General features: G+C 56.7%; 50 protein-coding genes and 1 tRNA gene (1 of these 51 running past the window's edge). 27 read left to right on the top strand and 24 right to left on the bottom strand.

The window, feature by feature from the left end; genetic code table 11:
- The 3 genes from V7680_RS03335 to V7680_RS03325 form a co-directional block, all read right to left on the bottom strand.
- On the bottom strand, positions 1-829 hold the 5' portion of the coding sequence (locus V7680_RS03335) for a ribosomal protein uL16 3-hydroxylase (RefSeq protein ID WP_335651873.1). Its footprint begins 320 nt before the window's first position; only the first 829 of its 1,149 coding nucleotides appear in the window; the start codon lies at positions 827-829; its stop codon lies beyond the left edge, outside the window.
- A 139-nt stretch (positions 830-968) separates the two neighbouring features.
- The gene (locus tag V7680_RS03330; RefSeq protein WP_335651872.1) at positions 969-1,652 is read right to left on the bottom strand and encodes a Fe2+-dependent dioxygenase; all 684 of its coding nucleotides are present in this window, start codon (positions 1,650-1,652) and stop codon (positions 969-971) included.
- Between the two features lie 11 nt (positions 1,653-1,663).
- Complete coding sequence (locus V7680_RS03325; RefSeq protein ID WP_335651871.1) at positions 1,664-3,952, bottom strand: TonB-dependent receptor; 2,289 nt, start codon at positions 3,950-3,952, stop codon at positions 1,664-1,666.
- 152 nt (positions 3,953-4,104) lie between these two features.
- On the opposite strand from V7680_RS03325, the gene V7680_RS03320 reads away from it, so the two are divergent.
- Positions 4,105-4,650 (top strand): pseudouridine synthase, encoded by a 546-nt coding sequence (locus V7680_RS03320; protein ID WP_335651870.1) that lies wholly within the window; start codon positions 4,105-4,107, stop codon positions 4,648-4,650.
- A 60-nt stretch (positions 4,651-4,710) separates the two neighbouring features.
- Positions 4,711-5,676: an alpha/beta fold hydrolase gene (locus V7680_RS03315; RefSeq protein ID WP_335651869.1), complete on the top strand. Its 966-nt coding sequence runs from the start codon at positions 4,711-4,713 to the stop codon at positions 5,674-5,676.
- Positions 5,677-5,696: 20 nt separating this feature from the next.
- On the opposite strand, the gene ung is transcribed toward V7680_RS03315, so the two are convergent.
- Positions 5,697-6,425 carry a uracil-DNA glycosylase gene (ung, locus tag V7680_RS03310; protein ID WP_335651868.1) on the bottom strand — a complete coding sequence of 243 codons (729 nt, stop codon included), beginning with the start codon at positions 6,423-6,425 and terminating at the stop codon, positions 5,697-5,699.
- A 132-nt stretch (positions 6,426-6,557) separates the two neighbouring features.
- Between ung and V7680_RS03305 the strand changes: the two genes are divergently transcribed.
- The 3 genes from V7680_RS03305 (at position 6,558) to V7680_RS03295 (ending at position 9,087) form a co-directional block, all read left to right on the top strand.
- Positions 6,558-7,691 (top strand): beta-ketoacyl-ACP synthase III, encoded by a 1,134-nt coding sequence (locus V7680_RS03305; protein WP_335651867.1) that lies wholly within the window; start codon positions 6,558-6,560, stop codon positions 7,689-7,691.
- A gap of 21 nt (positions 7,692-7,712) precedes the next feature.
- The gene (locus V7680_RS03300) at positions 7,713-8,111 is read left to right on the top strand and encodes a GFA family protein (RefSeq protein WP_335651899.1); all 399 of its coding nucleotides are present in this window, start codon (positions 7,713-7,715) and stop codon (positions 8,109-8,111) included.
- A 70-nt stretch (positions 8,112-8,181) separates the two neighbouring features.
- Positions 8,182-9,087 carry an alpha/beta hydrolase gene (locus V7680_RS03295; RefSeq protein ID WP_335651866.1) on the top strand — a complete coding sequence of 302 codons (906 nt, stop codon included), beginning with the start codon at positions 8,182-8,184 and terminating at the stop codon, positions 9,085-9,087.
- Between the two features lie 52 nt (positions 9,088-9,139).
- On the opposite strand, the gene V7680_RS03290 is transcribed toward V7680_RS03295, so the two are convergent.
- The 5 genes from V7680_RS03290 to V7680_RS03270 form a co-directional block, all read right to left on the bottom strand.
- Positions 9,140-9,916: an enoyl-CoA hydratase gene (locus V7680_RS03290; RefSeq protein WP_335651865.1), complete on the bottom strand. Its 777-nt coding sequence runs from the start codon at positions 9,914-9,916 to the stop codon at positions 9,140-9,142.
- Entirely contained in the window at positions 9,916-10,740 is an 825-nt protein-coding gene (locus V7680_RS03285; RefSeq protein WP_335651864.1) for an SDR family NAD(P)-dependent oxidoreductase, read from the bottom strand. The genes V7680_RS03290 and V7680_RS03285 overlap by 1 nt, the downstream gene beginning before the upstream one ends.
- On the bottom strand, positions 10,737-11,129 hold the full coding sequence (locus V7680_RS03280) for a hypothetical protein (protein WP_335651863.1): 393 nt from the start codon (positions 11,127-11,129) through the stop codon (positions 10,737-10,739). Before V7680_RS03280 ends, V7680_RS03285 begins: the two co-directional genes overlap by 4 nt.
- 16 nt (positions 11,130-11,145) lie before the next feature.
- Positions 11,146-11,463: a DUF3297 family protein gene (locus tag V7680_RS03275; protein ID WP_335651862.1), complete on the bottom strand. Its 318-nt coding sequence runs from the start codon at positions 11,461-11,463 to the stop codon at positions 11,146-11,148.
- Positions 11,464-11,557: 94 nt separating this feature from the next.
- Entirely contained in the window at positions 11,558-12,004 is a 447-nt protein-coding gene (locus V7680_RS03270; RefSeq protein WP_335651861.1) for a DUF805 domain-containing protein, read from the bottom strand.
- Positions 12,005-12,334: 330 nt separating this feature from the next.
- Here V7680_RS03270 and V7680_RS03265 point away from each other — a divergent pair, with 330 nt between their 5' ends.
- Positions 12,335-13,171 (top strand): outer membrane protein, encoded by an 837-nt coding sequence (locus tag V7680_RS03265; protein WP_335651860.1) that lies wholly within the window; start codon positions 12,335-12,337, stop codon positions 13,169-13,171.
- A gap of 66 nt (positions 13,172-13,237) precedes the next feature.
- Here the strand turns inward: V7680_RS03265 and typA are convergent, their stop codons facing one another.
- Positions 13,238-15,055, bottom strand: coding sequence for a translational GTPase TypA (gene typA, locus V7680_RS03260; RefSeq protein WP_335651859.1), 1,818 nt, complete (start codon positions 15,053-15,055; stop codon positions 13,238-13,240).
- A 143-nt stretch (positions 15,056-15,198) separates the two neighbouring features.
- Here typA and V7680_RS03255 point away from each other — a divergent pair, with 143 nt between their 5' ends.
- Entirely contained in the window at positions 15,199-16,164 is a 966-nt protein-coding gene (locus V7680_RS03255) for a bile acid:sodium symporter family protein (protein WP_335651858.1), read from the top strand.
- 88 nt (positions 16,165-16,252) lie between these two features.
- Here the strand turns inward: V7680_RS03255 and V7680_RS03250 are convergent, their stop codons facing one another.
- Together V7680_RS03250 and V7680_RS03245 are read right to left on the bottom strand one after the other, a co-directional pair.
- On the bottom strand, positions 16,253-18,760 hold the full coding sequence (locus V7680_RS03250) for an ABC transporter permease (protein WP_335651857.1): 2,508 nt from the start codon (positions 18,758-18,760) through the stop codon (positions 16,253-16,255).
- Positions 18,757-19,482, bottom strand: a complete 726-nt coding sequence (locus V7680_RS03245) for an ABC transporter ATP-binding protein (protein ID WP_335651856.1) — start codon at positions 19,480-19,482, stop codon at positions 18,757-18,759. Before V7680_RS03245 ends, V7680_RS03250 begins: the two co-directional genes overlap by 4 nt.
- A 17-nt stretch (positions 19,483-19,499) precedes the next feature.
- Between V7680_RS03245 and V7680_RS03240 the strand changes: the two genes are divergently transcribed.
- The 4 genes from V7680_RS03240 to putA all read left to right on the top strand — a co-directional run bounded on the left by V7680_RS03240 (position 19,500) and on the right by putA (position 25,987).
- Complete coding sequence (locus V7680_RS03240; RefSeq protein ID WP_335651855.1) at positions 19,500-20,216, top strand: arylesterase; 717 nt, start codon at positions 19,500-19,502, stop codon at positions 20,214-20,216.
- Positions 20,217-20,376: 160 nt separating this feature from the next.
- Positions 20,377-21,582, top strand: coding sequence for a toxic anion resistance protein (locus V7680_RS03235; RefSeq protein ID WP_335651854.1), 1,206 nt, complete (start codon positions 20,377-20,379; stop codon positions 21,580-21,582).
- Between the two features lie 6 nt (positions 21,583-21,588).
- A complete protein-coding gene (locus V7680_RS03230) occupies positions 21,589-22,302 on the top strand; it encodes a hypothetical protein (RefSeq protein ID WP_335651853.1) in 714 nt (237 codons plus the stop codon).
- Positions 22,303-22,504: 202 nt separating this feature from the next.
- Positions 22,505-25,987, top strand: coding sequence for a bifunctional proline dehydrogenase/L-glutamate gamma-semialdehyde dehydrogenase PutA (gene putA, locus V7680_RS03225; RefSeq protein ID WP_335651852.1), 3,483 nt, complete (start codon positions 22,505-22,507; stop codon positions 25,985-25,987).
- 50 nt (positions 25,988-26,037) lie between these two features.
- Here the strand turns inward: putA and V7680_RS03220 are convergent.
- Positions 26,038-26,111: transfer RNA gene (locus tag V7680_RS03220), tRNA-Gln, on the bottom strand.
- A gap of 57 nt (positions 26,112-26,168) precedes the next feature.
- Positions 26,169-26,831 (bottom strand): SOS response-associated peptidase, encoded by a 663-nt coding sequence (locus V7680_RS03215; protein WP_335651851.1) that lies wholly within the window; start codon positions 26,829-26,831, stop codon positions 26,169-26,171.
- Positions 26,832-26,944: 113 nt separating this feature from the next.
- On the opposite strand from V7680_RS03215, the gene V7680_RS03210 reads away from it, so the two are divergent.
- Positions 26,945-28,057 carry a Ppx/GppA phosphatase family protein gene (locus tag V7680_RS03210; RefSeq protein ID WP_335651850.1) on the top strand — a complete coding sequence of 371 codons (1,113 nt, stop codon included), beginning with the start codon at positions 26,945-26,947 and terminating at the stop codon, positions 28,055-28,057.
- A complete protein-coding gene (locus tag V7680_RS03205) occupies positions 28,054-28,728 on the top strand; it encodes an RlmE family RNA methyltransferase (RefSeq protein WP_335651849.1) in 675 nt (224 codons plus the stop codon). Before V7680_RS03210 ends, V7680_RS03205 begins: the two co-directional genes overlap by 4 nt.
- A 17-nt stretch (positions 28,729-28,745) precedes the next feature.
- Here V7680_RS03205 and V7680_RS03200 read toward each other — a convergent pair whose 3' ends face one another.
- The 3 genes from V7680_RS03200 to V7680_RS03190 all read right to left on the bottom strand — a co-directional run bounded on the left by V7680_RS03200 (position 28,746) and on the right by V7680_RS03190 (position 33,853).
- Positions 28,746-29,504, bottom strand: coding sequence for a DsbA family protein (locus V7680_RS03200; protein WP_335651848.1), 759 nt, complete (start codon positions 29,502-29,504; stop codon positions 28,746-28,748).
- 112 nt (positions 29,505-29,616) lie between these two features.
- Positions 29,617-31,017, bottom strand: a complete 1,401-nt coding sequence (locus tag V7680_RS03195) for a M48 family metalloprotease (protein ID WP_335651847.1) — start codon at positions 31,015-31,017, stop codon at positions 29,617-29,619.
- Between the two features lie 121 nt (positions 31,018-31,138).
- Positions 31,139-33,853 (bottom strand): ribonuclease E/G, encoded by a 2,715-nt coding sequence (locus V7680_RS03190; protein WP_335651846.1) that lies wholly within the window; start codon positions 33,851-33,853, stop codon positions 31,139-31,141.
- Positions 33,854-34,376: 523 nt separating this feature from the next.
- Between V7680_RS03190 and V7680_RS03185 the strand changes: the two genes are divergently transcribed.
- The 3 genes from V7680_RS03185 to V7680_RS03175 all read left to right on the top strand — a co-directional run bounded on the left by V7680_RS03185 (position 34,377) and on the right by V7680_RS03175 (position 38,904).
- Positions 34,377-35,621, top strand: coding sequence for an N-acetylmuramoyl-L-alanine amidase (locus tag V7680_RS03185; protein WP_335651845.1), 1,245 nt, complete (start codon positions 34,377-34,379; stop codon positions 35,619-35,621).
- 109 nt (positions 35,622-35,730) lie between these two features.
- Positions 35,731-38,259, top strand: a complete 2,529-nt coding sequence (locus V7680_RS03180; protein ID WP_335651844.1) for a penicillin-binding protein 1A — start codon at positions 35,731-35,733, stop codon at positions 38,257-38,259.
- A 21-nt stretch (positions 38,260-38,280) separates the two neighbouring features.
- Positions 38,281-38,904: a GNAT family N-acetyltransferase gene (locus tag V7680_RS03175; protein ID WP_335651843.1), complete on the top strand. Its 624-nt coding sequence runs from the start codon at positions 38,281-38,283 to the stop codon at positions 38,902-38,904.
- Positions 38,905-38,914: 10 nt separating this feature from the next.
- Here V7680_RS03175 and V7680_RS03170 read toward each other — a convergent pair whose 3' ends face one another.
- Entirely contained in the window at positions 38,915-40,309 is a 1,395-nt protein-coding gene (locus V7680_RS03170) for an OprO/OprP family phosphate-selective porin (RefSeq protein WP_335651842.1), read from the bottom strand.
- Positions 40,310-40,421: 112 nt separating this feature from the next.
- Entirely contained in the window at positions 40,422-40,598 is a 177-nt protein-coding gene (locus V7680_RS03165) for a hypothetical protein (RefSeq protein ID WP_335651841.1), read from the bottom strand.
- A gap of 586 nt (positions 40,599-41,184) precedes the next feature.
- Here V7680_RS03165 and lepA point away from each other — a divergent pair.
- Positions 41,185-43,014, top strand: coding sequence for a translation elongation factor 4 (gene lepA, locus V7680_RS03160; RefSeq protein ID WP_335651840.1), 1,830 nt, complete (start codon positions 41,185-41,187; stop codon positions 43,012-43,014).
- 86 nt (positions 43,015-43,100) lie between these two features.
- Here the strand turns inward: lepA and V7680_RS03155 are convergent, their stop codons facing one another.
- Positions 43,101-43,874 carry a class I SAM-dependent methyltransferase gene (locus tag V7680_RS03155; RefSeq protein WP_335651839.1) on the bottom strand — a complete coding sequence of 258 codons (774 nt, stop codon included), beginning with the start codon at positions 43,872-43,874 and terminating at the stop codon, positions 43,101-43,103.
- A gap of 47 nt (positions 43,875-43,921) precedes the next feature.
- Positions 43,922-45,049 (bottom strand): peptide chain release factor 2, encoded by a 1,128-nt coding sequence (gene prfB, locus V7680_RS03150; RefSeq protein WP_335651838.1) that lies wholly within the window; start codon positions 45,047-45,049, stop codon positions 43,922-43,924.
- Between the two features lie 228 nt (positions 45,050-45,277).
- Between prfB and V7680_RS03145 the strand changes: the two genes are divergently transcribed.
- The 6 genes from V7680_RS03145 (at position 45,278) to V7680_RS03120 (ending at position 51,086) form a co-directional block, all read left to right on the top strand.
- A complete protein-coding gene (locus V7680_RS03145) occupies positions 45,278-46,027 on the top strand; it encodes a carbonic anhydrase (RefSeq protein WP_335651837.1) in 750 nt (249 codons plus the stop codon).
- A gap of 76 nt (positions 46,028-46,103) precedes the next feature.
- Positions 46,104-47,018: an oxidoreductase gene (locus V7680_RS03140; protein WP_335651836.1), complete on the top strand. Its 915-nt coding sequence runs from the start codon at positions 46,104-46,106 to the stop codon at positions 47,016-47,018.
- Between the two features lie 116 nt (positions 47,019-47,134).
- Complete coding sequence (locus tag V7680_RS03135; RefSeq protein WP_335651898.1) at positions 47,135-48,532, top strand: circularly permuted type 2 ATP-grasp protein; 1,398 nt, start codon at positions 47,135-47,137, stop codon at positions 48,530-48,532.
- A 13-nt stretch (positions 48,533-48,545) separates the two neighbouring features.
- On the top strand, positions 48,546-49,496 hold the full coding sequence (locus tag V7680_RS03130) for an alpha-E domain-containing protein (protein WP_335651835.1): 951 nt from the start codon (positions 48,546-48,548) through the stop codon (positions 49,494-49,496).
- Between the two features lie 2 nt (positions 49,497-49,498).
- Positions 49,499-50,299 (top strand): transglutaminase family protein, encoded by an 801-nt coding sequence (locus V7680_RS03125; protein ID WP_335651834.1) that lies wholly within the window; start codon positions 49,499-49,501, stop codon positions 50,297-50,299.
- Positions 50,300-50,348: 49 nt separating this feature from the next.
- The gene (locus tag V7680_RS03120) at positions 50,349-51,086 is read left to right on the top strand and encodes a peptidase (protein WP_335651833.1); all 738 of its coding nucleotides are present in this window, start codon (positions 50,349-50,351) and stop codon (positions 51,084-51,086) included.
- Here V7680_RS03120 and V7680_RS03115 read toward each other — a convergent pair.
- Together V7680_RS03115 and V7680_RS03110 are read right to left on the bottom strand one after the other, a co-directional pair.
- Positions 51,083-53,104: a GMC family oxidoreductase N-terminal domain-containing protein gene (locus tag V7680_RS03115; protein WP_335651832.1), complete on the bottom strand. Its 2,022-nt coding sequence runs from the start codon at positions 53,102-53,104 to the stop codon at positions 51,083-51,085. The genes V7680_RS03120 and V7680_RS03115 overlap by 4 nt on opposite strands.
- A gap of 44 nt (positions 53,105-53,148) precedes the next feature.
- Positions 53,149-53,289: a hypothetical protein gene (locus tag V7680_RS03110; RefSeq protein ID WP_335651831.1), complete on the bottom strand. Its 141-nt coding sequence runs from the start codon at positions 53,287-53,289 to the stop codon at positions 53,149-53,151.
- A 335-nt stretch (positions 53,290-53,624) separates the two neighbouring features.
- On the opposite strand from V7680_RS03110, the gene V7680_RS03105 reads away from it, so the two are divergent.
- From V7680_RS03105 to V7680_RS03095, 3 genes are all read left to right on the top strand, one after another.
- Positions 53,625-54,203: a hypothetical protein gene (locus tag V7680_RS03105; protein ID WP_335651830.1), complete on the top strand. Its 579-nt coding sequence runs from the start codon at positions 53,625-53,627 to the stop codon at positions 54,201-54,203.
- Positions 54,204-54,205: 2 nt separating this feature from the next.
- On the top strand, positions 54,206-54,934 hold the full coding sequence (locus V7680_RS03100) for a hypothetical protein (protein WP_335651829.1): 729 nt from the start codon (positions 54,206-54,208) through the stop codon (positions 54,932-54,934).
- Positions 54,935-55,038: 104 nt separating this feature from the next.
- On the top strand, positions 55,039-56,343 hold the full coding sequence (locus tag V7680_RS03095) for an FAD-dependent oxidoreductase (RefSeq protein WP_335651828.1): 1,305 nt from the start codon (positions 55,039-55,041) through the stop codon (positions 56,341-56,343).
- Here the strand turns inward: V7680_RS03095 and V7680_RS03090 are convergent.
- Complete coding sequence (locus V7680_RS03090; protein ID WP_335651827.1) at positions 56,340-57,233, bottom strand: alpha/beta fold hydrolase; 894 nt, start codon at positions 57,231-57,233, stop codon at positions 56,340-56,342. The two genes, V7680_RS03095 and V7680_RS03090, sit on opposite strands and share 4 nt — an antisense overlap.
- Positions 57,234-57,311: 78 nt before the next feature.
- On the opposite strand from V7680_RS03090, the gene V7680_RS03085 reads away from it, so the two are divergent.
- Positions 57,312-57,671, top strand: a 360-nt coding sequence (locus V7680_RS03085) for an amidohydrolase family protein (protein ID WP_335651826.1), incomplete at its 3' end; no start/stop codon positions are given.

Raw genomic sequence — 57,671 nt, 5'->3', positions numbered from 1 at the left:
TGCTGTTGAATTCGCCGAACCAGCGTGCAAATTCGGTGCGATCGCTCAGTTTCTCGGTGAGCATCGCATGCAACCGGTCGATGGCCAGTGCGGATATTTCACCGGGGTTCTGCTGAACGGCCAAGTCTGGATCGCAATAGCGATCATCATCGGTCAATTGTGGCATAAGATCGTCGCACCAGCTACCGATCAGTTCCTTACGCGATGGCGACCGAAAGCCGATGCTGTAGGTCATGCATTGCTCGCCGACTGCGACGCCGTTGTGGGCGATGCCAGGCGGGATATAGAGCATGTCTCCGGGGTTCAGGACCCATTCTTCCACCGTTTCAAATTTAGCGAGCAGCAGCAAGTCTTCGTGAGAGCGCAGCGGTGTCTGATCGTCACACATTCCGCCGATCTGCCACCTGCGCTGGCCAAGGCCCTGGACCAGAAACACATCATAATGGTCAAAATGCGGGCCGACTCCACCGCCATCGCTGGCATAGCTGACCATCACATCGTCAATCCGCCAATTGGGAATGAAGCGAAACGGTTCGATCAGCGCAGCGACATCCGCAACATGCTGGTCGACTGCCTGCACCAGCAGGGTCCAGGGAGACTTGCCCAGTTCGCCGAAGCGGGTCTCGGGCAAGGGGCCATGTTCGGCGTTCCAGTCATCGCTCGATTGGGTGATCAAGCGAGACTCGACATGATCTTCGCAAGCAAGGCCGGCAAGCTCGTCGGGTGACAGCGGATTGCACCACGACTGCCAGGGGTTTCTGATCAGCAGTGGTCGTTTCTGCCAGTAATCGCGCAGGAAAGCCGCGGCATCGAAATTATTAAATTGCATCGGCATGCGCTACACAATTTCGTGCGGAACCGGTAGTGTTACCGCTAATTTATTGCTGTGGAGCAAGGGTTGAGTTCGACCGGTCGCTAACCGGTTTTCCATCGCAGTCTAGTCGCTTGATCGGATAACCTTTCTCCTGTCAAACCTGCGCTAATTTGCGCACCAGATTGTGATAGATCTGCGTCAGACGCAATACTTCCGGATCTGCCTTACCCCGTTCCGAGGATAAGGTTTGTACCGTCTGATCGAGATCGAAGAGCAATTCCCGCTCTCCCGGATCGGCGACCAGAGATTGCAGCCAGAAGAAACAGGAAATACGGTCGCCGCGGGTTACCGGGGTGACTTGGTGGAGGCTGGTCGAGGGGTAGAGCAGCATATGACCGGACGGCAGTTTGTAGCGCATGGTGCCGCCATGATCCTCGATCTCCAGTTCACCGCCGTCATAATCTTCCGGATCGGTGAGAAACAGTGTCGCAGAGAGATCGGTGCGGATGCGTGCCCCGCTGGGGCCGTGGAAGCGGATGGAATTGTCTACATGGAGGCCAAAAGTCTCCCCGCCACCGTATCGATTGAACAGTGGCGGGAATACCGTGTGCGGCAAAGCTGCAGACAGAAAGATGGCATTGGCCATCAGCGCGTCGCTAATTCGCGCCTGTGCTGCCTGTGTCACCGGTGCTTGTTCGGGCAGCTGGCGGTTGCGTTTGACGCTCGCTGAGCCCGAACCGCTGGTGACATTCCCGTCCACCCACTCCGCAGCTTCCAGCTCGGCCCGCATGGCCAAAGCTTGCTCTGGAGAAAGAATGTCAGGGATTGCCAGCAGCATCGTTCAAAGTCCTAGAAAGTCATTTCAACCGATAGCGTAGCCGAACGGCCTGGCGCAACATAGCTGAAAGGCGAACCCGAGCGATAAATCGCGTCATAATAGCGCTTGTCGAACATATTGATGACATTGGCGCGCAACTGAATCTGATCGCTGAGCTGGAAACGCCCGACCGCATCAAATTTCCAATAGCCGGGAACCGATGCGCTGCCGGCACCCGATGTGCCGCCATATATACGGCTGCGATAATAAGCTTGCATCCCGAGCGAGAATTGATCGGTCAATGCATAGGTTGTCAGCAACGAGACATTATGTTCCGGAACGTTGGCAAAGCGGCTGTCGTCGAGGGCAGGGTCGGCGCTATTGTCGATTTTTGCATCGAGATAGCTGTAGCCGCCGAAGACTGCGAGCCGTGGCGTAATATTGCCATTCACTCCAACTTCGAATCCCTGACTGCGCAGTTTTCCAACCAGTTCGTAAACGCCGGGAGCGGTTTGTTCGCGCGCATTATCCTTGTCGATACGGAAAGCGGCGGCGGTAAGCAACAGATGGCCGTCCGCCACTTCCCATTTTGCGCCAATTTCATAGGCTTTGTTGCGTTCCGGTTCCAGCGTCTCGACGCCAACCAATCCGCCATAGGTGGGGCTGGTGGAGTCCAGTTGTTCGCCGCTCGGATTGGAGGATGTGGCAAAGCTGGCATAAATGCTGACGGCTTCGACCGGTTTATAAATCAGACTGGCCTGACCGTTGAAGAAGTCCACTTTCGAACTGGCTTCAAAGGCATTGCCCCGACTGACTCCACTGGCGGTGATGTCAAAATTTTCATAGCGGCCGCCCAAGAGCAGTTGCCATTGCGGACTGAACTTGATCGTATCGAGAAGGAAGAAGGAATAGGATTTTACTTTGGTCACCGACGGCGGCGAGCTTGTGTCCAGTGTTGCGGGAATATTGAACCCGAGGACCGGATCGGGATTGAACAGATCCCGGACAAAGCCACCCGGTGTGTCTATCCGGTCGCCATTTTCATTCTCGACCAACGCTGGAAAAGCATAGCGGAAATTGGTGATTTTTTCGTCCGAAAATTCACCGCCTGCAACCAGGACATGCTCGATGCCTCCGGTTTCAAACCGGCCTGTCACGCTGGTGATATTGGCAAAATATTCGGTCTCGGCGTTGCGCTGCGGCGCGCCCGTATTGACAACGATATCGCCGGGAGAAAATCCCGCCGCAAGATCGTCGGCATTTTCTGCCGGATCAGCCGATACCGTCCGCGGAGAGCGTGGAACGCTCACGACATAGCGGTTATATACTTTGCCATAGCGGTTCTGGCTTCGGAAAGTGACAGAGTCGCTTGGTGACCATTCCAGGGCTACAGTGCCAATATCTGCGCCGTTCTGCAGGAAGTCGCGGCCCACTGCGCCATAGAAATTATCGGCATCGACGGCATAAGGCTCCTGCGTTGCCGAGTCGAACGGATGGCCATAGTCTGACATGCCGTCCATGCGGAAAAGATAATAGTCGGCGTCAATTTTGACCGTGTCGGACAAGCGCCATTCCAGGCCTGCTGCCACGCCCCAACGTTCGGAATCGACATAGTCGCGGCCGGGCGTGTCGGCGGTATGGTAAAGGCCGTTCACGCGTACAGCCAGAGTTTCATTCAATTGGTAATTGGCGTCGACGGTCCCGCGGAACAGTTTTTCGGTGCCAACGGTGCCTTCGCCGATTACGAAATCATTGCCAAATTGCGGTCGCTTTGATTCCAGTCCAACGGACCCGCCGGTGGTGCCGCGGCCCATGAAGGCGCTTGACGGACCTTTGACAATTTCGATCTGCTCCACCGCAAATATCTCGCGGCTCGAGACGCCAGGATCGCGCATGCCGTCGATGTAAATATCGTTCCGTGCTTCGAAACCGCGAATGAAAATTCGATCCCCAAAGGCGTTGCCGCCTTCACCGGTACCCAGAGTTACACCCGGCGTGGTGCGGGCGATATCGCGGAATGAAGTCGCACCGACATCCTCGATTACTTCCTTGGGAATGACGGTCATAGATTTTGGCGTGTCGCGGACTTCTTCGGTGAATTTGCCATTTGCCGAGCGATCAACCTTGAAGGGTGCTTCAGGATCGGCATTGGGATTGGCATCCTCTGCGCGTTCACCGGTCACCACGATGGTTCGCTGATCAGCGCCAATATCATCACTCGCCATTGCCGCGGCCGAGGGGAATATGGCTGCGCTCATCATACCGGCGAGAAGCGGTCCGGAAGCAGAGGTAGGGCGGAGAGACGAGAATCGTTTTTTCATGAAGCACCTTCGGTTTTGGAGTGATAGGGCGCTATTGCGAATGATTATCATAGAGTCAATTGCAAATGAGAATCACTCGCAAATAAATATTAACTGAACCTGACGTGTGTTGTTCCGTTGCTGATTCCTCAAGTCGCTGCCAAAGGAGATGGATGTCAAAACTGATACTGTTCAACAAACCGTTCGGCGTGCTGCCGCAATTCACCGATCGCGGGAGCGAAACCAAGCGCTCGACCTTGTCGGACTTTATTGATCTGCCCGGCGTTTATCCGGCTGGCCGGTTAGACCGGGACAGCGAAGGATTGATGATGCTGACCGGTGATGGTAAATTGCAGGCACGGATTTCTGACCCCAAATATAAGATGCCCAAAGCCTATCTTGTGCAGGTTGAAGGCGAGGTCAGCGATGAAAGTCTCGCGATGCTGCAGCAAGGCGTGGAACTGAAAGATGGGTTAACGAGACCCGCCGAAGTCGAGCGGATTGACGATCCGGACCTTTGGCCGCGCGACCCTCCGATCCGGGTGCGCAAGAGTGTACCGGATTGTTGGCTCAAACTCACCATAAGCGAAGGCCGTAACCGGCAAGTTCGAAGAATGACGGCAGCGGTCGGTCATCCGACCTTGCGTCTCGTCCGCTGGAGTGTCGGTGACTGGTCGCTTGAAGGATTACAGCCCGGAGAGTGGCGGCACGCGGAATAATCCATTGGCGGCCAACTGGTTGTTCGATAGATTAAAGTCTATCCAGATAGGGGCAAGGTCATGAAAAAGTCGATCCGAATCATTCTGGGACTCTTGGTCCTGCTGGTTGTCGCCTTTTTGATTTTTCGTACACCGGATACCGACCGCACCGCGATGGTCGCCAAATATAGCAACGAGGCATCTCGTTTTATGGATGACGGCCATGGCGCCAAGATCCATTATCGTGACGAAGGCAATAAGGACGGACCGGCAATTCTCCTGATCCATGGATCCAATAGCTTGCTCCAGACTTGGGAGCCTCTGGTCGCCTTGCTCGGCGATAAATATCGTCTGATTTCTCTCGATCTCTATGGTCATGGCCTGACCGGACCCAATCCAACCGGCAACTATGATGCCGATACCAATATAGCGGCAGCAGTGCGGGTGCTGGATACGGTCGGCGTTGATAAAGCCTATTGGATCGGCAACAGCATGGGCGGCTGGCTGACATGGCGCGCGGGACTTTCGGTTCCGGAGCGCACCTCAGGGCTTGTTCTGATCGACGCGTCCGGCGCGCAGGTTAAGCAAAAGATACAGCCTTATCTTGGTGCGAGACTGGCGCGGTCATCGATAGGCAAAATACTGCTGCCGGAAATTACGCCCCGTTTTCTGGTCAAATCGTCGCTGGAGGAAAATTTTGCACAGCCCGAGCGGCTCACCGACGTTCAGGTTGATCGATATTGGGAATTGTTGCGCTTCCCAGGGAACCGCCAGGCGTCTGTGGATCGAGGGAAAACTCGGCGCGAACCGGAAAAATGGGCTGAAGTCAAAAACCTGAAAATGCCGGTGCTTTTGCTCTGGGGAGAGCAGGACAAGGTCATACCCATATCTCACGGCCGTGCCTTTGAAGCCGCGATTCCGGGTAGCACGCTGATCACTTATGCTGATGCAGGCCATCTTCCGATGGAGGAAACGCCGGAACAGGTCGCGCGTGATATTGATCGTTGGATTGAAGGTCTGACCGAAACTGGTATTGTGTCAAACTAGGTTAGAGGCCCGGATATTCGTCAATTATCCCAATAGGCATGCATTGGAAGATTGATGTCCGGCAGGCTCCAGTCGATCGGTGCCTGCCCATTCTGCTCGAGAAAAGCATTGGCCTTGCTGAAATGCTTGCATCCGAAAAAGCCGTGGTAGGCCGATAGCGGCGAAGGGTGAGGGGCTGCTAGCACCAGATGTCGGCCACCTTGCTCGACGCTCTGTACAAAGGCCGCCTTCTTCTGCGCATGGCTTCCCCATAATAGAAAGACGACAGGTTCCGGTTTCGCTGCAATCAGGCGAACGATCGCGTCGGTGAAATGCTCCCACCCCCTACCTCGATGGGAAGCGGCATGGGCCATTTCGACCGTCAGCACGCTGTTGAGCAACAGCACGCCCTGCCGTGCCCAATGTTCAAGAAAACCGTGGCCGGGGCGGTGTAGGCCAAGATCGCTTTCCAGCTCCTTGTAGATGTTGACCAACGACGGTGGTGGCCGGACGCCGGGCTGCACGCTGAAACATAGGCCATGGGCCTGATCCGCACCGTGATACGGATCCTGCCCCAATATGACGACCCGAACCTGATCGAGCGGGGTCAGGTTAAGCGCGCGGAAATACTGTTCACTCCTGGGGAATATCTGTTTGCCCGCTGCTTTCTCACCAGCAAGAAATTCCCGCAGATTGGCCATATACTCACTGGCAAATTCGCCAGCGAGAGGGTTCTTCCAGCTGCTGTCCAGTTTTATGTGGTCATCCATGGTTTACTGATAGCAAGGGGCCATGGATCGGCAAAGCACGATTAACCCTCCTTGCCAGTTACGCCGCAGGAGATTACCATCCTGTCCAAGCGCCATCAGAAAGCGCAATCGCAAAAGGAACCGCATCTTCCCATGACCGACAGCAATATTCCCGTTATCTCAGCCACCGGCCTGTTCACGCCGGACGACAGTATCAGCAACGAAGAACTGGTTGCCAGTTTCAACGCCTATGTTGATCTCACCAATAGTGCGAATGCCGAGGCTATTGCTGCTGGCGAGGCGGAAGAACTACCGCACAGTTCAGTGGAATTTATCGAGAAGGCATCGGGGATCAAGTCACGCTTTGTGCTTTCCAAGGATCCGATCCTCGATCCGCAAGTCATGTGTCCGCGCCTGCCGGAACGCCCAAACGAGGAAATCTCGATACTCGCCGAAATCGGTGTGAAAGCGGCACTACAGGCGCTGGAACGGGCAGGGCGAAAGCCGGAGGATGTTGATGCGGTGCTCTGCGCCTGCTCGAATCTGCAGCGGGCTTATCCAGCGATCGCGGTCGAAATTCAGGCGGCTTTGGGAATGGAGGACGGCTTTGGTTTCGATATGAATGTTGCCTGTTCCTCGGCAACATTCGGTATCCAGACCGCTGCCGACTATATCCGCTCGGGGAGCGCCAAATCGGTGCTGGTGATCAATCCGGAAGTCTGTTCCGGTCATCTCAACTGGCGCGACCGCGACAGTCATTTCATTTTTGGTGACGTGGCCACTGCCATCCTGATCGAGTCCAAGGATATTGCGCCGGCGCAACATTGGGAAATCGTCGGGACGAAACTCAAAACCCAGTTTTCCAATAATATCCGCAACAACTTCGGGTTCCTCAACCGCACCAGTCCGGAAAGCCGGGACGACAAGGATAAATTGTTCGTCCAGGAAGGGCGCAAGGTGTTCAAGGAAGTTGTGCCGATGGTCGCGAACATGATCAAGGAGCAGACCGAACGGCTCGGCATCGAAGCATCCGAACTACGGCGCCTCTGGCTGCATCAGGCTAATGCCGGGATGAATCGTCTTATCGCCCAGCGAGTGCTGGGCCACGAAGCCAGCGAGGATGAAAGCCCGACCGTGCTGGATACTTACGCAAATACATCATCAGCCGGTTCGATCATCGCCTTTCACAAGCATAGCGAGGATCTGGCAAGCGGCGATATGGGGCTGATCTGCTCGTTCGGCGCAGGCTATTCGGCTGGCACGGTTTTCGTACGTAAGGTCGCGTGACCAAGGAGATTTGAATTGACGATGACAGGCCAATGCCTCTGCGGTGCAGTGCGTTACAAAATAGAAGGCGAACTGCAGATGTGCGGCGTCTGTCATTGCAAAAATTGCCAGCGACAAGCGGGTAGTGCCTATTCCGTGCTTTTCGGCGTTGAAGACAATGATATAGAGATTAGTGGCGAGCTGACCACCTACGAAGATCACGGCGATAGCGGCAATGTCGTATACCGCCATTTTTGTGGAACATGCGGCTCGCCGGTGAAAACCTCGCTGCCGAGCCAGCCTGGCATGGCCTATATCAAGGCTGGAACGCTGGATGATACGAGCCTGGTCGATCCGCAAATCCACTTCTGGACCAGAAGCAAACAGCCGTGGGTGGAGATCGATCCCGATGTACTTCAAATGTCAGGAAAGCCTGGGTGATTATCACCGCTAGAATGTCAATTGTCACGACTTTCGGATCAAGTGGGAATGCACGGTATCGGGGGATAACATGTTCAGTCTAAGAGCGCGGTTTCTATTTTTCCTGGTCCGGATTTCGGGCCTGAAGGAACGGCTGCTCAGGCCTGGCAAGGATATGAAATTCGTCGCCCGTGATCATGCGCGCGGTCCCGCCGCTCCCGGTCGCTGGTTGCGCAAACATTGCGATATCGAGAAAACCGTGATCAACGGTCAGCCTTTATATCGGATTAGTCCGCGCAAAAATGGCACTTCGCAGCACATCTTCTATCTGCATGGCGGCGGCTATGCGTTTAACATTGTTTCTCTCCACTGGCATTTCATCAAGAAACTGATCAGGCGAACCGGAGCAAGCGTCACCGTCCCGATCTATCCGCTGGCGCCGGAAAATAAATGGGACATCAGCTATGCGATGGTGATGGAGGCGTTTGAGCAGGCCGTTTCTCGACATGGCGCGGAAAATATTGTGGTGATGGGTGACAGCGCCGGTGGCGGATTCTCACTTGGTCTGGCCCAGATGCTGCGCAATCAGGGCAAGGCCTTGCCCGGCAAGCTGGTCCTGCTAAGCCCCTATCTCGATCAGACCGCAGCCGATCCGATGCAAATGGAATTGGAAAAGACCGATATATTGATTTCTGTCGAGGGTATCCGCCGACTTGGTTCATGGTGGATGCGGGAAGGTGAGGACCCGGCGATGTTCCCGGCCAGTCCCCTGTTCGAGACGGTTGATCGGTTACCGCCAATGCTGGTGTTTGCGGGTACTGACGAAGTGCTGCTTGCCGACTCTCTGCGCCTCAAGAAAAAAGGCAATGACGACGGCGCAGAGATTGAACTGAAAATCTATGATCACATGCAGCATGTCTGGATGCTGCTGCCGATTCCGGAGGCGAAAAGAGCGCTGAACGAGATCGTGGATTTCCTGCTCGATCCGAAAGTCTAGCTTCAGCAATAGCCAATGGGCTTTGCTACAACCAGGCACGTCTGGTTTTTCTCTAGCCCTTCAGTTTACGACCGCGTTCGATGATGGCGAGGCGTCGGTTCTCGACCTCGTCCATCGAGACCCTGGCGTTATAGGGTACCGATATTTCGTGCTCATAGGCCATGCCGTCCTTAAGGTTGCGGTCAAAGCCGGTCATGATCAGATCCTTGTAAACTTTCAGAAAGTCGCGGTCGATGGTCGTCATGTCGCGTGCCAGAGCCGATGCGGCCGGCATCAGTTCATCCGGCTGATAGACGTGATTGACGAGGCCCCAATCGCAAGCGGTCTGAGCGTCGAGAAACTGTCCGGTGAAACTCAGCTCGCAAGCACGGGACAGGCCGATGAAGCGCGACAGTTTCTGCGACAGGCCCCAACCTGGCGTGATGCCGACCCGCGCGTGGGTGTCGGCGAAGCGTGCGTTGGTCGACGCGATCCGGATATCGCAAGCCAGCGCCAGTTCGAAACCGCCGGTGATAGCAACCCCGTTGATCGCGCCGATTACCGGTATCGGCATTTCGGTAAGAGCAAAAACCGGATTGCTACTCGCATCGCGATCATTGGCCGGACCGAGGCCGGATTCTCCCAGCTCCTTGAGATCAAGTCCAGCCGTGAAGGCGCGTTCACCCGAACCGGTAACGATCAGGGCGTGGACGCTGTTATCGTTTCTAACGTCCTGGCAGGCGGCACATAATTCCACGCGCAATGCCTTGGACAGCGCGTTCATCGCCTCCGGTCGGTTGAGGGTGATGGTGGCGACACCATCGGTTTTGTCCAGCAATACCAAGGTCATCAGTCGTCATCTCCCGCTTCATATTTTTCGGCGATTTGCGCCCCCATGGCGGCGGTCATCGTGAAGCATTGCTCGGGATCACTCTGGCGTAAATTGGCTATCGCCAGTTCGATGCCCTCGGCGATGATCAGTTCGGGCACATTGTTTGAAACCGCCTCGAGGATTTGCCGCGCGCATTCGGCTGGCTCCATGCCGTTGTCGATGACGGCGTCTGACTTGCCGCGACTTTCACCCTCTTTGTTCAGCGCATTGCGCGATACATTGGTGCGGATCGAACCGGGCAATATGTTGGTGACGCGGACATTGTGCAGTTTCTCCGTTTCAGCACGCAGAGCATCCATATAGCCGATCAGTCCGTGCTTGGCGGCGCAATAAGCGGTCCGCAGGGGCACGCCTACGCGACCGGCAACCGAGCTGATCCCGACGATATGCCCGCCGCCGGCCTCGATCATATATGGTAATAGCAATTGGGTAAGCCAGATCGGGGCGAGCAGGTCGACATCGATAATCTTGCTGTGCACATCGGGATGGGTGTCGAGCGCCAGACTGCGCTGGCTGATCCCGGCATTGTTGACCAGAATGTCGACCTTGCCTTTCCAGCTCCGCGCTTCCTCGACCTTTGCGGGCAGAGAGGCGTAATCGGTTGTTTCAAATGGCAGGATCAGCGTGTCGGTCGCGATATCAGCTGCCACCTGCTCCAGCGCATCGGTCCGGCGTCCGGAAAGGATTATGTGGGCGCCCGCTTCGGCAAAGGCCTTTGCAAGTGCCTCGCCAATTCCGGACGATGCCCCGGTGATCCAGACGGTTTTATCGGCAAATGTCATGAGAAGACTCCCTGTTCTATCGCTTTGGATTTCTTCCAGCCGACATAACATAATGCCAGCATGATGATATTGCCCACTGCGTCGAGTAGGCCAACGCTGGTGAATACCGGATCGTGGAAGGTGAAATAATAGTTGAAGGCGAAAGAGGGCAGCAGGGCGATTCCGTAGACCAGAAAGGTCAGCGAAGAGAAGCGCGAGAAGGCCGCGAACAGCCCTGATAACAAAGCCTGCGCGCCGAAACAGGCGATTGAGAAAGGGAGCAGGCGCCCACCATCGCGATATTCCGCGAGGAACACCGTATCAATTACATGTTGTGGGAAGAAAGTTGCCCACCCGCCAAGCAGGAAGAACACCAGCGCAATGAAAAACTGAATGCGCTTCGGTGTCATGGGCTATTCCTGCGGTTTAAGCGTTTTTGCTCAACTTCGGTGCATCATCACCAAGGTCTTCAAACCAGGCTTCAACCTCGCCGTTGAGCTTGATCAGCAGGGGATTGCCCTTGCGATCCATGGTCTTGCCAACCTGAACTTTTACCCAGCCTTCGGAGACCGAATATTCTTCGATATTATGCTTGCGGACTCCGCGAAAATTGATGCCGATGCCACGCTCGAGCAACTCACCGCCAAAATGCGGGCTGCGCGGGTTGATCGCGAGATGGTCGGGTGGTGTATCGTCGCCGGATGCCGCGCTATCGGCCTGGTCGGGTTGTTGGTCTTCGGTCATGATTGATACTCGTTTTCTGATGTTGAGAGCGCTTTGCCATAACCATCGCAAAAATCAAACAGATGTTGTCTGATCAGCTAAGCCGCAATGCTGTCTACCGGAAAACTTCGCTGATATTTTCATTCATTTTGGGATCTTTGCCATAGCGGTTGTCACCCTTTTTGTCTTCCATGCACATGAAGACCAAAATTACGATGCCAGGCAGAGTGAAAATGAGGGTCCCGATATATAAAAGAACCCCCACAACGCCGGCGATATCCTGATCATGAAAGCGCCTGACCACGACTGCGGCGCTCGGGACGAGCATGACAAGCCAGAAGACCGCCCAAATCCCCAATATCAAGATGAAGGGTGCAACGCTGCTCCAGGATTCATCGAAAGTACTGGGCTCGCCAGGTCCAGAGATTACGATCACGAACACGAGGGTGAAAAGTGCTGTCTGGACGAGAAGCTGGAATAGAAAAAACATCCAGAATTCTTTGCGCCGGGAGCGCCCGCTGAAATCGAAGTAGCGCTTCAGCGGCAAGAACATCCATTCCATAATTCTTCCCTTCTTCAGCCGCGACAGTTCCAAGCAAAGGACGTAACCCATTGAATCACCTCCGTCTAGCGCGGCGATTCTTCACGCTCATGCGGACTTTGAGAGCAATCGGATAAGAGGATATTTGCTAGGTCCTGAAACCCGGTCACAGGAAGATGCATTGCTGGATCAGAGTCCGGTCAAATAAATGTCTGAAGTTAGGGTCGGTGAAATCTGAAGAACTGTGGTTTGCAAATCACGTTGCCGCTTTCTTTGTCGAGCGACGGAACCAAACTCGCTGCCATGCGCTTGGTGGGTCTCTTAATTGTTAGAGTAAAAGAGGAGTTTATTATGTCCCCCACAAAACGCGCGCTTAGCGCGATGACTATGCTGACAGCGATCGTCGCTGTTCCTGCGCAGGCACAGGAAATTGAGAACAAGGAATTCGACGGCTTTTATGTTGGCGGATCATTTGGTTTGGGTGCGCAATCCAATGACAGAAACGAAGGTGTGATATTTGACACCGATCGTGACGGCACGTTCAACAATAGCGTTCGGACGGTGTCAGGCGCAGATGCGTTTTCACCTGGGTTCTGTAACGGTGCTGCCAATGGCAACGCGCCTACCACTGGATGCCGCAACGACAAGGATGATATGGATTATTACATCCGCGCCGGAGCGGACAAGCAATATGGCAATTTCGTCGTCGGTTTCATGGTCGATGCCGGTCGCAGTGAATCTACCGACAGTGTGACTGCGTTCAGCACAACGCCAGCATCCTACACGTTCACTCGCCAGCTTGACTATGCACTCGGCGCTCGTGGCCGGGTCGGTTATACTCCCGGTGGCGTGCTGTTTTACGCAACCGGCGGTGTCTCCTATGCCAAAATCGACAATAGTTTCACCACTACCAACGGTGCCAACAGTTTCACCGATAACGGTAAAACCGATAGCTTCGGCTGGACTGCAGGCGGCGGTGCAGAAGCCAAGGTGACCAACAACATCACCATGGGTCTCGAATATCTGTACACCCAATATACTGACGACGATTATGTAGTGAACGTCGGACCGGGAACTGCCGGTGCAACAAACCCGTTTCTGCTGGTATCCGGTGGAACGGACATGAAGCGAAGCGATCCCAACTTTGATCAGCACAGCATCCGGTTGACTGCGGCACTCCGCTTCTGATCGCTGCGTTAAATGGAAAAGAAAAAGGCGGCCTCATCGGCCGCCTTTTTTTTAACTGCTGCTGTTTTAAGCTGCCGCTGCCTGACGCGAGGCTTTTTTCCGATCGTTTGGATCGAGATAGCGCTTGCGCAGACGGATGTTCTTCGGCGTGACCTCGACCAGCTCGTCATTGTCGATATAGGCGATTGCCTGTTCGAGCGTCATGACTTTCGGTGTGGTCAGGCGAATGGCGTCTTCCTTGCCCGAAACGCGGAAGTTGGTCAGCGCCTTGGATTTCATCGGATTGACATCGAGATCGCCCGGCTTCGCATTTTCGCCGATGATCATGCCTTCGTAAACCGGCGTTTGCGCGCCGATGAACAGAACGCCGCGTTCTTCCAGCATATTCAAGGCATAAGCGGCTGTGTTGCCAGTACCATTGGATACGAGAACACCAACCGGACGACCTTCAATAACGCCTTTATAATCGCCATATTTCTCGAACAGACGGTTCATCAGGCCGGTACCGCGCGTGTCGGACAGAAATTCACCATGATAGCCGATCAGTCCGCGCGAAGGTGCGGAGAAGGTCAAGCGGGTCTTGCCGGCGCCCGAAGGACGTTGCTCGGTCAATTCCGCTTTGCGGCGCTGCATTTTGGAAACAACGGTGCTGGCATATTCGTCATCAACGTCGATAACGACGGTTTCATAAGGTTCCTGGCGCTTGCCGTTTTCTTCGCGGTAAAGAACGCGGGGACGGGAAATGCCAAGTTCAAAGCCTTCGCGGCGCATCGTTTCGATGAGCACGCCCAGTTGCAATTCGCCACGGCCTGCAACCTCAAAGCTGTCCTTGTCGTCGCTTTCGGTCACTTTGATCGCAACGTTGGATTCTGCTTCGCGTGCCAGACGATCGCGGATCACACGGCTGGTGACCTTGTCGCCTTCACGACCGGCAACCGGGCTGTCGTTTACGGCAAAGCGCATCGAAAGCGTCGGTGGGTCAATCGGTTGTGCAGCGATAGGCTCGGTAACAGAAATATCGCAGATGGTGTTGGAAACGGTCGCCTTTGTCAGGCCTGCCAGCGAGATGATGTCACCCGCCTTGGCGCTTTCCACGGGAACGCGTTCCAGGCCATTGAAGGCCATGATCTTGGTGGCGCGACCGGTTTCTACAACCTTGCCGTCCATATCGATCGCGTGGATCGGCATATTGATGTCGATTTTCCCGCTTTCAACCTTGCCGGTCAAAATGCGGCCAACGAAATTGTCGCGGTCGAGCAAGGTGACAAGAAATTTGAATTCAGCGTCCGGATCGACGTCTGGCTCAGGAACATGTTCGATAATCTTGTCGAAAAGACAGGACAGGTCACCCTCGCGCACGTCAAGCGTTTCGCCGGCATAGCCGTTACGACCACTGGCATAGAGAGTCGGGAAATCGAGCTGCTCGTCATTGGCGTCGAGATTGACGAACAGGTCGAACACTTCGTCGAGGACTTCTTCGGCACGACCGTCGGGACGGTCAATCTTGTTGACGACGACGATTGGCTTCAGGCCAAGAGCCAGCGCCTTGCCGGTCACGAATTTTGTCTGCGGCATTGCGCCTTCGGCGCTGTCGACCAGCAGGATAACACCATCAACCATCGACAGGATGCGTTCCACTTCGCCACCAAAGTCGGCATGGCCTGGGGTATCAACAATATTGATCCGCGTGCCCTTCCATTCGACGCTGGTGCATTTTGCGAGAATCGTGATGCCGCGTTCTTTTTCAAGATCGTTGGAATCCATTGCCCGTTCTTCGACTCGTTCGTTGTCGCGGAAAGTGCCGGATTGGCGGAAAAGCTGGTCAACCAGAGTTGTTTTGCCGTGATCAACGTGCGCAATGATTGCGATATTGCGAAGGGACATATATAGATTCTACCGTATGATTGAGGAAGGGGCGGCCATAAGCACAGCCCCGCTATCGTCGCGCCCTTAGCCTGTTTGGTGCTGCACCGCAACATTAGAAAGCTTGCTAAATCATTCTTAGCGATCCATTCGGCGCTAACACCATGCAAACCCTTCGTCTCATCCTTACCGATAAATTCATCTGGCTGCTCAGCGGAGCGGTGCTGCTGGCGACTCTGCTACCGGTGCAGGGTCAGGCCAAGGACATCGCGGGCATTTTGTTCAATGCAGGTATTTTTGCGGTATTTCTGCTCCACGGGATCCGTTTGGAGCGGCATGAAGTGAAATCCGGACTCGGCAATATCCGGCTGCAAGGGACGATATTCGTCTGGGTATTTGGCGTGATGCTGGTGATAGGTCTGTTGCTGTCGAGGGGGCTTGATCAGATTCTCCCTGCCGATGTTGCTCTGGGCTTTCTGTTTTTAGGTGTGCTACCCTCAACAGTCCAGTCGGCAACCAGCTATTGCGCCATTGCGAAAGGCAATGTTGCTGCGTCAGTTGTTGCCAGCGCATTCATAAATCTTGTTGGCGTATTTTTGTCGCCGCTGTTGTTTGCATTGCTTGCCAGTGCGGCGGGCGTCGACATCACTACCGAAACCATCGTCAAGCTAGCGGCAATATTGGTGCTGCCGTTTGTTCTCGGACAGACCTTCCAGAAATGGCTGCGGCCATGGGTGATGCAGCACAAGGACCTGACTGGCTGGATCGATCGCGGTGCGATTGCGCTGGCGGTCTATGTGTCCTTTTCCGCAGCGATTATTGCCGGGATGTGGGGCCGGGTGAGCGGTGCTGAATTTGTCTGGTTGGCTGTTGCGCTGTTGTTTTGGCTGGGGCTGGCTTTTGGCGGTACCTGGTTGCTAGGTGGATTGATGGGTTTTGTGCGGGCTGACCGCAAGACGTTGTTGTTTTCCGGCGCGCAGAAGAGCGTTGCGATTGGTGCTCCACTCGCCGCCATTATCTTTGCGCCAGAGCGCGCAGGCTTGGTGATATTGCCGCTGATTTTCTATCATCTGGCGCAATTGTTCCTGTCGGCACCGGTTGCGGTGCGACTGGCCGGAAATGAGGAGTAACGAGCCTTCATCCGTTCGTCCTGAGCTTGTCGAAGGACATCTCGAGACAATAAGCGCACTTCGACAAACTTAGCTCGAACGGTAAAATTTAAAGTTCTCTCAGCGCTCTGGCCGGTTTAGCTGACAATACCGGGATGGAGCCCAGCAAGCCGATCCCCAGCGTCGCAACCGCACCGATGCCGAGCGTCAGCAAGACAATGCCCCAATCGGGCTGCCAGGTGAACTCGAAGATCTGGGTGATCACGAACCAGCCTGCGAACAGGCCCAGCCCCAAAGCCACAGCCGACAACAGAAACGCCAATAGTGCATATTCAATCGCCTGAACCGTCAATATCTGGGCCCGCGTGGCTCCGAGCAGTTTCAGGATCACGCTGTCATAGACCCGGGCCTGACGCGACGCGGCGATCGCACCGATTAGAACCGCGATGCCGGAGAATATCGCGATCGAGGCAGCAGCGGCAATCGCGGTGGCCATCTGGTCGAGAATGTCGCCGATCTGGGACGCGATTTCCTTGACCTTGACCATCGAGATGGACGGGAATTCTTGCGGCAAGATGGAGAGCAGACTGTCTTCCTTGGCAGTTTCCAGCTGGATGGTGGCAGCGACATTATGCGGTACATCGGCCAGGACGCTGGGCGGGAATACCAATACATAGTTGAAGCCGAAATTGCGCCAGTTGACCTTGCGGAACGAGGCAACCTTGGCCGGTATTTCGACGCCGAGCAGGCTGACGGTCAGACTGTCGCCGATCTTCAAACCCATGGCCGCGCCTTGTTCTTCGTCCACTGAAACGAGAGGCGGGCCGTCATAATCGGCTGGCCACCATTCGCCATCGACTATCTCGCTGCCTTCGGGAATTGTCGCGCTATAGGTAAGGCCGCGGTCGCCGCGGAGCACCCATGCGCCTTCGGGGAGGGTTTCCAGTTCGGACACCCGCTGACCGCGAAATTCGGTGATTGTGCCGCGCAGAGTCGGCACGATATTCACTTCTGCGGCTTTGGAAGTCTCTGCAACCTTCGAGCGGAACTCGTCGGCGCGTTCGACCGGGATATCGAGCACGAAGAAGCTCGGCGCATCTCGGGGAACGGTGGAGCGTATTTCATTGGTCAGGCTGGTCTGGATAGCGGCTAGGGTCGCGAACAGAGTCAGGCCGAGACCCAGCGCCACTACCAGTTGTCCGGTCTGTGCGCCGGGACGATGGAGGCTGGTCAGGGCAAGCCGTAACAATGGTTGCTTCGGGCGCGGCGCCTTGCTGGCCAACCAGCGAATGAGCGCGCCCAGGGAGGTCAGCAGCAGCAATATCGCTGCCGCAGCGCCGATGAACGAGGCGGAGAATAAAGGTTCGTTTGCAGTGCCGAGGGCAAGAGCCAATATCGCAGCGATTGCCAGGCCGACGCCGATCCAGCTTTGCCGGTCAATCTGACGCCAGGATCGGCCCTCGCCGCGGATAATGCCTGCGGCCGGGATCGTTTTAGCTCGCGACAGCGGGGGCAAGGCAAAGATCACTGCGATCAACAATCCATATAGCGCACTAACCGCAAGCGGCAGAGGATAGATTGCGAACTCCGGTTTGATCGGAAGGACATCGCCTGCGATCTGGATGATTGCCAGCGGAGCCAGTGCGCCAATCACGAGACCCAGAGCAATCGCGCCTATGGCCACCGTCATGATCTGGAACAAATAGATGCGGAAAATCATCGCGCTGTCTGCGCCGAGTATCTTGAGCGTCGCAATCGCGCCCTGTTTGCCGCGCAAATAAGAGGCGACACCATTACCGACCCCGATGCCGGCTATGACCAACGAGGCGAGACCGACCAGGGTCAGAAATTGCCCCATGCGTTCGATGAAGCGTCGCGTACTGGGCGCTCCGTCGTCGCGCGTCTTGATTTCCCACGATGCATTGGGAAATTGTTCGACCAGTGTTTCGCCGATATCCTGAGGTAATACTGTAGCAGGAAGTTTGAGGCGATATTTGCTCTCGAACAGGCTGCCCGGCTGGATCAGTTTTGTCGCGCGCAAGCCCTCGAGCGATGTGATCGCCACGGGACCCAGCGATAGGCCTTCGCTGAGCCGGTCCGGTTCTTCGGCAATAACGCCGGATATGGTAAAGCTGGCTTCGCCAAAGTAAATTTTGCCGCCGGTTTCCAGCGAAAGGCGCTGCATCAGGGCAGGGGTAACGTAGATTGCCTGTGGCCCGGGAGCAGTTGCGGTTTTGCCATTTTCAAGTGTAAATTTGCCGTACAAGGGATAGGATGCGTCGACGCCTTTGAGTTCTACCAGTTGCGTGTCGCTGCCATCGGGCAACCGCGCCATCGCCTGCATCCGGATTGTCTCGGACAATGTGCCCGCTTGATTGAGAGCAATGAGCTCCGCGCTGGTCGCTTCGCGTTGGGCAATCGCAATTTCGAGATCGCCGCCCAATATGGCTTGGCCTCGATTGGCCAGTTCTTCGGTGATCGCGTTGGTCAGGCTGCCGATTGCAGCGAGGGTTGCGACGCCAAGAAACAGGCAGACGATCAGTAGCCTGAGCCCGACAAATCGTCCGCGAAGGTCGCGGCGGGCAATCGTCCAGGCTTTGCCCAGTTCAGCGCTCACGCGGCGCTGTCCCGTTCGATCAAGCCATCGCGCAATTCGATGATCCGGTCGCAGCGTTTGGCCAGTTCGGGATCATGGGTAATGATCAATAGGGTCGCCGCAGTCGCTTTCTGGCGATCAAAGAGGAGCGTGATTATTTTTTCACCGGTTGTGCCGTCGAGGTTGCCGGTCGGTTCGTCGGCGAAAATGATAGTCGGTCGAGATGCCATGGCGCGGGCAATGGCCACGCGCTGCTGTTCGCCGCCGGAAAGCTGAGTCGGATAATGGCCGAGCCGGTCACCAAGGCCGACAGCGGTCAGCTCCTTTGCCGCAATATCAAAAGGATTTGGCTGGCCATCCAGTTCGAGCGGAACCGCGACATTTTCCAGCGCGGTCATTGTTGGTAGAAGATGGAAGGCTTGCAGAACGATGCCGACCCGGCCGCGCCGTGCGACCGCCAGCTGGTCCTCGTTCATCGTGCCAAAGTCGGCACCGGCAATGTTCACCGAGCCGCCGGTCGCCCGTTCGAGACCGGACAGGATCGCCATTAGTGATGATTTTCCCGAACCCGATGGTCCGAGCAGTGCAACGGTCTTGCCCTCTTCGATCGCAAGATCAATGCCGCGCAAAATATCGACCCGGGCATCGCCTTCCCCCAAAGACAGGGTGACATTCCGGGCTGCAATCGCGATATGGGGTTCAACTATGGCGGCGTCGCTCGATGCGGCGTTTTTCTGGATCATGGGGGTAAGGATATCCGATGTTGAAGAATTTTTTCTTATATGGGTTCACACTGGCATTTCTGCAACTTTTGATCGCTTGTGGTCCTGCGCCGGAAGACGAGCAAGCTGTTCTCAAGGACGTAGAAACGGCCGCAACGGAAACCGACGACAATCAAATTGCGGAAGCCAAAGAGGCCGAAATCCTGATCGTCGCTTTTGGCGATAGTCTCTACGCCGGCTATGGTCTGGACCAGAAGGAGGGCTTTGCGCCTGAATTGCAGGCAGCCCTGATTGCAGCGGGCCAGGACGTTCGGGTTCACAATGCCGGCGTGTCGGGCGACACCACGGCTGCGGGGTTGCGGAGGATGGACTACGTTCTGGACAGCCTGTCGCGCAAGCCGGATCTGGTGATCCTGGGGCTGGGCGGCAATGATCTGCTGCGCGGGCTGAAACCGGCAGATAGCCGCGCAAACATGGACGCGATGGTCAAAAAGCTCCAGGATCGCGGCATCCAGGTCATGCTTACCGGCATGCTGGCCCCGCCCAATCTGGGCGCGAAATTCAGTGATGAATTCAATATCATCTATCCGGCATTGGCGAAAAAATATGATGTCGCGCTTTATCCGTTCTTCATGGATGGCGTTGTCGGTCGTCCCGAATTATTCCTGCCCGACGGCCTGCATCCTACCGCAGAAGGCATTGATATCATCGTCGGCAAAATCGCGCCACAGGTGGCGGAATTGCTGGAAGGCTGAGCCTTGTTGGAAATTGGAAGATTTGGAAGCATGTTGCACAGTTCTACAAAAACTGTATTATTTTGCTAATACAGCAGTTGAAACGCTTGAAAAGCGGGGCATTTGCATCCATTTATAGAGAAAGCCCCGCACTGGTGCCGGGGCAGGGAGGCTGAACAGCATGGCGACCGAAACAATCACCGCGACCGACGACCTGAAACTGACCCCGCCAGATCCGGTGGTTGCCGTTGAGCCCGAAAAGGCCGGAGGCCTTGTGTCCATCGGCGACGAGGTAAAGACCAAGCTGGAAGAAAAAGTAGACTCTTTTATCGACGATTTGATCGCTCAGGATCAAAATAGTCCCGAATTTGGTAAAAAAGTCGACCAGATTACCAATATGGGCCGCAAGGAAATTGCCGAGGCGGCGGGCCAGTCGAATCGCTTTCTCGATCGCCCGATCCGGTCGATGGATGAAGAAAGCGGGATCGGTTCCGATCTCGCCGAACTACGCCGCACCGTGGAGGATCTCGATCCGGGCAAGCGCGGCAATTTGACCGCGAAACGGAAGATTTTCGGAATCATTCCCTTCGGCAACAAGATGCGCAACTATTTCGACGGCTATAAAAGCGCGCAAGGGCATATCGGTTCGATCCTTGACCGGCTCCGCTCCGGCAAGGACGAGCTTTTGATGGACAATGCGGCGATTGATGTCGAACGCAAGAATCTCTGGGCGGCGATGGGCCGGCTGGAGCAGATGATCCACGTTTCCAAGGTCATGGACCAAAGGCTCGAAGACAAGGCGGCCGAACTGGACGCGACCGATCCGGGCAAGGCCAAGGCAATCCGCGAAAGCGCGCTTTTCTATGTTCGTCAGCGGACTCAGGATCTGCTCACCCAGATGGCGGTGACCGTGCAAGGCTATCTCGCTCTCGATCTGGTTAAGCGCAACAATGTAGAGCTGGTCAAAGGTGTCGACCGGGCCAGCACAACAACGGTGGGCGCGCTGCGTACCGGAGTTACCGTGGCTCAGGCGCTGACCAACCAGAAACTGGTTCTCGACCAGATTACGGCGCTCAATACCACCACCGCAGGCGTGATCGACAGCACCAGCGAGATGCTGAAAAACCAGACCGGCCAGATTCACGAACAGGCTGCGTCGTCGACGATTCCGCTCGAAACCCTGCAACGGGCCTTCCAGAATGTCTATGACACGATGGACAATATCGACACGTTCAAGTTGAAAGCGCTGGAGAATATGAAGGCGACGGTAAATTCTCTCTCCGGCGAGATCGAAAAGTCGAAAGGCTATATTGCGCGGTCCGAAGGGCAGGCGAAGGCCCAGCTCGAAGCCCCGTCCGATAACCCTCTTTCGGCGCTGGAGGACTAGAGCCCGGTGTCCGAATCCAACCAGCAAATTTATGACAGCGCGGCGCGGGTGTTGCGCGATTCCCAATTCCGCCGGTCGATCGGCAATCGCTCGCATAAATTGAAACGCGGCCATTTTTTCAAGAAGCTCGGACGCGCCGCGTTGTGGACTGCTGGCGTGCTGGTTGGCGCCAGCATCATCGGCGGCATATTGAGCGGCATCGGTTTCTGGGGCGTTCTGATATCTGCGGGCCTGATCGCCGGCGGAATCTGGGCGACAATGAAATTCCCCCGGATGAAAATTCCGACGCCGGAGATGATCGTCCAGTCCGATCTCAAATCGCTAGCAGGAAAGACGGAAATCTGGCTCGAAAGTCAGCGCCCCGCCTTGCCGCCGCCGGCGGTTCAGATCGTCAACGGCATCGGCGTCCAGCTGGACATGCTGTCACCGCAATTGAACAAGCTCAACGAAGGCGATGCCGCGGCCTATGAGGTGCGCAAGCTGGTCGGCGAACATCTGCCCGAACTGATCAACGGCTATCGCGCTATCCCCGTGTCGATGCGCGGCAAAGCGACCGATAGCGGTAAATCGCCCGACGAGCAGCTGATCGGCGGGCTGTCGCTTATCGAGAAAGAGATTTCCGGCGTCACCCAGCAAATTGCCAAGGGTGATATCGATAATCTCTCGATCCGCGGCCGCTATCTCGAGCTCAAATATGATCAGAATGCCGAAGCGGAATAAGTCTTTCACCCACCGCACAGCGTTCCCAATCAAGGCATTATGGTATCTTCAACGCGACAAAGGTTGCGTTTGAAACCGGAAATACGTTAGTCGTTTTTCTCGACCGGCAGATCAATGAGATTGATCATTGTCTCGTTTCACTTTGAAATTCGAATCTGCAAATCGCAAAATATGCCGGCAAATTTTGTTAGGGAATCTTGGAATGTTGAATACTCTGATCGATTATCGGGAAAAAATCCGCACGCATCATCGCACCGATGAAGCCGAGATCCTGGAATATCTGATATCGAACTTCGGTCCCGACAAGCAGACACGCAAGCAGATTCAGGAGCGGGCGATACAGGTTGTCCGCGAAGTGCGGAGTGCTTCCGGCCCCACGCTGACCGAGAGCTTTCTTGGCGAATATGGTCTTTCGACCGACGAGGGGCTTGCTCTGATGACGCTGGCAGAAGCGCTGTTGCGGGTGCCGGATAACCAGACGATTGACGCGCTGATCGAAGACAAGATCGGCCCCTCCAACTGGCGCGACCATATCGGCCAGTCCGAAAGTTCGCTGGTCAATGCCTCGACCTACGCTCTGGAGATGACGCGCAGCGTGATAAACCGGCCCGAAAGCCGTGGACCGCTGGACGCTCTGCGGGGTGCGATAAAACGACTGGGCGAACCGGTGATCCGCGTCGCAGTTCGACAGGCGATGAAAGAACTGGGCAATCAATTCGTGCTCGGCGAAGATATGAAGCTGGCGTTGAAGCGGGCAGAGAAATGGAAAGCCAAGGGTGCCACCTATTCCTATGACATGCTGGGAGAGGCTGCGATTACCCAGGAAGGCGCGGACGAATATTTCGCCGCTTATGCCGACGCGATAAAGGAAATCGCGAAGGTCGCCGTGTCCGATGATCTGCGCGAGAATCCGGGGCTTTCGATCAAATTGTCGGCTCTCTATCCGCGCTACGAGATGAGCCAGCAGGCCAAGGCCGTGCCCGAGCTTGCCGACCGCGTGGGTGAACTGGCGCGCGCGGCGCGCGACGCCAATATCGGCCTCAATATCGATGCCGAAGAAGCCTATCGTCTGGGCCTGTCGCTCGACATGATCGAGATGGTGCTGAGCGATCCGCGTCTGACCGGATGGGATGGCTTCGGCGTCGTGGTCCAGGCGTTTGGCAAGCGCGCCAGCTATGTTCTCGACTGGCTCTATTCGCTCGCGACCCAGCTTGATCGCAAGATCATGGTCCGTTTGGTCAAGGGCGCATATTGGGACAGCGAGATCAAGCGGGCGCAAATGGATGGCGTCCCCGACTTTTCGGTATTCACGACAAAATCGGCGACCGACATCAGCTATATTTGCTGCGCATCGCAGCTGCTCGGCATGACCGATCGCATCTACCCGCAATTTGCCACCCATAATGCGCACAGTGTTGCCGCGATTCTGGAGATGGCCGGGAATAATCAGGATTTCGAATTCCAGCGCCTGCACGGCATGGGCGAAACCCTGCACGATGCGTTGCTGCGCAATGAAAAAGTGCGGTCGCGCATCTATGCACCGGTCGGGAAACATCGCGAGCTGCTCGCTTATCTGGTCCGTCGTTTGCTGGAAAATGGTGCAAACTCATCCTTCGTAAACCAGCTCGCCAATCATGCCGTCGCTGCCGAAATGATCGCCACCGATCCGTTCGAGACGCTGGCGGCCGATCAGCAATCCAGCCTGTCGAAAATCATGAAACCTGAAGACCTGTATAAGCCGGAACGCATCAACTCGCGTGGCTGGGATCTTGCCAATCGTAACGACTTGAATAATTATGTGGCAGAGCGCGCGCCCTTTGCTGAAAAGCTCTGGCGTTCTTCGCCGATCATCGTCCGCCCGGTCACCAGCGGCACCGCTCACAAGATATTCAATCCGGCGATCAAGGACAGTCAGGTCGGCGAAGTGATCGAGGCTGACGAAAAGCAGGCCCGTGAAGCGATTGAAGACGCCCGCATCTGGGATGCTCCGGTTGCGGAGCGTGCTGCGATCCTGCGGAGGGCCGCCGATCTCTACGAGCAGCATCATGGTGAAATCTTCGCATTGCTGGCGCGGGAAGCTGGCAAGACCCAGTTTGATACGATCGCCGAATTGCGCGAGGCGGTCGACTTCCTTCGCTATTATGCCAAGGAAGCGGAGAAGATGCCCGGCCAGAAACCGCGCGGCATCATCAGCTGCATCTCGCCATGGAATTTCCCACTGGCGATCTTCACCGGTCAGGTGGCTGCGGCTCTGGCGGCGGGCAATGCTGTGTTGGCCAAGCCGGCTGACCAGACACCGCTTATCGCCGCTCTGGCGACCACTTTGCTGCACGAGGCCGGTGTGCCTCTGGATGCGCTTCAGCTATTGCCGGGCGCTGGCGCAACGGTGGGTGCCGCGATCAGTGGCGATGCCCGTATCAATGGAGTGTGCTTTACCGGCTCGACCGTGACGGCGCAGACAATAAACCGCAATATCGCAGAAAATGGCCAGGCAGATTCGCTGCTGATCGCGGAGACCGGTGGCCTCAACTGCATGATTGTGGATTCGACCGCTCTGCCGGAGCAATCGGTTCGCGATATTATTACTTCTGCGTTCCAGTCGGCTGGACAACGTTGCTCGGCCTTGCGGGTCCTCTATCTGCAAGAAGATGTCGCCGAGCCGTTTCTGAACATGCTATACGGCGCGATGGACGCGACCGAGATGGGCAATCCGTGGTGGCTGTCGACCGATATCGGTCCGGTGATCGATCAGGCGGCGCATGACAAGATCAGCGGGCATATCGCCGCGGCCGAGAAAGAGGGCAGGTTGCTGAAGCAGCTGGACTGTCCGGACGATGGCTATTTCGTCGGACCAGCGGTGATCAAGGTCGACGGGATCAACGATATCGATGAAGAGATATTCGGGCCGGTCCTGCATGTTGCAACCTTCAAGGCCGGCGAGCTCGACAAGGTCATCAGCGATATTAATGGCCGTGGCTACGGACTGACCTTTGGCCTGCAGACCCGGATCGAGCGCCGCATCGACAAATTGACCAGCGCGATGAAGGTCGGCAATGTCTACGTCAATCGCAATCAGGTCGGCGCTGTCGTCGGTTCGCAGCCCTTTGGCGGCGAGGGCCTCTCCGGCACCGGTCCCAAGGCTGGCGGCCCGCACTATTTGCCGCGCTTTTACGCAAATTCCAGACCGACTATGCCGGTAAGTGGCGGCACGGAACTGGCAGTGGAAACGGTTCAGGCGGCACTCGACAATCTGCCAGCCCCCGACAAGCGGCCGCGCAGTTCCGAAATCATGCCCGGCCCTACCGGGGAGTCGAATGAACTATTCGCTTATGCGCGGGGAACGATCCTGTGCCTCGGCCCAACCGCGGAAGATGCGGCAAAGCAGGCGGAGACCGCGCGCCGGCAAGGTTGCGAGTCATTGGTCTGCGCGCCCGGTGCTGCCGCCGAGCAGGCGCTCGATGGATTCCTGCCACGAGAATATCTGTCCCGGTTGACCGGGGTTGATGCCGTGGTCTGCTGGAGTGAAATCGAGGATATCCGCGCTATCCGCAAGGCTCTCGCTCAACGGGACGGACCGCTGATTCCGATTATCACCGAGGAAAGATTTGATCAGCAGTGCCTGGTAGAGCGCCACGTCTGTATCGATACCACCGCTGCAGGCGGGAATGTGTCGCTGCTAACCTGACGGTCAATGCCCGCTCTGTTACTTTAGATATTGATATGAAAGAGAAAAACTGGATCCCCCGTGAGGATTCGAACCTCAATTAACGGAGTCAGAGTCCGTGGTATTACCATTATACGACAGGGGAGTGCCGGAGCGCGGCAATAGGCAGGGAGCGGCTTAGCGTCAAGCCTTTTGGTGGCGATTAGGCGATAAGCGGATCGAGCAGATGCCTGCCATTGTTGCGGTTGCTGTTGACTGCGTCGGAAATCCGGATTGCTGACAGATTGCCCTGATAGGTTGTCGCGAAGTTTCTGGCTTCGTCCCATGCGCCATCCAGCCAGGTGTCGATGTCGGTTCGCTCGAGAATGACGGGGCTACGGTCGTGAATGGGAGCGAAGGATGCTGCCGCTGCGGTGGTGATCACGGTATAGCTGTTGATGTCGAGGTAGTCGTTGCGCGTCCATAGGCCGGCGAGCAGCATCGGCTCTTTATCGCTGCGTTCGACCTTATATGGTATTTTCCTCTGCCTCTCGCGCTGCCATTCGTAAAAACCCGAGACCATGATGATGCAGCGGTTTTTCTCGAGCAGCGGTTTGAACGACGGCTTCTCTGTCAGCGTCTCCGCCCGGGCGTTGATCATCTTGGCGGCATATTTCGTGTCTTTGGCCCAGGCCGGCAACAATCCCCAATTCAGCAGTTCCAGCGACCTCTGGCCCTCTCGGTTGATACAGACGGGTACCTGCTGAGTTGGGCAGATATTGTAATTGGGCTGGAAATTGCTGTTCGGCGGGGGCTGGACGATCGCCAATATGTCGCGATACTCCGCCCAGGTGAGTTCTTCATGGCTGAATTTGCGCCCGCACATGATGTTTTCCGTTCAACAGGGTTACCGGCCCTTGCGTCATAGACGCTGCATCGTTATCTTCGCCCGCAAGTACCGGCGGTATTATCCGATCCGGAGAACATAAGAGTACGGTCATGGCGGATCAAGCGTCCCCATCGCCGCAAGATGAACATGGCGGGTCATCCGCAAGGAAATCCCGCCCGAACCCTGCGGCGACAAATAATGGACAGAGTCGAGCTGCGCCTCCTGTTCCTCACGGCACCGGGCGTTGGCCCAAATTGCGATCCTATGCAGCGATCGATCTGGGCACAAACAACTGCCGTTTGCTGGTTGCAAAGCCTTCGTCGGACGGTTTTATCGTTACTGATGCCTTTTCACGCGTGGTGCGCCTGGGTGAAGGCCTGGTCGAAACTGGCCGGATCAGCAACCGGGCGATGGACAGAGCGGTTGCCGCCTTGTCGATCTGCGCCGACAAGCTGCGCCGGCGCAATGTGACGCTGGCACGGTCGGTGGCCACCGAGGCCTGCCGGCGGGCCAGCAATGGCGACAAGTTCATCGAACGGGTTCGGCGCGAAACCGGTATCGCGCTCGATGTGATCACAGCAGAAGAAGAAGCGCGGCTGGCTGTGCTCGGCTGTCAGATATTGCTCGAGCCGGGCGAGGGGCCTGCGCTGATTTTTGACATCGGCGGGGGCTCGACCGAGCTCGTGCTGGTCGACACGACCGGCTCGGCACCAGAGATTATCGACTGGCTGAGCGTGCCGTGGGGCGTCGTCTCGCTGACCGAAAGCGAAAAATTCAACGCCGAGGACCCGTTAGCGCGGGCCGAGGCCTTTGCCTCGATGCGTTCGCGCGTAGCGGATAGTTTTGCCAGTTTTGCCGAGCGGTTGCCGCGGCTCGACCAGTGCGATTATCGCCTGCTGGGAACCAGCGGAACGGTGACCACCCTGGCCAGTCTGCATCTGAAATTGCCGCAATATGATCGCAAGGTTATTGACGGCTTGATCGTTCCGACCGAATCAATGCGCGAAATCAGCACCATGTTGGCCAATGCTTCGCCGGACGAACGGGCAGATATTCCGTGCATCGGTCGCGAGCGCGCCGACCTTGTCGTCGGGGGCTGCGCAATATTGGAATCGATTCTCGACATCTGGCCTGCACCCCGCGTCGGCGTCGCCGATCGCGGAATCCGCGAGGGCATATTGCGCTCGCTAATGTCATCCTATGAACGGCGGTCAAGTCAATGAGTCGGGGCAGATCAGGAAACAAGCAGCGGGTAAAAACCGCGAAGGGCCGGAAAATCGGCTCGACGCGCTGGCTTGAGCGCCAGTTGAACGATCCTTATGTCAAACAGGCACGGGCCGAAGGCTATCGCTCGCGCGCGGCGTACAAGCTGCTGGAACTGGACGAGCGGTTCAAACTGGTCCGCAACGCAAAGCTGGTCGTGGATCTCGGGATTGCTCCGGGTGGCTGGGCGCAGGTGATGCGCAAATATGCACCCAAGGCGGCGATTGTCGGGATTGATCTGCTCGAAGTCGATGCGATCGAAGGGGTTACCATTTTCCAGATGGACTTCATGGATGATGCCGCGCCGGACCTGTTGATCGAAACTCTCGGCGGCAAGCCGGACCTGATATTATCGGACATGGCCGCCAATACGGTCGGCCATCAGCAAACCGATCATTTGCGGACAATGGGCCTGGTCGAAGCCGCCGCCTATTTTGCGGTTGAAAATCTGCAAAAGGGCGGAAATTTCGTCGCCAAGGTCTTGGCTGGCGGAACCGACAACGAACTACTGACTTTGCTCAAGAAGCATTTCGAGGTCGTGAAGCACGCCAAGCCACCGGCAAGCCGCAAAGGCTCGTCTGAATGGTATGTGATTGCCCAGGGGTTCAAGGGCGGTTCCGAAGCCGAATAGATCAGGTTGAAACAGGCCTAGTTGGCAGCGCGTGCCTGAGCGATCAGTTCTTTCAGGCCATCATAACCCACCGCGCCGACTTGCGTCTGGTTGCCCACGACCCAGGACGGAGTACCGGTGAACCGCATTTTCTGGGCGGTCTCGATATTATTCTGGATTTCACTTTTGGCTTCGGGGGTCGCGATAAACGCTCGCGCAGCGGCGATGTCGAGACCGACTTCGTTGGCAGCGGCCTGAATCGTCGAGGGCGTTGGACGACCGGTGGCGAACATGGTCTTGTGAAACGCATAATATTTACCCTGCTTCGCCGCAGCCAGCGCCATCAACGCAGCGTCGTTGCTGGTTTCGCTCAGGATCGGCAGCTCGCGAAACACGACTTTCACATTCTTGTCTTCGGCGATCAGTCTGGCGACATCCCGCTCGGTCTGCTTGCAATAGCCACAGTTGAAATCATAATATTCGACCACGGTGACATCGCCATTGGGGTTGCCGGCAAAAGCGGTTCCGGCAAAGGGCTTTTCAATCTGGCCGCGCATGGAGTCAATCGCCGACGCCTGCTGACGGTTCTGTAATATTTCGACCGCTTCTGGAATGATCTCGGGGTTTTTCAATATATAGTCGCGGACAATCGCTTCGATAGCTTTTTGCTCACGCGCGTCGATGCCAGCGGCCAGCGCAAGTTCGCTCGTTGCTTCTGCCGACGAAGCGCTGCCCGCTTGCCAGAACCAAACGCCCAATGCCGCCGCTATGGCCAGTCCGCCACCCGCCATAATCATCCACTTCCTATTTGAAACTTTTTCCACAATCGGGTTCTTTCATTGATGCATGCCATTGGCAATGGCCGCATGGCTTGTCCAGCCCAAATGGTTTTGGTCAGGAGAGCGCGGCTTAGCGGCGCTTGCTGTCTTTTTCGAATTCAGCCTTGGCGATGAAGGAGATGTCCTGCGCCCGAATCCAGTCAGGGGTGTTTTCGGCAATACCGGACATGGCAATCTGTGAGCTACGGATCGCTCCGGCATAATTGCGCTGGAGCAGGGAACTTTCTGCGGTCGCCAGTTGCGCGCGCGGCATATCGCCTTGCTGGGAATAGACCACGCCAAGCTGGTACCAGGCGAAGGGGTTACGATTATCCTTGTTAACAGCGGCCTTCAGGACCTGAGTCGCCTCGTCAAAATATTGCGCGTCTTCGGTGGCGATTAGCGCGTGACCGAACAGGCTGGCGATCAGCGGTTGGTTGTTGGTCAGCTGGACGGCCTTGCGTAGCGATTTGAGCGCTTCATCCGGCTTGCCGGATTCGAGCAGAATCTGGCCGTGCAACTCGAGGAAATAGGGGTCGTTCGGCGCGGATTTGAGCAGATTGGTCACCTCGTAAAGCGCGCGGTCCGGATAGGCGCTCTTGTGCCAGGCATAAGCGCGGGCATAGCGAGCGGGGATTGATTGATCGCTCTCGGGATACTTGCGCAAAGTCACGACAGGGTCTGCGGTAAAACCAAGCAGCTTGGCCTTGACCCGTTTGAAGCGGGCTTCGATCTCCGGATTGGATGGCGTGTCCCAAGCGGGGTCGGCTTGATATACGTCCCTCAGCAGGCTTACCCGTTCTCCCGACAATGGATGGGTGCGACCGTAGCTGTCCTCTTGCGGGATGCCGAGGCGGAACTCGTAATTTTGCAGCTTCTTGAAAAAATCGATTGAGCCTTTGCCGGAGATACCGGCTTCGGAAAGATAGCGGGCACCGGCGGAATCCGCGGATCGTTCCTGTACCCGGCTAAACGCGAGAAACTTGCCCATCGCGGCTTGCTGGCCAGCTGCCAATATACCCATGCCGGCATCACCTGCGCCGGCTGCAATCGCTGCGGCGCCGAGGATAAGGCTTAGAATAGTGATCCCGGTTGCGGTCTTGATACCTTCATCAAAGCGGATGATATGCCCGCCGGTGATATGGCCCAGTTCGTGAGCCATCACGCCTTGCACTTCGTTGGCGCTATCCGCCGTTTCGATCAGGCCGGAGTAGAAAAATATACGCTGTCCGCCCGCGACAAAGGCGTTGATCTGATTGTCGTTGATCAGCACGACCTCGACCTCGTCGGCATCCAGTTCGGATACGGCCACCAGCGGTGCCACCATGTCGGTAAACAAAGCTTCTGTTTCGGCATCGCGCAATATCGACTGGGCGGCAACCGGTTGCACGGTGATCGAGACGATCGCCAGCAATGCCACCACGAAGCGGGTCAACCGGGCAAGGGCAAGCAAATCAATGCGGGAATGTGAGAGAGCAAGATTATTGCGCATATGTATCCTCAGCCTGAAAGTCCGGTTGGAGCTTCCTCCCCTGACAGTCTTTGCCTGAACCGAGGATGAAAATGATACCGTTCCCGCCCGAAACTCACGGGTGGGAACGGTATCAATATCATTATCCGAATGTACGTTGCCACCAGCCATTACGCGGCGGTCCATCGTTGGTTTCGGCGGACCCATTGTCGGAACTGTCGGGCGCTTTGGCGACGGCTTCATCTTTCGACTTGGCAGGGGCCTTGGCTCTCGATTTCCGCGGTTTTGGCGGAGCCTTTTCCTTGACCTCTTTGACAGCTTCGGGAGCGACATTGTCAGACGCCACCACGCTATCGGCCTTTTTGGCGCGCGCTCTTGGAGCACGTTTTGCCGGAGCCTTTTCTTCAGGCGTTGCATCAGCGGTTTCAGTCACTGGCGCGTCGGCTGTAGCCTTGGCTTTGCGTGGAGCGCGGCGACGTTTCGGCTTTTCTTCGGCCGTTTCGGCTTCCGGCGTCGTGCTTACCGCTGGCTGTTCTGCCGGGGCATCGCTCTTGGCCGAACGGCGTCTGCCGCGTGGTTTGGCTTCGGCCTGTGGCTTGTCGTCAGCATTGCCTTCGGCCGCGTCAACCGGCGCAGCATCCGCTTTGCGGGCGCTGTTACGGCGTGGACGTGGCTGAGGTTTATCTGCCTGTTCACCCGCTTCAGCATTGTTTGGCTGAGCCGATGCTTCGCCGTTGTTTTCGCCGCCATTTTCGGCATTGCCGGTTTCCGAACGATCGCCACCACGGTTGCGTCTTCCACGCCGCCGCCGCTTGCGTTTGGGCCGTTCAGCGCCGTCTTCACGTTCTACCCGGTCCTCGCGTTCCCCACGGTCCCCACGGTCGTTGCGTTCTTCTGTTTCCACAGCTTCCGCTTCTTCGACGTGATCGTCATCATCGTCATCATCGACGATGGGTTCGAATTTCGGCATGTTCTTTGGCGGGCTGCCGGAAGTCTGGACTTCCATCCGAGCGCCTTCGGTTTCGCCATCCGGCACGATTTCGATGGAGACGCCGTAGCGCTTTTCGATATCCTCGATTTCCTGACGTTTGCTGTTCAACACATAGATACAGGCTTCCTGGCTGGTGCGCAGGCTGATCATGCTGGCCTTGCCCTTGGCTGCTTCTTCTTCAAGCAGACGGAGCGCGGAGAGGGCGGAAGAGGATGCCGTCCGTACCAGTCCGGTACCTTCGCAATGCGGGCAGACCTTGGTCGAGGCTTCGAGCACGCCGGTGCGCAGACGCTGACGGCTCATTTCCATCAGGCCAAAGCTTGAAATCCGTCCGACCTGGATGCGTGCACGGTCGTTTTTCAGCGCGTCGCGCATTGCCCGTTCGACTTTGCGGACATTGCCGCTGCGGTCCATGTCGATGAAATCGATCACGACCAGCCCGGCCATGTCGCGCAGTCGCAATTGGCGCGCGATTTCGGCGGCGGCTTCCATATTGGTTTTCACCGCCGTCGCTTCAATTCCGTGTTCACGGGTGGAACGACCGGAGTTGATGTCGATCGAGACAAGCGCCTCGGTCGGGTTGATCACCAGATAGCCGCCGGATTTCAGCTGGACTTCCGGCGAATACATCGCCGACAGTTGATCCTCGACGCCATAGCGCTGGAACAGCGACACCGGATCGGCATAGCTCTTCACGCGTTTGCTGTGGCTCGGCATCAGCAGCTTCATGAAATTCTTCGCTGCCGTATAGCCATTCGCTCCTTCGACGAGCACTTCCTCGATCTCGCGATTGTAAATGTCACGGATTGCGCGTTTGACGAGGTCGCTGTCGCTGTGGATCAAGCTCGGTGCGGTCGCCACAAGAGTTTTTTCGCGGATCTCATCCCAAAGCCGGGCGAGATAGTCGAAATCGCGCTTGATTTCAGGCTTGGTCCGGGAAAGTCCGGCTGTGCGAACGATACAGCCCATGCTGGTAGGCAATTTCAGATCGGCGATGATCGTCTTCAGGCGCTTGCGATCGCCTGCATTGTTGATTTTCCGGCTGATCCCGCCACCGTGGGAGGTGTTGGGCATGAGCACGCAATAGCGGCCCGCGAGGCTGAGATAGGTGGTGAGCGCAGCGCCTTTGTTGCCGCGTTCTTCCTTGACCACCTGAACAAGCACAACCTGTCGCCGTTGGATAACATCCTGGATTTTGTAGCGTTTGCGCAAGGCCATGCGCTTCTGACGCGCCTGATCGCTGGCTTTGGGGATGCTGCCTTTGCCGCGACCACGGGTGTTGCGTCCGCCGCGTCCGCGACGTGCTCCGCCTTTGCCTTTGGAGTCGGCATTGTCATCGGATGACTGGTCTTCTGATTCGTCGGAATCATCATTATCGTCGTCATCTTCATCGTCATCGTCATCATTGTTTTCTTGCGGAACTTCGCCTTCGGTAACGTCTATCGTATCGACGCTTTCATCCTTGTCGACTTCGACCAGAGCGGTGTCGAGTTCCTCGGTGGCTTCGCTGCGCACCATGTCGGCGGGAGAATCATCTTCTTCCTCTTCCTGTGCGCGCAGAGCGGCTTCTTCTGCGGCATGCTCAGCTTCTTCAGCCAGCAGCGCTTCACGATCCTCTCTCGGGATCTGGTAATAATCCGGATGGATTTCGGAAAAAGCGAGGAATCCGTGGCGGTTGCCGCCGTAATCCACAAAGGCAGCCTGCAACGACGGTTCAACCCGGGTTACTTTTGCTAGATAGATATTGCCTTTAAGTTGTTTGTGCTCGGAAGATTCAAAATCGAATTCCTCAATTTTGTTCCCTTTTACGACCGCCACCCGGGTTTCTTCCTGGTGGCGCGCGTCGATTAGCATGCGCGTAGTCATTCAATAGTCTCCTGGCATGGCACAAGAGAGGGCCGGAGCCCGCTCGGGCCATGCGATATGGTAGGGATAACGGGTGTTCGCGCGCGGTCCTTTGATTAGGGGCGGGCGGCGTCATCCGGTTGATTTGAAATATTTCAGATAAAATTGCGTCTGCAACAACTGCATGGCCTTGGCCGTTGGCCAAGGTCGTTCCGCCTGTGGAAGCTCTTCCGAAACGGAAAGCTTCATAGCCGGAGATGTCATGCCTCATGTTGCGTCAACCTGGTAGATGCCGAATGATTTTCGGCATTTAGAAGAACCGCTTCAGGATTGATCCCGAATGGTTCGAGAGGTCTGCTAGCACCGCTCGCGTTAATCGGCAACATAAACTGTGACCAGCACGAAACGTTTTCGGGAATATGGCCGCGCATAAATTCATGCCTAACGGGCTGTTAACCGCGTCATTTTACGGCGCCTTACGAAAGGTTCCTTAATGGCTTCTTTACTCAATTGTTAGTTGTGATTTAGCCAGAAAGCCGAGCCTATGAAATTTGACTGGACCAAAAAGGCCTGCGCGGGGCATAAGCAGGCCATGGCATTGGCGACTATCATGGTATCGGCATTATTGATGACCCAGCCCGCCGAGGCCGGTTCGATCAGCCGGATTGAGGCGAGTGGCTCGCAAATCACTGTCGCTTTTGATGATGTGGTCGAGGGGGCTTCGACCTTTTCCCTGATCGGACCGGACCGGATCGCGATTGATGTTCGCGGCGGCAAGGCGGGGCAGGGCGGATATGCGTCCGGTATTGTCAAATCTGTGCGCCAGGGACAATATGATATCAATACAGCACGGATCGTGTTTGATCTCGACCGACCGGCAGTTATTACCAATGGCAGTTTTTCTCAGGACGGAAAAAGCCTGAAGCTCAGCTTGCAAGCGGTTGGCGAGAGTCAGATTGCCTTGGGCCGCAAATCCTTCTTGCCACCGCTGGAATTCCGCGCCGAACCGCCGAGAACCAATTATAGCGTCAAGGTTCCGCTCGGCAAGCCGCGCGATTCTGTCAGCCTGCCGAAAATATACGGGCCCAATGACCCGAGCAGACCGCTGGTCGTCATTGATGCCGGGCATGGTGGCCATGACCCGGGAGCAATTTCTCCCCACGGCGCTGCTCGCGAGAAGAATGTCACTCTCGCAATTGCGCGCGCAATCCGTGACCGACTGGTCGCAGGCGGCCGTGTCCGGGTGGCACTGACGCGGGACAGCGATGATTTCCTTGTGCTGGAAGAGCGCTACGGCATCGCCCGCCGGCTCGACGCGGACCTGTTCATGTCGATCCATGCCGATGCCGCGGGGAATGAGGAAGCGTCCGGAGCCACGGTCTATACATTGTCCGAGGTCGCTTCCGACCGGGAGGCCGCCAAGCTGGCTGCCCGCGAGAACAAGGCCAATATCATAAACGGGATCAATCTAGGCGGCGCGACCAAGGACGTTTCGTCGATCCTGATCGATCTGACCCAGCGCGAAACCATGAACGTCTCGGCGGATTTCGCCAAATTGCTGCACCGCGAAAGCAGCCGCCAGATGAATTTTCGCAAAATACCGCATCGCTACGCGTCCTTCGTAGTGCTCAAGGCACCCGATACGCCGTCGGTATTGTTCGAAACCGGCTATCTGACCAACAAGGATGACGTCGCCTTTCTGAATTCCCGCGCAGGCCGGGTCAAAGTTGCGACTGGTGTAGCAAGCGCGATCGAGTCGCATTTCGCCCGCAAACTGGCGATGCGCTAGATAATTCTGCCGGTGTAAATATATCCGATCGTACCGGCTTGAGGCAGTGCGCGATTTTCATCGATAATCGCTGGAAAATGCTAGCGAGGCGGTTTAGATAGCGCAGCCTATGGTAAATGATGCGTCTGATACGGCTGGAGAAAGTCTCGCCTACAAGCTCGAACGGAGCACCGGCAGTCTTTTCGAGCGGATCGAAAATTTCTGGCAGAAGAAATGGTTCCGGTTGCTTGTGGCCTTCCTCGGCTTGGGCATTCTAGGCTGGCTCATGATCTGGATGATCTTTGCGCGGGATTTGCCCGACGCGACCGCGCTGCGGACCTATGAGCCTCCATTGCCGACGATGGTCCGCGCATATGATGGAGAACCTGTGCACAGCTATGCCCGTGAACGGCGCGTGCAGCTTGAGTTTTCCGAATATCCGGCGCTTCTGGTGCGTGCTTATCTGGCCGCAGAAGACCGTACTTTCTTTGAACATGGCGGACTGGACTATCCGGGTATTGCGACCGCGATTGTCAGCAACATTACCAATAGCGGCCGACCGATCGGCGCTTCGACGATTACCCAGCAGGTCGCGAAAAACCTCTTGCTGTCCGGCGAAGTATCCTATCGCCGGAAAGTGCGCGAAGCGATCCTGGCCTACCGGATCGAGGATGCGCTGACCAAAGAGGAAATCCTCGAACTCTATCTCAACCAGATATTCCTCGGCCGCAACGCATATGGCGTGCAGGCCGCCGCCCAGGCTTATTTCGGCAAGGATGTCGACGCGCTTGCCCTGCATGAAATAGCCTATCTGGCGATCCTGCCCAAAGGTCCGTCCAACTATCGCCCCGAAGCGCACGAACAGCGCGCGATCAGCCGGCGGAACTGGGTATTGGGCAGAATGCTGGACAATGGCTGGATCACGGATGGGCAACATCAGGCAGCTGTGGCGCAACCGCTTGGCGCGATTTCCCGTTCCGGACCCCGTTTCGACCGGGTTGGCGGCTATTTTATCGAGGAAGTCCGCCGCCAGCTGATCGAGCAATTCGGCGATGACGAGAAAGCCGGACCCTATAGCGTCTATTCCGGCGGTCTGTGGGTGCGCACCTCGCTCAACCCGGAATTACAGGAATATACCAAAGACGCTCTGCGCGGCGGGTTGCTGCGTTATAGCAGCGGCAAGGGCTGGAGCGGTCCGATCAACAAGATCGAGATCGACGAGCAATGGGCGCAGCGGCTTTCCTCAACATTCATCGGCACCGATTATGCCAATTGGCAGATCGCGGTTGCGATCCGGACCACCGGTGGCGGAGCAGAAATCGGCTTTTCCGATGGCACGACAGGCCGGATCAATGACGTGCCCGGGGCGCTTAAAGCCGGTGATATTATCGCCGTCAGTCCGGTGGGCGGGAGCAGCTACCGGCTCGAAAATGTACCCGAAGTTTCCGGCGGGATGGTTGTGCAAAATCCGCGCAACGGCAGAATTTGGGCGATGCAGGGCGGTTTTGATGACCGGATGAGCTCGTTCAACCGCGCCACCCAGGCGGAGCGCCAGCCGGGTTCGACGATCAAGCCGTTTGTTTACGCAACCGCGCTGGAAAATGGCATGACCCCGGCGACGTTGATCCCCGACAGTCCGTTCTGCGTCTATCAATCAGCATCACTGGGACGCAAATGTTTCCAGAATTTCGGCAACGCACGCGGTGCCGGAGAGCAGACCTTGCGCTGGGGCGTCGAACAATCGCGCAACTTGATGACGGTCCGCGCCGCCAATGATGCAGGCATGGAAAATGTCGTCAAGACGATCAAGACCATGGGGATCGGCGATTATAAGCCGTATCTCGCTTTTGCTCTGGGCGCTGGCGATACCACGGTGATGAAGCTGACCAACGCCTATTCGATGCTCGCCAATCATGGTCGCGAACTCAATCCGACGGTGATCGACTTTGTCCAGGACCGCAAAGGCAAGGTGATTTTCCGTGCCGACAAGCGGGTCTGTAACGATTGCAATTTGCGCGACTGGGATGGGCAGCCGATGCCGCGTCCGCGTCCCGCGGGCAAGCAGTTGATGGATCCAATCACCGCCTATCAGATGATTGACATCATGCAGGGCGTGATCACGCGTGGCACTGCGCAAAATCTGAAAAGTCTCGACCGGCCGCTGTTCGGCAAGACCGGCACCACCAGCGGTCCAACCAATGTGTGGTTTGTCGGCGGTTCGCCCGACATGGTTGCTGGCGTCTATCTCGGCTACGACCAGCCCCGCAATATGGGCGGCTATGCGCAGGGCGGCACGCTGGCTGCACCGATTTTCCGCCGCTTTGCCGAACGGGCGATGGCAGGCATGCCGAAAACCCCGTTTGTTGCGCCCAGTGGTGTCCGCATGGTCCGCGTTGACCGCAAATCGGGCAAGAGAGTCTATGGCGGATGGCCTACCGATGATCCGAAATCTGCGGTGATCTGGGACGTGTTCAAGCCAGAAACCGAACCCCGCCGCTCGATCCGCAAGGACGAGCTATTGGCCCGGCTCGAAGCCCGCAAGGCCCAGCTGATCGCCGAGCGCGCAGCGGCACGGGCGCGGGCCCAGGACGCCAGTCGCAATCGCGGGCCGGCGCAAAATGACGATGAATTCCTGCAGGCGGAAGGCGGCATCTATTAGCGCCGCTGGATCATTGCTTTGATGTTGAAGGTTGCGGATATTGCGCCAGCCCAGGGCGTCCGCACTGTTGGACCAGAGAGTGTCGACACGCTCGCGGAAATCACTGCCGACGCCTTTCGCGATGATCCGTTCAACAGCTGGCTGTTCGGCGGTTTTGATCCGATGCAGCGGACCTTTGCCAATCTCGCTCGCCATATTTACGCGCCGAATGGTTTTTGCCAAGTCTTGGACGAAGACGGCGAAGATCGCGCAGCGGCCATGTGGTTGATGCCCGGCGACAATCCCGACGCATCATTGGCCGGCACGCTGCAGACTTATTGGGGACTGTTTGCTAGCGGCGGATTGGGCGCGTTGAAAAGGGGCAAGGCAGCGGGGGACGCGATGGCGAAACACCATCCGGCACAGAAGCACGCCTATCTGTTCACCGTCGGCGTCGCCAGCGCCGGAAGGGGCAGGGGCCTTGGCCGGAGGTTGGTCGAGCCTGTTCTAGAGGCCTGCGACCGGACTGGTACCATGGCCTATCTCGAAAACAGCAACCCTGCCAACCGGCGTTTCTATGCCAGCCTCGGCTTCGAGCGGGTCGGGCTGTTCCACCCCAGACCCGAAAGTCCCCCGCTCGAACCGATGCAAAGACTGCCGCGCTAGGCGCTGTGGTTTAGAATGTCAGCTGGAAGCGTCCGGCGAAAGCGTCGACCGAATAATCACCGCTACCTGCTGCGAGGATTGCTGCGTTTTTATAGTCAAGCTTGGAATAAGACAGCAGAAAGCGGACATAGTCGACCGGAGTCCAGATCAGCGAAGCCTGATAGGCGTCCTGGGTGCCGCCAACAAACCCGGCATCGACCAGATCGAGCCGGTCATAGCGCGCATTGACCTGCCACGCCCCGAGGCCACCCTTGCCGACGGGGTTGGAGACTTTGACACCCTTGAACACGCCTTCCTTGTAACCGCGTGTGTCGTCGGTCAGGAAGATGCCGGCCTCGATGGCGCCACCAAAAAAGGTTGGATCGGCAAGTGCGCCAGCGCGGTTCAGTTTGAGCCAGTGGGTTTCTGCTGCTGCATGGAAGCGCCCGGAAATCACCGCTGCCTCGAGCCCGTAGCTGGCTTCTGATTCGGCATCGGCGATATTGCCGGTGTCGATGAAGCGAGTGTCGGTGAAATGTACCGCGGGGCGCTGGCGATAGCGGCGCGAAGTCACGGCATCGCCAAGATCGCGATAATGGTAGGACGCCCCGAAATGGGTTTGGACATCACCGAATTTCGGCATCGCTAGGGCACGCAGATCAAAGCCGATGCTGTTGTTCTCGTCATTGTTGAGATCGCCGATATTGGCGGTGAAAAGCCCTGCCTGAAACAATAGGTCCGACACGCCATATTGGGCGGAAAGCCCGACCCGGCGTTCGAAACCGAAGGCATCGGTAAAGGCGGCGCGCTCGATAAAGCTGGTGTCGTTGCTGCTCGACAATTCTTCCAGACTCTGGAAATTATTATGCTGTCCCGCCGTCACCGTCAGCCCGCCATTGTCATAGGTGAAAAAGGCGTCAGTCAGTTCGACATCATTGCCGGCAAAATCCGCTTCCAGCTTGTAGCCGAAACCGCCCGGGATCGATCCCGAAGCGCCGAGCCGGATCCGGCGAGCTTCATTGGCAAAGCCCAGACCCGCGTCAACGATGCTGTCGGGTGCGTTCACTGTGCCAAAGTCGTAGAGGATGCGTCCGCGCGGTTTGAAGCTCCAGCCGTCCTCGCCCTTGATTTCCGGAGCGCCTTTGAAGCCGATCTTGACCGGCTTCTGCTGCTCCAGCTTTTCCTCGGTCGCGGCGATTTTTGCTTCCGTCGCGGCAATCGCGCTGGTCGAGGCCTGCTGCGTCTGCTGCACATTGCCCAGCTGCGCCTTGAGATCGGCGACTTCGCGCTCGAGCTGGTTCAGCTTGGTCAGCAGCGCCGCTGCCTGTTCGGTCGTGATTGACTGCGCCATCGCCGATGCGGGATAGAGCCCGATCGCTGCGGTCCCGGCCAGCAGGCCTATTGTCTTGAGCATATGGTTTTTCATAATCGCCTGTCCGTTGCTTTTGCATTGCATGATAGTGAGCGATCTATGACCGCAGCGTTTCCCTTTCATGGCATATTTATTTCACGTTTGTGACAGCGCGCCCACCGGCCTGTCAGTCGGCGGCAGGCAAGCGCCGCTTGCCTTTGGTCCGGCTGGTCAGATGATATTGCCGGCAGCGGTCACAAAGATAGGGGCGAAGGTCGATGGTCGCAGCCTGAGCCGCCGCGATAGCATCCGCTTCGCTGGCAAAACGCTTTTTATTGCGGCAGATGGCGAGACGGGTGCGCATGGGGTGGATTTAGCGGCTCGCGGGGAGGCGGGCAAGCCACCCTTTCCTTCCTGCCGCGCAGCGGTGGGGAGGGGGACCGTCCGCAGGATAGTGGAGGGGGTGGTTGGGCTCGGCACAGGCTCCGGATGTCGTGGCGACACTCCACGGGCCGTTTTTTGGTGAACCCACCCCTCCGTCAGCCGTTCCGGCTGCCACTTCCCGATCGCTTCGCAACAGGGAGGAAAATAGAGGGGCCGACAGCCTTTCCTACACAAGTCTTGCTATGTCATATCCCCAAACGGCTCTTTGAAAATCAAATCCTCCTCCGCCATTTTGCAAAAGCGGAAAGGGAAGGCCCGTCACCGTCCTGTGCATGGCCTTTGTCGTTTGTTCACCCTCGCTACTCAAAAGCTGAACAAGCGGCTTTTTAAGGCCTGAAATACTGCGAAAATCCCGCCCGAAAAACCCCGGACCTTTTCAAATTCATAACCGTGTAAAGTGTGTAAAGTTCGATTGCTGCCCCGGGAGAAAATCTCGGCGCAATCTGTAGCACGCGGGGCAGACGTTTCCTGCTGACAAGGGCTTGCACCCCTGCTAACGGCTGGCCATGACCGAACCATCCTCTACCCGGGCCTATAAACAGTCCCATATCCGCAATTTTTCCATCATCGCCCATATCGATCATGGCAAATCGACTCTCGCCGACCGGCTGATCCAGCAGACCGGCGGGCTGACCGCGCGGGAGATGAGCGAGCAGGTGCTCGACAATATGGATATCGAGCGCGAGCGCGGGATCACGATCAAGGCGCAGACGGTGCGGCTGCACTACAAGGCGAAAAACGGCGAGGATTACGAGCTCAGCCTGATGGACACGCCGGGCCATGTCGACTTTGCCTATGAAGTGTCGCGGAGCCTGGCGGCTTGCGAGGGCGCTTTGCTGGTGGTCGACGCGGCGCAGGGGGTCGAGGCGCAGACTTTGGCCAATGTCTACCAGTCGATCGAGCATGATCACGAGATTATTCCTGTGCTCAACAAGATCGATCTGCCCGCCGCCGAACCGGAGCGGGTGCGGCACGAGATCGAGGAAATCATCGGCATCGATGCTTCCGAAGCGGTGCTGGCCAGCGCCAAGTCGGGCATCGGCATAGAGGATATATTGGAGCAGATTGTCGCGAAAATCCCGCCACCGGGCGGCGACCGCGACAAGCCGCTCAAGGCGATGCTGGTCGACAGCTGGTATGATCCCTATTTGGGCGTGGTCATCCTGGTGCGGGTGATCGACGGGGTGCTAACCAGGGGGCTGAAGATCAAGTTCATGGCCCAGGGCACCGAGCATCTGGTCGATCGGGTCGGCTGCATGCGGCCGAAGATCGAGCAATTATCCGAACTGGCCGCTGGCGAAATCGGGTTTATCACGGCGCAAATCAAGGAAGTCAGCCAGACCGCCGTCGGTGACACGATCACGACGGTGAAGAATCCGGCGCCCGAGGCTTTGCCGGGCTTCAAGGAAGTGCAGTCGGTGGTGTTCTGCGGATTGTTCCCGGTCGACGCTGCGGACTTCGAGAAATTGCGCGAGAGCATCGGCAAGCTGCGGCTGAACGACGCGAGTTTCACCTTCGAGATGGAAACCAGCGCGGCATTGGGGCAGGGCTTCCGTTGCGGTTTTCTGGGGCTGCTGCATCTGGAGATCGTCCAGGAACGGCTGACCCGCGAATATGATCTCGACCTGATTACCACGGCGCCGTCGGTGGTCTACCGGATCCAGATGAACGATGGCAGCGAGCAATTCCTGCACAACCCGGCGGATATGCCCGACGTGGTCAAGATCCGCGAAATCGAGGAGCCGTGGATCGAAGCGACCATCTATTGCCCCGACGAATATCTCGGCGGCATATTGAAACTCTGCCAGGACCGGCGCGGGGTACAGAAGAATCTGACCTATGTCGGCGACCGGGCGCAAGTGGTCTACGAACTGCCGCTCAACGAAGTGGTGTTCGACTTTTACGACCGGCTGAAGAGCATCTCGCGCGGCTATGCCAGCTTTGACTATCACCAGATCGGTCTGCGCACCGGTCAGCTGGTCAAGATGAACATCATGGTCAACGGCGATCCGGTCGACGCGCTGAGCATGATCGTCCACCGCGACGCCGCAGAATTCCGCGGTCGTCACATGTGCGAGCGGCTCAAGGACCTGATCCCGCGCCATCTGTTCAAGATCCCGATCCAGGCCGCGATCGGCGGCAAGGTGATCGCCCGCGAAACCATCTCCGCAATGCGGAAGGATGTCACCGCCAAATGCTATGGCGGCGATATCAGCCGCAAGAAGAAGCTGCTCGACAAGCAGAAGAAGGGCAAGGCCAAGATGCGCGAATATGGCAATGTCAGCATCCCGCAGGAGGCCTTTATCGCGGCGCTGAAAATGGGCGACGAGGGTTAGTGATTCCGCCGGTCATTGCGTCGCCGGTGGCGGATTAATGGCGATATTGCTGAAAGTCGACGGACCACCATCCGGCTCTCGGTCGCCTATGATTCGCTGTTTTGTTTATAGGCGCAGGGCTTGATATTGCCCGGTTCAATCGCCGGGCCCTTGGCTCTAAACCGCGCGAAATAGCCACCCAGTTCGGGCCGTTCCATGAAACCGACCAGCTCATAGCCAACCGCCTCAAACTCGCAGAATAGCTGCTTTGGCGGAATGCCGTGCTGTTCAAAATTGCGGTTCACATCAACCACGACCACTTCCCCGGCACCGCGCTCTTTGCTCTTGTTGAGCAGAGCCGGACGCAGACGCGAGAGAAAGGCATAGGGCTCGCGAACCTCGTGATACATGTGGACCAGAAAAATCCGGTCGAAACTATTCTCCGGTAGCCGCGGATCATCGGGTGCGCCGAGTTTGATCGAGACATTGTCGAGGCTCTCCCGATTGACCCGCTCGCCCAGCCGCGAGATTGCTGCCTCGTCAATATCCTGTGCCAGCACTCGTCCCGCAGTGCCAACATTTTCGGCCAGCCGCACGGTATAATAGCCTTCGCCCGCCCCGATATCGGCGACCGTCATGCCCGGCTCAAGGCCCGCCGCCTTCATGATCTCCTCTGCCTCGCCCCGCTTGTCGCGCGCGGTCTCGGTCGACCATTGATTGCCGGCTAGGTCCGACACCGGTCGAGACGCCGGCGGGTAGGCGCGGGCAGTTTCGGCGCGATCGGCATCCGCATCCGGCACCCGTTTGCAGGCTGTCAATGATGTGGCCAGCAAGATGCCGGTTATTGCGAATAGCGCGAAGCAGGGCTTAGGCAGAAACATGCTGCGCTGAATAGGCGAGGCTTTCGGCAGGAGCAATGGGGTTTTTCCTAGTCGACATCCTCGACATCAACCGCTTCGCCGGTAACCTTCTGCGCCAGCGTCGCGGCGATGAAGTCGTCCAAGCCTCCGTCCAGCACATCGCTAGGGGCGCTGCTGGTGTGGCCGGTGCGGAGGTCTTTGACCATCTGATAGGGTTGCAGGACATAGGAGCGAATCTGGTGGCCCCAGCCGATTTCGGTCTTCGCTTCATATTCGCCCGAGGCTTCGGCTTCGCGGCGTTGCAGTTCGGCTTCGAACAGGCGGGCCTTGAGCATGCCCATGGCGGTGGCGCGGTTTTTGTGCTGGCTGCGGTCGTTCTGGCTGGCGACGACGATGCCGGTGGGGGCGTGGGTGATGCGGACGGCGCTGTCGGTGGTGTTGACGTGCTGGCCGCCGGAGCCGGAGGCGCGATAGGTGTCGATCTTGAGGTCGCTTTCGTTGATCTCGACCTCGAAACTGTCGTCGATCACGGGATAGACCCAGACACTGGAAAAGCTGGTGTGGCGCTTGGCTGCGCTGTCGAACGGGGAGATGCGGACCAGCCGGTGGACGCCGCTTTCGGTCTTGGCATAGCCATAGGCATTCTCGCCCTTGACCTCGATCGTGGCGGATTTGATCCCCGCCTGATCACCGGCCTGATAGTCTACCATCGAGACCTTGTAGCCGCGGGCTTCGGCCCAACGCTGGTACATGCGCAGCAGCATCTCGGCCCAGTCCTGGCTCTCGGTGCCGCCGGCACCGGCGTGAATTTCTATATAGGTGTCGAGACCGTCGGCTTCGCCGGAGAGCAGGGCATTGACCTTGTCGCGGTCGGCGCGGGTGGCGAGCTTGTCGAGCGTGGCAACGCCTTCATTGGCGAGTTCGGCATCGCCTTCCTCCTCGGCCATCTCGATAAACTCTAGCGCGTCGTCGCGTTCCTGCTGGATTTCACGCGCGGCGCTGATCGATTCATCGAGCCGGCGGCGCTCGGTCATCACCGCTTGCGCGGCGGTCTGGTCGTCCCACAGGGTCGGATCCTCGACCCGGGCGTTTAATTCGTCGAGACGCCGGAGCGCGACCTCCCAGTTGAGCGCGGTCTTGATCAGGGTGAGAGCGGCGTCGATCCGGTCGACAAAGGCTTGCGCGTCGGCACGCATGATAATCTCCAAAGCTATTGGTTGCTGCGATTAGACGATATCGGCGGGAAGTAAAGTGATGTACAGATTGACGGGGCGCTTGGGCAGGCTGTGACGCTGCCAGTCATTGAAGATTTCTATCGAAATTCTAAAGTTTTGTCATTGGTATCTATCCGAGGCAGCGTCTAAATAATGTCAGGTAACGGGCCGCGAACAACCACAGCGGTCGATCAATCCGAAAGGAATAACATGATATTTCGAAAGATTTCAGGCGCTTTTCTGGTGGCCCTCATCACCACCGGTCCGGCGCTCGCCGAGGATCACAAACCTTATGGCTATGGCCCCGACAATGGCCCGGAAAAATGGGGGCAATTGGCCGACAAAAATGCGCTGTGCGAGCGCGGCGACATGCAGTCTCCGATCGATCTGGCTGGAGCGAATGCCAAAGGAAGTGTCGCGCTGTCGGTCAACTATCGGGCCGGCCCACTGACTGTGTCGAACAAAGGACTGACGGTGCAGGCCGATTTTGCAGCCGGTTCTTCGATGACCAGCGGCGGCACCATGTTCAACCTGATCCAGATCCATTTTCACACCCCTTCCGAACATGCGATCTCGGGCAAGCGCTATCCTCTCACCGGGCATTTCGTGCACGCGACCGAGGGTGGCAAGCTAGGCGTATTGGGCGTGATGTTTGAAGAGGGGGCGGCCAATGCGGAACTCGCCAAAATTCTTGCCGCTGCATCCGCCGGGAAATCCGAGCCGGCTACAGTATCAGGCCAGATGATCGATCCCAATGGCATGCTGCCCGCTGATCGGTCGGTCTATCGCTACATGGGCTCGCTGACTACGCCGCCGTGCAGCGAAGGCGTCAACTGGCACGTGTTGCAAAATCCGATCACCGCTAGCGCCGAGCAAATTGCCGCCTTTGGCAAGCTGATGGGCGAGAATGCGCGTCCGGTAAGGGCGCTCAATAACCGACTGCTCGTCGCTCCCGAGTAGCTGCCGGGCTGCTGATTTTCTGCCCGACTCCGGATTTCTGTGTTAGATATGGGCAAGGATCAGGAGACAAGGCTGAATGACGATCACGAATTTCACCGATAAGGACGTGCCCGACCAGAGCGGGCGCGTCTTTTTTGTTACCGGGGCAAATAGCGGGCTCGGCTATGCTGCCGCCAAAGTGCTGGCGTCTCGCGGTGCACGCGTTCTGCTGGGCTGCCGGTCGGAAGAAAAAGCGGAGGCGGCGATGGCGGATATTCGCGCCGTATATCCGGATGCCGACTTGTGCTTTATCCCGCTGGATTTGGGCAATCTAAAATCCGTCCGCGCTGCGGCCAAGCTGGTTGTGAAGGAGCCGCGCCTCGATGTTCTGGTCAACAATGCAGGGATCATGATGCCCCCGCGTGAAGAGACCGACGACGGTTTTGAGTCGCAATTTGGCGTCAATCATCTCGGTACATTTGCGCTTACTAGCCTGTTGCTCGACAAGCTTTCGCAGGGGCAGGAGCCGCGTGTCGTGATCACCTCGAGCATGGCCCACCGCAGCGGACGGATCGACTTTGACGATATCAATGCCGAGAGCAGTTACAGCCGCTGGGGCCGCTACGCGATGAGCAAATTGGCCAATCTATTGCACATGTATGAACTCGACAGACGTTTGCGGGCGGCGGGTTCGCCGGTCATCGCCGTCGCGTGCCATCCGGGTGTGGCAGATACCGAGCTGGCAAGGAATTTTCCGGGCTTCATGGTTGCGCTGTTTCGGCCGGTTTCGAGCCTGTTTATGAACAGTGCCGCGCAAGGGGCCTGGCCGACGCTGGCCGCCGCCGCTGGAGAGGGCGTCGAGGGCGGTGAATATTTCGGGCCGAGCCGCAATGGCGAGTGGGTCGGGCCGGCCCGAGAAGTACAGCCGCGTAAGATCGCAAAGCAGATTGAACTGTCGAAAAAATTGTGGGATGTCTCGGAAGAAATGACTGGAGTTCGCTATGCAATTTAGTGCGATTTCCAAATTTTCCTTGGTTTTCATTGACTTTTGCGCGATCTTTCGCTAGCTCTCGTATGAGAGTAGGCAATTGGCTGCTTACCTGAAGGGGATATTTTTTGTTCGATGAAATGCTGGGCAGCGACGGTGAAGTTCGCGAACCATATGCCGATTATAAGAGCTGGCTGGACAAGGAAGATACGAAACGTCTCCATCGAAAATCCGAAGATGCGGAAGCTTTCTTTCGCACGACCGGTATTACCTTCAACGTCTATGGTGAGGATGATGGCGACGAGCGGCTGATTCCGTTTGACGTTATCCCGAGGATATTATCTGCGCGTGAATGGCGCAAATTGTCGCGCGGCATTGAGCAGCGCGTCAAGGCGATCAATGCTTTCCTATATGATATCTATCATCGCCAGGAGATTTTGCGTGCGGGCCGTGTCCCTGTAGATCTGATCGCAAATAATATCGCGTTTCTGCCGCAGATGATTGGCGTTGATCCGCCCGGCGGAATTTACACGCATATCATCGGTACCGATATTGTGCGCACCGGACCAGGCGAGTTTTACGTGCTGGAGGACAATGCGCGCACGCCTTCCGGGGTCAGCTATATGCTGGAGAACCGGGAAACAATGCTCCACATGTTCCCGGAACTGTTCGCCAAGATCGGTGTTCAGGAAGTGAGCAGCTATCCGAATAACTTGCGCCGTTCGCTGGCTGCCTGTGCGCCACTAAAATGCGAAAGCAGGCCGGTGGTCGCCGTGTTGACCCCGGGCATCCACAATAGCGCTTATTTCGAGCACAGTTTTCTCGCCGACCAGATGGGCGCGGAACTGGTCGAAGGCCATGACCTTATGATTGTTAACGGACGTGTCTCGATGCGCACGACACAAGGCTATACCCCGATCGACGTGATCTACCGGCGGATCGATGACGATTATCTCGACCCGTTGAATTTTCTCCCGAATTCAATGCTCGGTGTGCCCGGAATCATGGATGTCTATCGTTCCGGCGGGATTACCATCGCCAATGCGCCCGGCACCGGCATCGCCGACGACAAGGCGCTCTATTCCTATATGCCGGATATTATCGAATTTTATACCGGCCAAAAACCATTGCTTGAAAATGTGCCGACATGGCGCTGTTCGGAGGAGGACCAGCTTGCCTATGTGCTGGAGCATCTCGAGGAACTGGTGGTCAAGGAAGTGCACGGGTCCGGTGGTTACGGCATGCTGGTCGGCCCTGCGGCTTCAAAAAAAGAAGTCGAGGATTTCCGCGCCAAGCTGATTGGGAATGCGAGCAACTATATTGCCCAGCCAACGCTGGCGCTTTCATCGGTTCCGATTCTGGCGGAAAAGGGGCTGTCTCCGCGTCACGTCGATTTACGCCCGTTCGTTCTGGTCTCTCCGGACCGTATCGACATTACACCTGGCGGCTTGACCCGCGTGGCGATGACCGAAGGATCTTTGGTGGTCAACAGCAGCCAGGGCGGGGGAACCAAGGACACTTGGGTGTTGGAAGAATGAGAGGGCTGGGATCATGCTAGGTAAAACAGCCGCCAGTCTATTCTGGATGTCACGTCTGCTGGAGCGGACCGAAAATAGTGCGCGCTTGATCGAGGCAGGGTTTCGCATCGCGCTAACCCACTCGTCATCGGCCGCTGATGAATGGGCCTCTATTCTGGCGTCATCCGGTGCCAAGAAGAACTATCTCGCGAAGCACGAAGATTATAGTTCGGCCAAAGTGATCGACTTCCTGTTAAGAGACAAGAGCAATCCCGGCAGCGTCATTTCACTGATCAAGCAGGCGCGGGACAGCGCCCGTACCGCTCGCATTGCCCTAACCAGAGAAGTCTGGGAAGCAACCAACGAAGCCTGGTTGAACCTGAAAAATGCTCTCGCCAATCCGGTTGATGAGCGCGACTTGCCGGGTGTTCTGGCGGTGATCCGCCAGCAAAGCTCGCTGGTCCGGGGCGCTGTAATGGGCACAATGTTGCGCAACGATGGCTTCAATTTTATCCGGCTGGGTACGTTCATTGAACGTGCGGACAGCACGGCACGGATATTGGATGTGAAATATTATCTGTTGCTGCCGTCGATTGCGCAAATCGGTACCGCGGTGGACAACGTCCAATGGGAAACAATTTTGCGATCAGTGTCTGCGCAACGCTCTTACCGGTGGCTCAATGGTTCCGATATCAGCGCGTTAAGTGTAGCCGAGTATCTGATCCTCCATCGCCAGATGCCGCGGTCATTGGCTTTTTGCTACGCGCAAATATCGGATAATCTGGGATATCTGGAGACCGAATATGAAAGCGAAGTCACGTCGCATCGCCTGGTATCAGATATTTGCGACCGTTTGCTCGGCCAACCGGTAAAGACCATTTTTGAAAATGGTCTGCACGAATTCATCGTTGAATTTCTGGCTGCAAATAACAGCCTCGCCGCCCAGATCGAGACCGATTACAATTTTCAGGACAGGATAAACTGAATATGCTGCTGAAAATCAATCATGAAACCCGCTATAATTACGATAAACCTGTGCAATACGGGCTGCAGCAACTTCGCCTTCGTCCGAAGGAAAGGCCTGGCCAGCGGATATTGGACTGGAATATCGAGATTGAAGGCGGCGCGATGGAATTGTCGTTCGAGGACCATCACTGTAATCATGTCGACCTGATCAACATCGAACGCGGGCGCAGCGAAATCGTCATTCGCTGCACCGGCGAGGTGGAAAATACAGACGGTAGTGGAGTCATCGGCACCCATGCTGGATTTGCACCATTGTGGTATTTCAAGCGATCGACAGCGTTGACCAAGCCAGAGGCCGAAACGGCCAAATTGATCGCATCGCTGGATCAGGATTATGACAATGACATTGTCCGGCTTCATGCGCTGTCTGCCCTGGTTACCGACAAGGTTTCCTATGAAACCGGCAAAACAGATGCTGAAACGACCGCAGAGCAGGCGCTTGGCATCGGCGGCGGGGTCTGTCAGGATCATGCCCATATCTTCTGCACGGCAGCTCGCTCGCTGGGATTTCCCGCGCGGTACGTCTCTGGATATCTAATGATGAGCGACCGGGTTGACCAAGATGCTACGCATGCCTGGGCGGAAGCCTATGTCGAGCATATTGGCTGGGTCGGGTTCGACGTGTCCAACGGCTATTCTCCCGATGAACGCTATGTCCGTGTTGCCACAGGTCTGGATTATCGCGATGCGTCGCCGATAACCGGTCTGCGCTATGGTGCGGGCAACGAGGATATGATTGTCAGTCTGCAAGTGCAGCAGTAGAGAGACCGCAGATCATTGCGATGATTCTTATTAGGGATAAACAGTAGAAATGACCTATTGCGTTGGCTTGCGGATGAAACGTGGCCTGGTATTCATGTCTGATACCCGTACAAATGCAGGCGTCGACGATATTGCTCAGGTCAAGAAGTTGACAAGTTGGGAAGTCCCGGGGGATCGCGTTATCACCTTGCTTTCGGCGGGCAATCTGGCGACTACTCAGGCGGTTGTCAGCTTGCTGGATGAGCGCGGCAAGCATCCCGATGACCGAAATCCATCGATCCTGCAGGCGCCGTCGATGTTTCAGGTCGCCACGATCATTGGCGATACCTTGCGCGAAGTGGTAAAAACTTACTCCCGCGAAGGTCAGGAAGCCAAGTCTCCTTTCGGTGCGACATTGATTCTCGGCGGTCAGATCCACGGCAGCGATCCGCGGCTTTTCATGATTTATCCGGCCGGTAATTTCATCGAAGCCAGCGATGACAGCCCCTTTTTCCAAAGCGGCGAAACCAAATATGGCCGCCCGATTCTTGTCCGCGCTTTCGACCCGGACATGACGTTCGAAAATGCGATCAAATTGTTGCTGGTGTCATTCGATTCGACCATTCGTGCTAATCTGGCGGTGGACTTGCCCCTCGATATGCAGGTGTATGAAGCCGACAGCTTCAAAATTACGCAACAGCAGCGGGTCGAACATGACGATCCCTATTTCCAGACTATCTCAGAAGGATGGGGCGATGCGCTGAGAAATGCGTTTCAATCGCTGCCGGATTTCAGCTTCAAAGATTAACCGAAGCGCCGTTTCCCCGCCATCGCCCTGTGCGCCATCGCCATTGTGGTCAGTTGCGCGTTGACGCGTATGCAACTGGGCATCACGCTGGCATCGGCGACGTAGCAGTTGGTGGTATTGTGGACGCGCTGGTTGATATCAACCACGCCTTTTTCAGGATCAACGTTTATTCCGTTGCCGCCGTGCGGGTGGGAACTCGACAAGACCACATCATCAGGCTCGACGATGGCTGTTTCGTAAAATGCGTCAATCTGTTCATGGCTCATGTCGCTGGTGAGCGTCTGGCCGCGGAGCAGGGCAGGGTAAACTTCGACCGCGCCGTTGAGGAAATGGACCTTGGTCATCGTTGCCAAAGCGCGGCGTAACAGAGCCAGTTCCTCTTCACCAATTTTCAGCTTGAGCTTGCCATTTTCCATGTAACCGAGCCGATCTGCAGGAAAGAGAACCCCGGCGGAAACCAGCCGGTTGTAGTTTTTCATCCGCTCGTAATGATCTTCAAACCAGCCCGGCACCAGCGTCGCCATACTCATCGGCGGCTGAAAATGGCTTTCGATCAGAAAGTCGCCACGATCGACATAGGTCGCCATCTGGTCTTCGTTCCATACATTCATATCCGTGCCTTCGGGCATCAGGGCGACCACCGGGCAAGCGATATTGAGCGAGATATTGGCTCCCGATTGCAAGATGCCGCTGTTGTACAGGAGGTTGCTGGAGGCCAGGGCACCGGCTGCCACCACCACGCCTTTGCGAGCCCGGATAGTGCGTTTACCACCATCGCGAAGTCTGATTTCTACAGCGCGGGCAACTTTCTTTCCGTTGGCGCCTTCCTCCCACAGGATTTCGGTGGCTTCTGCTCGATGCAATATGCGGGCGGGTTTGTCGCGGGCATCGCTGGTGGCATGGGTTAGAAAGCTCTCAGGCATGGCCTTTTTCCGACCATAAGGGCAGCCGGTGTTGCAATAGCCGCAATAGACACACTCGCTATCTTCTGTTTTGGGACCGTAGTTTTTGCTGAACCATGCGGTGATCGCCTTATGGTCCATTGGGTCATCCGATTGTGCGGCATATTTATGCCAGCCGTCGATCAGATGCGGACCATTGTTTCTGCCGGTGATCCGGTCGATCTCGGAGACTTCTAGCATCTGCTCGACCGCTTCATAGCTCACAGCGAGCTCCGCTTCGCTGATCGGTGCGCCAAGCTTTGCCCAGCTATCGTAAACATCTTCCGCATCGGGATGGACGAGGCCATCATGTTTCATGCGCAGGCAGATGCCGTTGTTGATGACGGTCGAGCCGCCAACCACGCGGCCCTGAAACACGATGATGTCGCGATCCGAGGTGGTTTGCAGCGCGCCGTCCTTGAAGAGTCGCGCCGTCATCCGGGCTTCTTCATGAGTGATCCGGGAGGAGGGATAATGACCACCGGCTTCGATGATCAGCGCTTCATGGCCTTCGTCGGCAACCGCTGCTGCGGCAACCGCACCGCCCGCACCGGAGCCGATAACGATTACGTCGGTTTCTTCCGGGACAGCCTGGTGGCCGATGAATACTTCCGAAGTGAGGTCGCGGTGTGTTTCCCGGCGAACCAGGCGTTCGCCGGTGGCAGAGCGGTCGCGCTGAGCGGGCAGTTCGAATTTGAGATCCGCGAATACCGGATTATCAAAATTGCCTTCTTCATCGCCATGCTGCCAATGGCCGTAATAGCCGGCAAGGATGACGCCCTTGGTCCGGGCGATATCCTGAAACAGGTCTATTCGCGAATTTCTCAATCGTCGGTTGATCAGTTTTTTGCGGATGGATGGTGGCGCGGCGAGGAAGAACGGGCCGCCGAGCACGAGCAGCAGTCCGTAAAGCGCCATCCCGATTTCATCGGCCTTGTCACCATCAATATTAGAGAAATGTTCTTGCAGATTCTCGACCACCTGATTGGCAGAAATAGCCATCTTCCGATCGTGAAACATCGCTTCCGCCATAGCCTTGATCATCAGCGCCTGCAGTCGATTAAATGGCTTTTGCAAGTTGCATCTCCCTCGGTGCGACCCGGGGTGTTTAACGATTTTAACTAATTCTTCTGAGCATCGCTCTCGATGACTATCCCCAAACCATCCCCTTCTGCGCCAGCCTTGTGCCGACGGTCAAGCTTGCCAGCTGCCAGATCTACTTCGATAATCATATCCGGCCCGGTTGCCGCAACATATAGCATTTTTCTTTCGGGAGAGAAAATGATTGTCACATACGGGAGATGGCCGACCTGCTGGCGATCAATACGCCGATGAATTTGCGTGTTGCTATGTTGAAAAAACCGCCGAACCGTGGCCAGGATTGGAGTTGATCGCTGTCTTGTCGTCAGGTCGAATAGAAGCGTGGATCGGAAAGCTACCGGTCTTGATCGCGGTTTTATTTTGCTCCTATTTTTGCCGAATATCAGCAAACTGCGGTTTTTCTATCTCATGTTGCCACACCACTGTGACGCAAGGCACTGCTTGTGACGGCGCAGGTGATAGGATATATGTCTCTTAACAACATCGAGAGCTTATCATGCGAAACAAAGTTGGCCGCTTCTCTTGCAATATGGTCCTGGGGATCTTGATCACAGCGCTTGCCGTGCCTGCTCCAGCCTCGGCGCAATTTGGAGGATTGTTCAAGAAACGATCCTCCACCGATCAGAAGTCGAGCGATAGCAGCCCGGCCAAGGATTGCGCGACCGATCCGGGCAAGTCGATTGGCAAATCGATATTGGGCAATATGATCGGTGATTTTACCCGGCGTGCAACCCGAAACATGGGCGTTGTCGGCTCCTATATTCCGCGCGCTGAAGTGGCAGACACGCTGACCAATTCGATAGCTTGCCGGCTCGATCAGGACGAGCAATTGCAAGCGGCAGAAGCGACGCGTAACGTGACCAGGTCTGAAGCGGTCGGCAGCAGTTCGCAATGGAAGAGCGAGACTCGTGCGGATGTATCGGGAAGCTCGACCGCGACTGCGAAAACACAGACGGCGGATGGTACAAGCTGCATGACCATCACCGATGTCATCATTGTCGATGGTGAGGAAACCCGCGCCTCCAAACAAATGTGCAAAGGTCGCGGCGAAACGCGTTATGTGGTGATGGTGTAATCATGAATAGAAAAATCAAAGCCCTGGTCGGCACAGCTGCTCTTTTGACACTCGGTGCAGCCGATGTCGATCCCGGGATAGACCCGAACAATCCGACCTGTCCGCTCTATCCCAATTGGTCCTCCAACAAGAAGATGGAACTGACGCCGGTTGACCGTAAGGGGAGAAAGATATTGCTGGCCGAGGGAGCCGTCGATGTAGGTCTGCCCGACCGGCTTCGCAAAACCCTGGAAAAAAATCCGGATATTGCTGAGATCTGGCTGCGATCTCCGGGAGGAAGCGCCCGTGCCGGCAACGAGGCGGGCCAAGTCATCCGGGAATTTGCCAAGAAAATCGACGACCTGCTGATTACCCGGGTTCCCGCAGGCTGGACCTGTTTTAGTGCCTGCAATTTTGTCTTCATGGGCGGCAAAGGCCGGATCATCGATGAAGGCGGTCATTTCATGGTTCACATGTTCACGATGACCGGCGATCGCGATGCGATTAATTACAGTATCGAGATGGGGACCGATTCCACGGTCGGCCTGATCGGTGAGGTCGAGCAGGAGAGCGCATTGCTCGCTACGGAAGATAATGATTTCCTGATCCGCATGGGAGTGTCGCGGAAATTATTGTCCGAAGTGATGTATAAGACAAACGCTGTAAAAAGCGGCGACGGTGACAAGTCCACCCGCCGCTGTCTGACCCAAGAGGAAGCGCTTCGTTACAATGTCGCCAATGTAACCGGCTAGCCTGTTGCGACACACATGCCCTGCGAAAATGACCACCATGCTTTTGCTTTTCTTTTGAAATTATCGCGTTAGCATGGGCCCAAGCTAATTGGGGAGGCCGGACGATGCGTCATATTGCGATCATAGGATCGGGACCTGCCGGCTATTATTCGGCCGAAGCGGCGCAGAAGAAATTTGGCGACGATGTTGCGGTCGACATTATAGACCGGCTGCCCGTTCCTTTCGGCCTGATCCGCACCGGCGTTGCCCCCGATCATCAATCGATCAAGGCCGTCTCGCGGCGCTATGAGAAAACCAACCTTGGTGACAATGTCCGCTTCGTCGGCAATGTTACGGTTGGCGAAGATGTCAGCGTCGCCGAGTTACAACAGCTTTATGACGCCGTGGTGCTGGCCACCGGGGCCCCCAATGATCGCAAGCTGGATATTCCCGGCAGCGATCTGGATGGCGTGATCGGCAGCGCAGCCTTCGTCGGTTGGTATAATGGTCACCCCGACTTCAAGGATCTCGACCCGCCGCTCGACGGTCGATCCGTCGCTATTATCGGTAATGGCAATGTAGCTCTCGATGTCGCGCGCATATTGGCGAAGACCGAGAGTGAATTTGCCGGCAGCGATATTGTCGGCCATGCGCTCGATCTATTGAAGGCCAGCAAGGTCCAGAAAATCACCTTGCTCGGAAGAAGAGGTCCGCACCAGATCGCGATGACCCCCAAGGAACTCGGCGAGCTCGGTCATCTCGAGCGGGCCCGGCCGATCGTCGATCCGCTCGACTTCCCCGACGAAGGCGCGGATGCGATGCTCGAGCCCGGGATGCGCAAATCGGTCACCCATCTCCGGAGCTTTTACGAACGGGCGGGTGAATTGCTCGACAAGCCGGTCAAGATCGATTTCGACTTTTTCGCGATGCCGGTGGAAATTCTAGGTGATGGCAAGGTTGAGAAGATCGTCGTCGAACGGACCGAACTCGACAAGGATATGCGCTCCATCGGAACCGGAGAGATGTACGAGCTGGATTGCCAGATGGTGATCAGCTGCATCGGCTATCGCACTCCGCCGATTGAAGGCGTGCCTTACGAGCATGGCCGGGGCCGCTTCGCCAATACCGACGGGCGGATATTGCCGGGTCTTTATTGCGTCGGCTGGGCAAGGCGCGGGCCTTCAGGAACGATCGGAACCAACAAGCCGGACGGTTTTGCGATTGTCGATGCGATCGCGGAGGATATTGGTTCGGGTGACCGTAAGGAAGGTCGCCAGGGTCTGGACCGGCTGTTTGAATCGCGCGGCATAGAGACCGTCACCTTCCGCGACTGGAAGAAAATCGAAGAAGCCGAAATTGCGCGGGCGAGGGACGGTTCTCCACGCGAGAAATTCACGGATATTGCCGATATGATTGCCGCGCGGGACTAGTCGGCTAGCCACTCCCGCAATATCGCGTTCACTTTCTCCGGCGCTTCCTGTTGCACCCAGTGCGACACGCCGGGCAGGCGATGCAGTTCTAGATCGGGCACCCATTCTTGGGTGCCGTCGGTGCAGCGGATGTCGATTGCGGCATCTTCTTCTCCCCAGATCATGAGAGTCGGGATATCTACAATCCCGTCGCCGATCTCCCGCGCGTCTTTGGTGCGGAGCAGGGCGCGGTAATAGTTGATCATCGCGCGCAAGGCGCCGGGCTGGCTAGCGGCGTCGGCGTAGACTTGCAAGTCGCTATCGGGGAAGCGGCCTTTGTCGACGGCCATTTTGGTGAAGGCCTGTTTGACAGGCTCCGCTCCGTTTCGTCCGAATAATTTTTCCGGCAGCCACGGAATTTGGAAGAAGAAAATATACCAGCTTTTCTTCAGTTGATACCAATGGCGAAATTCTCGCTGCGCGCATTTTGGATGCGGTACATTCATGATCACCAGTCTGGTCAGGGGGCGTATCTTTTTGATCGCGAATTGCCAGGCGATGATTGCGCCCCAGTCATGGGCGATCAGGGTTACGTCGTCCGCGCCGCTGGCATCGATCAAGGCCGCGACATCCTCAACCAATATGTTCAGGCGATAAGAGTCTATGCCGTCCGGTCTGCTTGATCCGCCATAGCCGCGCAAATTGGGGGCCCAGACGCGATAGCCCATTTCGGCGAGCATCGGTATCTGGTGACGCCAGCTATGGTTGAGTTCGGGGAAGCCGTGCAGGCAAAGCGCCAGCTTCTTGCCTTCGCCGGCGGTGGCTACTTCGAAGGTTTGGCCGTTGGCTTCGATCCATTCCACAGCAATGCCACTCGACGGTTCCGGATTCCATGAGACAAACTTTTCCATATTTTCATCTTGCACGAGGACACTTTAACCAACCAGTTAAATCTGTTATAGCACCGAAAAAAATAAAGGAGAGAGTCGATGCATGATATGGTTATACGCGGGGGAACCGTGGTTGATGGTACGGGCGGAGCGCCCTTTGTCGCCGATGTCGCGATTGATGGTGACCGGGTTTCGCTGGTCGGAACGGTCGCGGCGCAGGGCCGGGAAGAGATTGATGCATCGGGAAAATTCGTCACACCCGGTTTTGTCGACGTCCATACCCATTATGACGGGCAGGCAACCTGGGATGATGAAATGGCACCCTCTAGCTGGCACGGTATTACCACAGTCGTGATGGGCAATTGCGGTGTCGGCTTTGCACCGGCCCGGCCTGATCGTCACGAATGGCTGATCAACCTGATGGAAGGCGTCGAGGATATCCCCGGTACCGCTTTGGCC

Source organism: Parasphingorhabdus sp., assembly GCF_036963705.1.
Taxonomy (GTDB): domain Bacteria; phylum Pseudomonadota; class Alphaproteobacteria; order Sphingomonadales; family Sphingomonadaceae; genus Parasphingorhabdus.
The sequence above is the reverse complement of the archived record's forward strand: the minus strand, read 5'-3'. Positions and strand labels throughout refer to the sequence as shown.

Bases quoted from the DNA above. Each gene is read 5' to 3' on its own strand.
- V7680_RS03330 (WP_335651872.1), bottom strand. From the start codon at position 1,652: ATGCTGCTGGCAATCCCTGACATTCTTTCTCCAGAGCAAGCTTTGGCC.
- V7680_RS03325 (WP_335651871.1), bottom strand. From the start codon at position 3,952: ATGAAAAAACGATTCTCGTCTCTCCGCCCTACCTCTGCTTCCGGACCG.
- V7680_RS03320 (WP_335651870.1), top strand. From the start codon at position 4,105: ATGTCAAAACTGATACTGTTCAACAAACCGTTCGGCGTGCTGCCGCAA.
- V7680_RS03315 (WP_335651869.1), top strand. From the start codon at position 4,711: ATGAAAAAGTCGATCCGAATCATTCTGGGACTCTTGGTCCTGCTGGTT.
- ung (WP_335651868.1), bottom strand. From the start codon at position 6,425: ATGGATGACCACATAAAACTGGACAGCAGCTGGAAGAACCCTCTCGCT.
- V7680_RS03305 (WP_335651867.1), top strand. From the start codon at position 6,558: ATGACCGACAGCAATATTCCCGTTATCTCAGCCACCGGCCTGTTCACG.
- V7680_RS03300 (WP_335651899.1), top strand. From the start codon at position 7,713: ATGACAGGCCAATGCCTCTGCGGTGCAGTGCGTTACAAAATAGAAGGC.
- V7680_RS03295 (WP_335651866.1), top strand. From the start codon at position 8,182: ATGTTCAGTCTAAGAGCGCGGTTTCTATTTTTCCTGGTCCGGATTTCG.
- V7680_RS03290 (WP_335651865.1), bottom strand. From the start codon at position 9,916: ATGACCTTGGTATTGCTGGACAAAACCGATGGTGTCGCCACCATCACC.
- V7680_RS03285 (WP_335651864.1), bottom strand. From the start codon at position 10,740: ATGACATTTGCCGATAAAACCGTCTGGATCACCGGGGCATCGTCCGGA.
- V7680_RS03280 (WP_335651863.1), bottom strand. From the start codon at position 11,129: ATGACACCGAAGCGCATTCAGTTTTTCATTGCGCTGGTGTTCTTCCTG.
- V7680_RS03275 (WP_335651862.1), bottom strand. From the start codon at position 11,463: ATGACCGAAGACCAACAACCCGACCAGGCCGATAGCGCGGCATCCGGC.
- V7680_RS03270 (WP_335651861.1), bottom strand. From the start codon at position 12,004: ATGGAATGGATGTTCTTGCCGCTGAAGCGCTACTTCGATTTCAGCGGG.
- V7680_RS03265 (WP_335651860.1), top strand. From the start codon at position 12,335: ATGTCCCCCACAAAACGCGCGCTTAGCGCGATGACTATGCTGACAGCG.
- typA (WP_335651859.1), bottom strand. From the start codon at position 15,055: ATGTCCCTTCGCAATATCGCAATCATTGCGCACGTTGATCACGGCAAA.
- V7680_RS03255 (WP_335651858.1), top strand. From the start codon at position 15,199: ATGCAAACCCTTCGTCTCATCCTTACCGATAAATTCATCTGGCTGCTC.
- V7680_RS03245 (WP_335651856.1), bottom strand. From the start codon at position 19,482: ATGATCCAGAAAAACGCCGCATCGAGCGACGCCGCCATAGTTGAACCC.
- V7680_RS03240 (WP_335651855.1), top strand. From the start codon at position 19,500: ATGTTGAAGAATTTTTTCTTATATGGGTTCACACTGGCATTTCTGCAA.
- V7680_RS03235 (WP_335651854.1), top strand. From the start codon at position 20,377: ATGGCGACCGAAACAATCACCGCGACCGACGACCTGAAACTGACCCCG.
- putA (WP_335651852.1), top strand. From the start codon at position 22,505: ATGTTGAATACTCTGATCGATTATCGGGAAAAAATCCGCACGCATCAT.
- V7680_RS03215 (WP_335651851.1), bottom strand. From the start codon at position 26,831: ATGTGCGGGCGCAAATTCAGCCATGAAGAACTCACCTGGGCGGAGTAT.
- V7680_RS03210 (WP_335651850.1), top strand. From the start codon at position 26,945: ATGGCGGATCAAGCGTCCCCATCGCCGCAAGATGAACATGGCGGGTCA.
- V7680_RS03205 (WP_335651849.1), top strand. From the start codon at position 28,054: ATGAGTCGGGGCAGATCAGGAAACAAGCAGCGGGTAAAAACCGCGAAG.
- V7680_RS03200 (WP_335651848.1), bottom strand. From the start codon at position 29,504: ATGATTATGGCGGGTGGCGGACTGGCCATAGCGGCGGCATTGGGCGTT.
- V7680_RS03195 (WP_335651847.1), bottom strand. From the start codon at position 31,017: ATGCGCAATAATCTTGCTCTCTCACATTCCCGCATTGATTTGCTTGCC.
- V7680_RS03190 (WP_335651846.1), bottom strand. From the start codon at position 33,853: ATGACTACGCGCATGCTAATCGACGCGCGCCACCAGGAAGAAACCCGG.
- V7680_RS03185 (WP_335651845.1), top strand. From the start codon at position 34,377: ATGAAATTTGACTGGACCAAAAAGGCCTGCGCGGGGCATAAGCAGGCC.
- V7680_RS03180 (WP_335651844.1), top strand. From the start codon at position 35,731: ATGGTAAATGATGCGTCTGATACGGCTGGAGAAAGTCTCGCCTACAAG.
- V7680_RS03175 (WP_335651843.1), top strand. From the start codon at position 38,281: ATGTTGAAGGTTGCGGATATTGCGCCAGCCCAGGGCGTCCGCACTGTT.
- V7680_RS03170 (WP_335651842.1), bottom strand. From the start codon at position 40,309: ATGAAAAACCATATGCTCAAGACAATAGGCCTGCTGGCCGGGACCGCA.
- V7680_RS03165 (WP_335651841.1), bottom strand. From the start codon at position 40,598: ATGCGCACCCGTCTCGCCATCTGCCGCAATAAAAAGCGTTTTGCCAGC.
- lepA (WP_335651840.1), top strand. From the start codon at position 41,185: ATGACCGAACCATCCTCTACCCGGGCCTATAAACAGTCCCATATCCGC.
- V7680_RS03155 (WP_335651839.1), bottom strand. From the start codon at position 43,874: ATGTTTCTGCCTAAGCCCTGCTTCGCGCTATTCGCAATAACCGGCATC.
- prfB (WP_335651838.1), bottom strand. From the start codon at position 45,049: ATGCGTGCCGACGCGCAAGCCTTTGTCGACCGGATCGACGCCGCTCTC.
- V7680_RS03145 (WP_335651837.1), top strand. From the start codon at position 45,278: ATGATATTTCGAAAGATTTCAGGCGCTTTTCTGGTGGCCCTCATCACC.
- V7680_RS03140 (WP_335651836.1), top strand. From the start codon at position 46,104: ATGACGATCACGAATTTCACCGATAAGGACGTGCCCGACCAGAGCGGG.
- V7680_RS03135 (WP_335651898.1), top strand. From the start codon at position 47,135: ATGCTGGGCAGCGACGGTGAAGTTCGCGAACCATATGCCGATTATAAG.
- V7680_RS03130 (WP_335651835.1), top strand. From the start codon at position 48,546: ATGCTAGGTAAAACAGCCGCCAGTCTATTCTGGATGTCACGTCTGCTG.
- V7680_RS03125 (WP_335651834.1), top strand. From the start codon at position 49,499: ATGCTGCTGAAAATCAATCATGAAACCCGCTATAATTACGATAAACCT.
- V7680_RS03120 (WP_335651833.1), top strand. From the start codon at position 50,349: ATGACCTATTGCGTTGGCTTGCGGATGAAACGTGGCCTGGTATTCATG.
- V7680_RS03110 (WP_335651831.1), bottom strand. From the start codon at position 53,289: ATGCTATATGTTGCGGCAACCGGGCCGGATATGATTATCGAAGTAGAT.
- V7680_RS03105 (WP_335651830.1), top strand. From the start codon at position 53,625: ATGCGAAACAAAGTTGGCCGCTTCTCTTGCAATATGGTCCTGGGGATC.
- V7680_RS03100 (WP_335651829.1), top strand. From the start codon at position 54,206: ATGAATAGAAAAATCAAAGCCCTGGTCGGCACAGCTGCTCTTTTGACA.
- V7680_RS03095 (WP_335651828.1), top strand. From the start codon at position 55,039: ATGCGTCATATTGCGATCATAGGATCGGGACCTGCCGGCTATTATTCG.
- V7680_RS03090 (WP_335651827.1), bottom strand. From the start codon at position 57,233: ATGGAAAAGTTTGTCTCATGGAATCCGGAACCGTCGAGTGGCATTGCT.